The organism is Shewanella sp. Isolate13 (genome assembly GCF_022398325.1).
Taxonomy (GTDB): Bacteria; Pseudomonadota; Gammaproteobacteria; order Enterobacterales; family Shewanellaceae; genus Shewanella.
On sequence record NZ_JAKEVD010000033.1, the window covers coordinates 1 to 52,457 of the forward strand.

A 52,457-nucleotide genomic window follows, 5' to 3' on the forward strand; every position below is an offset into this window, starting at 1 on the left:
TTTGTTGCCTTAGCATAGTCGAAACTATTTATAGGTAAATATTTTTTTAAAACCGACATAAAAAATAAGCCCGAATTAACGGGCTTATTGTTCTAGATCAAGTTTCTCATGGATATGAGATCAATATCAACCTATAGAGGCTTGATATAACAGCTTAAATATTAAGCGTTACCTTTTACTTTCATGTTCAGCGTTTGAGCAAAGTTTAGCATTCTGTCCAAAGGCTTTAGGGCATCTAGGCGAAGGATCTCATCGACAAAAATCTCATGCTGTTGAGGCTCAATATTTTCTAATGCACTCTCGATAGCCTTTAGGCCGTTCATCGCCATCCAAGGACAGTGTGCACAGCTCTTACAAGTTGCGCCGTTGCCACCAGTTGGTGCAGCAATCAGGTTCTTATCAGGTGCTGCTTGCTGCATCTTATAGAAGATACCTTTGTCTGTCGCCACGATAAACGTATCGTTATCCATGGTTTGTGCCGCTTTGATGAGCTGACTCGTTGAGCCTACGGCATCGGCAAGTTCGACCACACTCGCTGGCGACTCTGGGTGGACCAGTACTGCTGCATTAGGGTGTAGCTTCTTCAATTCGCGTAACGCTTTAGCTTGAAACTCATCGTGGACGATACATTCACCCTGCCACATCAACATATCTGCGCCAGTTTGCTTAGCGATATAACTACCTAAGTGACGATCCGGTCCCCAGATTATTTTCTTACCTTCGCTGTCTAGGTGCTCAACAATTTCTAGGGCGATACTTGATGTAACAACCCAGTCTGCTCTCGCTTTTACCGCTGCAGACGTATTGGCATAAACGACAACGGTATGATCTGGATGCGCATCACAAAACTCACTGAATGTCTCGATAGGACAACCTAGGTCGAGAGAGCAAGTGGCCTCAAGCGTTGGCATTAGGATGGTTTTTTCTGGGCTAAGAATTTTAGCGGTTTCACCCATAAACTTAACGCCTGCGACGATTAAGGTTTTTGCACTATGGTCTCGACCAAAGCGCGCCATCTCCAACGAATCTGATACACAACCACCCGTTTCTTCAGCCAGCGCCTGGATCTCAGGATCGGTATAATAATGGGCCACAAGCACGGCATCTTTTTCTTTTAAAAGCTGCTTAATTTTTGCTTTAGATTCAGCTTTCTCTAGATCGGACAAAGGAACGGGTTTTGGCGGAAAGGGATATTCAATATTCTCGATACTTGGTACAAACGCGCTCATAATACAACCAAAGGGCAATAACAGATTAGCGGAATTATACGGAATAGTTCACAAATTTAAAACTCCTATAGCTACTGCCCATAAAAAAAGGCGCCAATCTAGCGCCTTTTTAAGTCTTGTATTAGGTATTACTGCATCGCTAATAACATCTCTTGCGGTTGTTCTAGATAAAGCTTCCAAAGGTTACAGAAACGAGCGATGGTGCCGCCATCAATAACTCGATGATCCCCGGACCAGCTCACTTGCATTATTTTCCGAGCTTCCACTTCACCTTTATCATTAAAGCGTGGTAACACCTGTAGTTTGCCAAGCGCCACAATTGCTACTTCTGGTTTATTGATAATCGGTGTTGCAACTGTTCCACCTAATGCGCCGATGTTGGAGATAGAGATACTGCCCCCCTTTAAATCCGCCGGAGACACGCGACCACTGCGAGCCGCATTGGTCAGGCGAGTTATATCAGCTGCGATCTGCAAGATAGATTTATCTTGAACATCCTTTACATTAGGTACTAACAAACCCACCTTAGAGTCCACCGCCATCCCGATATTATGACTCGAAACATAGGTTTGCTCTGTGCAATCCGCATTGACACGGCTGTTCATGTCAGGGAATTTCGACAGTGCCAATGACATGGATTTCATGAAGAAAGGCATCATGGTGAGCTTAAGCTCATCGGTAGAGTATTTCTTCTTCATGCTTTCGCGAAGTGCAACAAGTTCGGTTAAATCAAACTCTTCGCAATAGGTAAAGTGCGGGATTGTCGATACTGATTCGGTCATCATCTTCGCCATCACCGCACGGACGCCCTTAATTGGCTCAACGCGGTCTACCGACGGCTTGTGAGGTAATACCGACTCAGTCGTTTGCTCTGCCGCAGATTCTAAAGAGACAGGTTCAGGAGCCGCAACGGTAACAGTCTTGGCTGGACCAGCGTGATAACGCTCTACGTCTTCCTTATAAACACGGCCATTTTTCCCCGAACCGGAAACTTTCGAGATATCAATATCCAATGAACGAGCCAAACGGCGTACCGCTGGACTTGCTAACGCTTTACCTTGTGGCACGCTTTCAGAAATTATTGGCGCAGATTCTACGTTCGCAGCTTTAGCCGAGACTTGTGCAGGCTCCCCAGCTTCACCGGCAACTTCAATAGCAAACAGTGGTGCATGCACCTTAGCCAACTGTCCTTTGCGGACATGAAGTTTGACTATTTTGCCGTTTTTAATTGCTGGGATCTGAACAAGTGCCTTATCTGTCATGACATCGGCGATGGGCTGATCCTCGACAACTGTGTCACCTTCAGCGACCAGCCATTCAACCAACTCACATTCGACAATGCCTTCGCCAATATCCGGCAGTAGAAACTCTTCAATTACGCTGCCAGGTGCTGAACTATTGCTTTGCGGCGCTTGCTCATTAGATTCAGGCTCTTTTACTGGGACACTCGCCTCTTGTGTGCCGTCTTCAGCTTCAACATCGACAGAATATAGTGGTGCGTGCACTTTCGCGATGTCGCCTTTGGCGTAATATAGCTTAGTGATCACACCGGCATTAGGTGCTGGAATTTGCACTAATGCTTTATCGGTCATGACATCGGCGATAGGTTGATCTTCGACAACACTATCGCCTTCTTGCACTAACCATTCAACCAGCTCACATTCGACGACGCCTTCGCCGATATCCGGAAGGATAAAATCTTTAATCATGGCTGGCTCCTAAAATTTAACCGATGCTTTAATCGCTTCAAACGTCTTTAAGGCGTCTGGCATATATTCTTTCTCGTGGATCAAAGGATACGGCGTATCTAGGCCACATACTCTTGCAATCGGCGACTCAAGGTACAAGAAACACTCTTCTTGTATCGTTGCAGCAATCTCTCCGGCAAAACCACCTGTTAACGGAGCTTCGTGGTTTATCAAAAGACGTCCCGTCTTCTTAACCGACGCGGCAACCGTCTCAACATCCCATGGTGAAAGTGTTCTCAAATCGATAATTTCACAAGAGATCCCTTTCTTAGCTGCCATATCGGCAGCATTTTCTAGGATCTCCATCTGAGCGCCCCAACCTAATAGGGTGATATCGGTGCCCTGCTTAACGACTTCAGCCTTGCCTAACTCGATAACATGTTCGCCTTCGGGAACTTCGCCAACCGATGCGCGGTATAAGCGTTTAGGCTCAAAAAAGATCACCGGGTTTTTATCGCGAATCGAGGCGATAAGTAGGCCTTTCGCTTGCTCTGGGTTTCTAGGCACAACGACCTTAAGACCAGGCGTCTGGGTAAAATAGGCCTCTGGCGACTGAGAGTGATAATGACCACCCGCAATCCCACCTCCATAAGGCGTTCTGAAAGTCAGACCGCCGACATTAAATTCATTACCACTACGGTAACGGAACTTAGCGCTCTCATTGACGATTTGATCGATAGCCGGGAAGATATAATCAGCAAACTGAATTTCAGCAACGGCCGTCATGCCATTAGATGCTAAACCATTGGCAAAACCGGCGATCCCCTGTTCGGTCAACGGAGTGTTGAAACAACGCTCACGACCAAACTTTTCTTGTAGACCTGATGTCGCTCTAAATACTCCGCCAAAATGTCCGACATCTTCGCCAAACACCATCATTTTCTTATCCGCTTCCATTTCCGAGCTTAGGGCTTGGTTAATGGCTTGCAACATATTCATTTGAGCCACGGCTTATATTCTCCCTGCGCTTTTTGGGTAGGATTCTGGATATTTCTTAACGTGATCTTTCAGATCCGCCAGTTGCTTTTTCAGAATTGGCGTTGGTGTATCGTAAACATCTTCAATAATGTAATCGATATGAGGCGTTGGAACTTTCTCTGCAACTTTTAGCTCAGATAACACCTCTTCGCGATACTTAACGTAAAGATCGGCATCTTTTTGCTCATTCATCCAACCTTTATTGATCATCCAAAGTTTAAAGCGCTTAACAGGATCATGTTGTTGCCATTTTGCTTCTTCATCTTTAGAGCGGTAACCCGATGGATCGTCCGAAGATGAATGTGCGCCTAAGCGATAAGTCATGGCTTCAATGAGCACTGGCGCGTTGTGTTCTAGTGCATACGCCCTTGCCTGCTGTGTTGCAGCAAGTACTGCCAACATATCATTGCCGTCAACGCGGATGGTATGCATGCCGTAGCCTACACCGCGACTCGCGATGCCATTACCTTTAAACTGCTCATCAGTTGGCGTTGAGATAGCGTAACCATTGTTACGGCAGAAGAAGATAACAGGAGAACTGAGTACTGCCGCCATATTAAGACCTGCATGGAAGTCGCCTTCTGATGCAGCCCCCTCACCAAAATAGCAGATAGCGATATTGCGTTTGCCTTGCATTTTAAGGCTATAGCCAACGCCTGTTGCTTGAGGGATCTGAGTGGCGAGCGGCGATGAAATAGTCTGATAGTTAAGCGCTTCACTGCCGTAATGGATAGGCATCTGACGGCCCTTGCCAAAATCTTTTTCATTACTGAACATCTGGTTCATAAACTGTTCAGTAGTAAAGCCGCGGTATCTAAGTGCTGCATGCTCACGATACTGAGCTAAAATCACATCCCCTTCTTCAAGGGCTGCTGTACTGCCAACAATTGACGCTTCTTCGCCAGTACAGGTCATATAGAAACTAATTCGCCCCTGACGCTGCGCACCCAACATACGTTCGTCTAAGACACGGGTAAACACGCAGGTATCATGAATTTTAGCTGCTAGCGTTTCATCGATAACCGGTAATACTGCTTCTTCGTAAGCAGTACCGTCCGCTTGTAGAATTTTCAAAATTGGGATCGCTAGTGAGTCTTTATCTAAAAAGCTCACGCGATGGACTGTTTCAGCATTCGTTGTTGCGTTGCTCATAATGTGCTCTTGTTATTTATGGTGCTGCTAAACGACAAATTCAGCACCTATCTATTTTAATACGCGGGAAGAACATTACGTTAACGTAAACTAACTCTCAATACTTCCCATCATTGAAACGATAACTTAGCATCTGTGTGCATGTATATATTGGTTTACATGCACAGTTATTCAGTTTGAATTTAGTCCAAATTACTCTCATCGGCTGACTTTAAGCACAAAACAGTCCGCTGCCCTACGGGCACCTTAGCATTTGGGAATACAATGGATTCAAACTCATGCTCTACTTTCACCGCTTCACCACCCTCTTTCGCCAAGGTGTAACCTTTTGGAAAAGCGGTGAAGTTTTCAACATCGTTAGCAAAAGTAAATTCAAAGTCGTCGTATCGCTTGTTTACCGAGCGGCAAACTTGGTAGAGGTTTAAACGATTCATATCAAAGGCTGGCAGTTGCAGCGATTGACCACTCATCAATAGCGTTAACATCTCTTTCATCGCAATAAAGCGGGTCATATCATTTTGTCCCATAGGGAACACCTTACCGAGTTCGATGGTAAAGGCATCGGCATGGTAATTTTCAGAAGAGAAGTAACTAAAGGTTGTTGTGGGTTCGTGGTGGAATAGAATGGTATTTACGCCGCAGGACTCAAGAAACATAATCTGCTCTTTACTGTATTTACGACTACCTCTGTAGGGATAAATAGCAAACTTTTCATGCTTAGAGCCCCGTATTGCAGTATGCAAGTCGTAATGCATTCTATGACGCTCGCCAGACACGGCACTGAAAAACTTATCGACATACTGCTCAAGCTTTTTCGCTCTTACTCGCTCTGGATTACAGAGCCCGTCACCGAGTGAATGGGCGCCATTGAATAATCGATTAAGGTTTTCATCAATAAAGCGGGTTCCGTTATGAATAGCCGGTGGGTTACCAATGAGAAACAGCACCCTTTGTTTAAGCTCTATTTGTTCACCAAGCAGTTGAGTCATAAGATCATTACATAGCTCAATTGGTGCGGTCTCATTACCGTGGACGGCACAGGATAAGACGATATCCTTAGTGTGCGTTACCCCGATAGGCTCAAACATAATCACACCAGTATCCCAAACCTCTACATGGATTCGATTAGCGAGATCAAACGCAAAACTTTCTGGTAAACATTGCGGGTGCGCCAAGGTTAGCGCTAAAAAGTCCTTAGACTGTTTCAATTCGTGAAACACAAACTACTCCTTATTATCGATGTCAGCTTTATTTTGGCAGAAATTACAATTACCACGGGGAGTTGTAACACCTAGCGCCGCTAATTCTTGCTCGATAGTAGCATATTTGACTCATGTATCTCGTGTCCTTTTTAGCCTGCACTGTACAACAAACAAGCAGCCATGCATTTTTTACTTGCGTAACGGAAAAAAATAAAACAAGATAAAGCCATCTAGCCGTCCAAATGGCTATTTATTTTTATTAACCCTTAAGGAGACAGCAATGGCATTAGCAACATTCGGCGCAGGATGTTTTTGGGGAGTTGAATACTTCTTTAGAAAAGTTGAAGGTGTCATTGACTGTACGTGTGGTTATATGGGCGGAAAAGATTGTTACAGCAGTTATAATGAGGTCAAAACTGGCACCACTGGACATGCTGAAGTTGTTCAAGTTGAGTACGATGCAGAAAAGGTCTCTTTCGAACAGTTGCTACAAGTGTTCTGGCAAAATCACAACCCTACCACCTTAAACCAGCAAGGTGGCGATATAGGCAGTCAGTATCGCAGCACTGTTTTCTTTCATGATAAACAACAGAAGTTAGAAGCTGAAGCGAGTAAGCTTGCGTTGATAAAAAGTGCTAAATGGGGCAGTAGACAGATAGTAACTGAAATTGTGCCTTGCCAGAAGTTCCATCCGGCCGAGGCCTACCACCAAGATTATTTAACGAAAAACAATTTACCAAGTTGTCATATCAGCTATTAATCCCATTATCTAAAGTCTCGGCAATAGAAAAGGCACCCTAAGGTGCCTTTTCTAATTAAACGTTATTACTTACGTCATAATGACTATTTGAGTGCTTCAGCGACAATGCGCTGCGCTTCCTCTAATAATAGCTGCAGATGTTCTTGGTTAACGAAACTCTCACCATAAAGCTTAAACAGTGCTTCCGTTCCTGATGGTCGCGCAGCAAACCATCCATTAGCCGTTACAACCTTAATGCCGCCAATTGGGGCGTTGTTACCCGGTGCGTGAGTGAGTTTTTGCAAGATCTCATCGCCCGCAAGGCGCTTAGCTGTAATCATCTCTGGCTTAATATTAGCGAACTTAGCCTTATCCTCGAGACTCACAGGGCTGTCTATACGCTGATAGAAGCTTTCACCAAACTGGGCTTCAAGCTCTTGGTATCGCTGCTGTGGGGCTTTACCGGTAACGGCAAAAATTTCGGCTGCCAATAAACAAAGGATAAATCCATCTTTATCAGTACACCAAGTGCTGCCATCACGCCTTAAAAACGCTGCTCCAGCACTCTCCTCACCACCGAAGGCAAAGTCACAGTTAGCAAGCCCATCTACAAACCATTTAAAGCCAACAGGCACCTCTGACATACGCTTGTTATGCATCTGGCAAACTTTATCGATCATCGCACTGGAAACAAGAGTTTTACCAATCACCATCTCCTCGGTCCACTCTGGACGATGTGTCACCAAATAGTCGATCGCGACAGCAAGGAAATGGTTAGGATTCATCAAACCGCTTCCTGGGCAGACGATTCCGTGACGATCAAAATCAGGATCATTACCCAAGCAGAGATCATAGTTATCTTTATGCGCTAATAATCCAGCCATCGCATAGGGCGATGAACAGTCCATACGGATCTTGCCGTCTTTATCTAGTGGCATGAAGCTAAAACTTGGATCGACCTTATCGTTCAGCAGCGTAATATCGATGCCATAATGTTCAGCGATAGGTTGCCAATAGTGAACGCCGGAACCACCAAGTGGGTCGACGCCTAGACGAATGTTAGACTTGGCAATTGCCTCCATATCGATAACATTGTGCAGATCTTCCACATAAGGCGTAATTAAGTCTTGCTCTAGCACGTACTGGCTTGCTAATGCATGAGCATAACTGACGCGCTTAACGCCATCTAACTGATTGGCTAAGTATTGGTTAGCTCTGTTTTCCACCCAAGTAGTGATCTCACCTTCAGCTGGGCCGCCGTGAGGTGGATTGTATTTAATCCCGCCATCCTGAGGCGGATTATGGGACGGAGTGACAATCAGGCCATCGACTAGAGCGTCAGCTGTTTTTTTGCCTAAATTAGCCCTGATAATGGCATGAGACACGACAGGAGTCGGCGTATAGCCATCATTTTGATGGACAACAACGCAGATTTCATTTGCCACAAGTACTTCAATAACCGACATCGCGGCAGGCTGAGACAAAGCATGAGTGTCAATCCCGAGGATCAGTTGACCGGTGATGTTTGCACTTTTACGGTAATCGGCTACCGCTTGTGAAATGGCTAATATATGCGCTTCATTAAAACTTTTACTTGTAGCACAGCCCCGGTGCCCGGATGTGCCAAATGTCACCCTTTGTGCTGCATCGGCTTCATTGGGGGATAAACGGTAATATAGGCTGACGAGTTTGGGTATGTTGACCAAATCCGTTTGCTCTGCAATCAATCCAGCTCTCTTGTGTAACGCCAAGTCCCCTCTCCTACATTTCTCTATCGCCTAACAACTCTTTTATTAGGTCGACGGGTGGCGCGGGCCTTTAGGGTTGCGCCACTTGCTTCAATTAAATCTTTGCGATTAGCTGTTCAATTTGCTCTTCGCTGGTACCAAACTGAGTTAACACTTCAGACAATATGGTGCGCTTCTTTGCAGTATTATTGTTAGTCGTTACCCAAAAACCGCTCTTACCGATCTCTTTCGGATTGGCCGATTTACTCGCCTTTAACAACGCTTCTTTTGAAGTCGCAAAATATAAGCGGTCGCGACCTTGAATTTGCAAAACTTGTTCAAATTGTGTGGTCGACGCCTGATAGACCGTATCGAGAATAAATAGAAAACGCCCAACAGCCCCCTTCTGAGCCGCAAGCAGTTCTAGATCGAGCACACTTAAAAAATCAGAAACGGGCTCCGCTTTAACAGGCTTAACCTTTTCCAGTTTGGGCGCAGATTGATCTAGGCTTGGATGACTTATCTCTTCGGGTTCTTCTTGTACCACTGAATCAACTCTTAGTCCCAATATACGGCGCAAAATATCCGAAGCGCTCTCACCAATATGTTCAGTCTTACTGGCGATGTGTCGATAAAGCTCTTCATCAACTTCGATATATTTCATAACAGTTATCTTCCTTAAGTAGAAAAGCGGATCGGTGTTCTTAAATACGATCGGATCGCATTGCTATCCCGAATTATCAGCTCAGTGTAGCGAGGTTTAGAGTCTTGATAAAGCGCCAATAAATGAAAACTGCGATCAAAGGTTGAAAGAGACCATTTACTAAGCCGTATATGTATAAAAAACCATCACGGCATAGGTGTTTTTTAGTGCAATCTTGGATTTTGACAAAAACCTAGGCACAATCAGCGCCACCTAAGTACAACCAACGGTAGCAAAATGTATTACGTCAAAAGCGGTCAAGGTCCTGTCGTCATTCTGATCCATGGTTTATTTGGCGATCTTGATAATCTCAAGGCCTTAGGCAAAGCCCTCGAAGACAGCTTTACGGTAGTCAGGGTTGATGTACTCAATCACGGCGCGAGTCCTTCTGTTGCCAAGATGGATTACCGCTCCCTTGCGAGTAGCATTGCGGAGTTGATCGAACAATTGCCAGAAAAAGAGGCCATAATCGTTGGTCACTCAATGGGCGGTAAGATCGCGATGGCAACGGCGCTTTGTTACCCTAAGCTGGTTAGTAAGCTAGTGGTCGCAGACATTGCACCTGTAGCCTACCAGAGCCGACACGATAGCGTCTTTGCGGCATTAGAGTCTATGCCGCTAGCAGAGATCAAGGATCGCCGCCAGGCACTCGCTCATATGAAGTCTTGCAATATCGATGATGGCACCGCACAGTTTCTATTGAAGTCCCTCACTCGAGCTGAGCAGGGTTTTTCCTGGAAGATGAACCTTTCGGGACTCAAGGCAAGTTACGCCAACATCATAGATTGGCCTACATTTCCTCAGCCTTACCAAGGTCCCTGTTTATTTATTCGCGGTGGTGACTCAGATTATGTTACCGCCGAACACAGACAAGCCATTATGACGCAGTTCCCAAAGGTCAAAGCAAAAACCATTGAGGGTTCAGGACATTGGCTACATGCGCAAAAACCTGCCATTTTCAACCGAATAGTTAAAGAATTTATTACCAACAACTAAGACACAACAAAGGGAATTTTCCCGATACAAAGGTGTAAAGCATATAGCCGCTCGAAAACTTATATGGTATATTCGCGCAACTTTTTTTAGCCTAGAAAGGAATGGCGAATGTTAATGCAATATATGGAGCAGATTGAAGCACTCGGCTTAAACCTGTTTTTTGCAGCCATTTTCTTTTTTATTGGTATGGCCATTAGAGATGTACTCAAACAAGGCAATGTGCCTACGTTTGGACGAAACATCGTTTGGCTTGTTTTATTTCTCGGCTGCGCCGGGTTTATTGCAAAAGGGATTATACAGATGACCTGGGAAAGCTCAGGTATCGGGTAAATACGAACTCAATGGCAAAAGAAACATCAGATAGAACCACCATTGATCTGTTCGCAACAGAAAAGCGACGTGGTCGGCCTCGCAGCAATCCATTGCCTCGAGACCAACAGCTCAAAATCAATAAAAGAAACCAAATTCAGCGTGACCGTGCGAACGGATTAAAACGAATAGAGTTAAAGGTGTCACAAGATTTATACGACGCCTTGAATGAACAAGCTTTGGCCAGTAATATCAGCCGCAGCCAACTAATCGAATCTATACTGCAAAAGCTGGTTAGTAACTAAACCACTTTCAAAACACGCATACCATTAATAGTTAACTAGATATTAAAGGAACAACAATGGCAACAGTAGGTCTTTTTTTCGGGTCTGATACAGGCAACACCGAAGCCGTCGCCAAAATGATCCAGAAGAAACTGGGTAAAAAAATGGTTGAGGTAAAAGATATTGCCAAAAGTACCAAGGAACAGATTGCAGATTACGATCTGCTTATTTTCGGCATTCCAACTTGGTATTATGGCGAAGCACAATGTGATTGGGATGATTTCTTCCCAGAACTTGAGCAGATCAACTTTGAAGATAAGTTAGTCGCAATCTTTGGTTGTGGTGACCAGGAAGATTACGCTGAGTATTTCCTTGACGCGATGGGCATGGTGAACGAAATCGTTGAAGCTCGTGGCGCTGTAGTGATCGGTCACTGGCCTACCGAAGGCTATGACTTTGAAGAATCTAAAGGATTAGCAGACGACAAGCATTTTGTTGGTCTAGGTATTGATGAAGACCGTCAACCTGAACTAACTGAAGCGCGCGTAGATGCGTGGGTTAAACAGATCTACGAAGAGATGTGTCTAGCAGAGCTAGAAGACTAACGAATCGCGATATAAAGCCCATTTTTGCTTTATCGCATTTCTGTAAAAGCGGCATATTTTTATGCCGCTTTTTTGTCTCATTAACAAAGCGAGTCAATCGTCTATTTAACCGCCTCATATTGAGCTGATACTGTGAGTTTTTGTAACATGGCAAGTGAAAAAGCCCCTGAACGTTGGGATATCTTTTGTGCAGTCGTTGATAATTATGGTGATATTGGCGTTACCTGGCGACTCGCAAAACAATTGTCTGCAGAGCAATCCATTGCTATCACTCTATGGGTCGATGATTTAAATAGCTTCTCACATATACTACCTGCATTAGATCCTAATCTCCTTAGCCAGGTTCATTTTGGTGTCACCATCAATCAATGGTCAGAGCCATTAGCCGTCGCTTATCAAGCTGGTAATGTGCTTATTGAAGCATTTGCCTGTGAATTACCCGAACAAGTAAAAAACCAGTTAATCGTAATGCAGCAGGCATTCAAACTCAATTCACACGCAGCAAAGCCACCTTTGTGGCTCAATCTTGAATATCTCAGCGCAGAGTCTTGGGTTGAGGGATGCCATGGTCTCCCCTCTATGCAACCCAGTGGCCTAAAGAAGTACTTCTACTTCCCAGGGTTTACGGCTAAAACTGGTGGGCTGATTTGTGAGAAGACGCTGTTTGAAAAGCGTGATGCTTGGCAGCGAGAACCACAAAATCGCCTAGATCTGTTTGCCAGCCTTGGACTTAGCGGCATCGAAAGCGGCGACAAAGTTATCAGCGTTTTTAGCTATGAATCGAGTGCGTTGCTAGCACTTTGTCAAACATGGCAAAATAGTGAACAAACTATTCATGCCTTGTTCCCAAAGGGCCGTAGCCTTAATAGCTTACAATCGATACTGCCCTGCTCTGTTGACACACTCACGGCAGGAATGCAGATTAAGCTTGGCAATTTGGTCATCCATATTTTGCCAATGACTGATCAAGAGGGCTACGATAAGTTACTTTGGAGCTGTGATTTTAATATTGTGCGCGGTGAAGATTCATTTTTAAGGGCCCAATGGGCTGCAAAACCCTTCATTTGGCACATATATGCTCAAGAAGACGACTATCATCTAATAAAATTAGATGCCTTTATGCAGCTTTACTGTAATAATCTGCCGCCAGCATTAGCGAAAAGCTGGAAAGCGTTAAATCTTGCCTTTAACAAAGAACAGCAAGAGCTAACGACTAGCCATTGGCAAAAACTAAATTTAATCGATTTGCCACTATTGCACCACGCAAAACAGTGGCCAATTGATGCGATAAATGATGTAGATCTTGTTTCTCGACTAGTTCAATTCGTCAAAAATAGCTAAGATACTACGTTTAAATAGAAAAACCTAAAATAGGAAATTGTGTAATGAAAACTGCTCATGAACTCCGTCCTGGTAACGTGATCATGTTAGATGGCAGCCCATGGGTTGTTCAAAAAACTGAAACAACTCGTTCAGGCCGTAACGCTGCAATCGTTAAATTAAAACTTAAGCACGTTCTACAAGATTCTACTACTGAAAGCACCTTTAAAGGTGAAGACAAGATGGAAGATATCATTCTAGAGCGTCTAGACTGTACTTATTCATACTACGCTGATCCTATGTATGTATTCATGGATGCAGAATACAACCAGTATGATGTTGAAGCTGAAAACCTAGGTGATGCTGCTGCATATATCGTTGACGGTATGGAAGAGAACTGCCAAGTAACTTTCTACGAAGGCAAAGCAATTTCAGTAGAACTACCAACTTCAGTTGTTCGTGAAGTAACTTACACTGAGCCTTCAGCTCGTGGCGATACTTCAGGTAAAGTAATGAAGCCTGCTACTATCACTGGCGGTGGTACGCTAAGTGTTGCTGACTTCGTTAAGACTGGCGATATGATCGAAATCGATACTCGCACAAACGAATTCAAGAAGCGCGTTTAAGTTTTTAAACCGCCTTATCAAGCCAGCGTTAACGCTGGCTTTTTTATTGCCGTATTAGTAATGCCTTAAAAAAGCGATCTTGTTAGCAAAAAAGCGATTTAGACTTAAATAGTGCCAATATAAGAATCGCAATACTAACAACTATCTACCCAGCCACTAACAGCATAAACCCCTAAAACATGGGTCCGCACCGAACCTTATCGGTATGATCATCTTCAAAAACCCATCTAATCAGTGAATTAATCCTTTATTTGTCCCATGAATTTCGTTATTGTGCCTGCAACAAAGTTAAAGTCATTTCTGACCTACGTTTTATGCATTTTCGAGGTGTAGATGCGCCCTATTATCAAGTCCAATAAATTAGATTCTGTTTGCTACGACATTCGTGGTCCAGTGCATAAAGAGGCACGCCGACTCGAAGATGAAGGTCACAGGATCCTTAAGCTAAATATCGGTAACCCAGCGCCTTTTGGATTTGAAGCTCCGGAAGAGATCGTCCGTGACGTTATTCTAAACTTACCCAGTGCACAGGGCTATTGTGAATCTAAAGGCCTGTTCTCGGCGCGTAAAGCCATCGTACAGCACTATCAGTCTCAAGGCATTTTTGGTGTCGATATTGAGGACATCTATGTTGGTAACGGGGTTTCCGAACTCATCGTTATGGCGATGCAGGGCTTATTAAACAGTGGCGACGAGATCCTCGTCCCTTCTCCTGACTATCCATTATGGACCGCAGCTGTTCACCTGTCTGGTGGCAAGGCGCAGCATTATCGCTGTGATGAAGAATCTGACTGGTTCCCTGATCTGGAAGATATTAAAAGTAAGATCACTCCAAGAACCCGCGGTATCGTGCTAATTAACCCGAATAACCCAACGGGCGCCGTATACTCAAAAGAGCTGATCCTAGAAGTTATCGAACTGTGCCGTCAAAACGATTTGATTCTGTTCGCCGATGAGATCTACGACCGAATTCTATATGATGAGGCGGTACATATTCCGGCGGCGAGTCTATCTGATGATATTCTAACGGTGACTTTTAATGGTCTATCTAAAGTTTACCGTGCTGCAGGATTCCGCGTGGGTTGGATGATGCTTACCGGAAACCTTAAAGCAGCGAAGAGTTACGTCGAAGGCTTAGATATGCTGGCCTCTATGCGACTATGTGCAAACGTGCCAAGTCAGCATGCGATTCAAACAGCGTTAGGTGGCTACCAGAGTATTCACGAATTAGTTCAGCCAGGTGGACGCCTGCGTGCACAGCGTGATGCCTGTGTTGAGATGCTTAACTCTATTCCAGGTGTGAGTGTAAAGACGCCAAAAGGCGCACTATATGCCTTTGCTAAGCTAGATCAAAAGAAATTTAACCTACGCGATGATGAACGCTTAGTATTGGACCTGTTAAAAGATAGAAAGATCCTGCTCGTTCAAGGCTCAGCGTTTAACTACCCAGAACCCGATCATGTGCGTGTCGTGTTCCTGCCTTACAAAGAAGAGCTGACCAAAGCACTCTCTGAATTCGGTGACTTCTTAGATACCTACAAACAGTAGTACTGCTGCTAACTAATTCATTAGGTTATTATTTATAATTGCTTAAAAGATAAAAACGACCTTCGGGTCGTTTTTTTGTAGGACTTCTATGCTAATCTGAATGGGTTCAACTCCTAACACCACAAGGAATGCTATGAGCCACTTGTTTGCCCACCTAGCAAGAATGAAATTAATTCAACGCTGGCCTCTCATGTACAATGTTCGCACTGAAAATGTTCAAGAACATTCGCTGCAAGTCTCCATGGTTGCGCATGCACTAGCCTTGATTAGCAACAAAAAATTTCAAGGCAACTTTGATCCTTATCAAGCTGCAACCATCGCCATCTTTCATGACGCAAGTGAAATCCTAACGGGCGATCTCCCAACCCCGGTCAAGTACTTCAACAAAGAGATAGAAGCCGAATACAAGAAAATTGAAGCGATCGCCGAGCAACGTCTACTCGAAATGGTGCCAGAAGAGTTTAAAGAAGATTATCAAGCGCTACTGACTAGCGAGTATGCCGATAGTGAATACAAGGCATTGGTAAAATCAGCTGATACGCTCTGTGCCTACCTCAAGTGTTTAGAAGAGAAACGTGCTGGCAATACCGAATTTAATACCGCGCAAAAACGGCTAGAACAAAGTTTAAAGAACGACCCTAATCCTGCAGTCAATTATTTCATCGAATGCTTTATTCCAAGCTTTACCCTAGATCTAGACGATATCAATAAACTGCTATAGGCGATAAAGGAGCGGTTATGCCTCATCAAGTTTGGAATGAAAGACGTCACGGCGAAGATAAACACAGGCGCAACGACCATCGCAGTCCCTACCAGCGAGATCGAGCGCGCATACTCCATTCCGCCGCATTCAGGCGCTTACAGGCTAAGACTCAGGTGCTAGGCGTGGGTATGAATGATTTTTATCGCACCCGGCTTACTCACTCTCTTGAAGTATCACAAATTGGCACAGGGATCACCGCACAACTCAAGCAAAAGCAGCCTCAATTCAGCCATTTGATTGAGTCAATGAGCCTTATCGAAGCCTTGTGTCTAGCCCACGATATTGGCCATCCCCCTTTCGGCCATGGCGGTGAAGTGGCACTCAATTATATGATGCGTGCCCACGGTGGCTTCGAGGGAAACGGTCAAACCTTTCGCATATTAACTCGGCTTGAACCCTATACCGAACACTACGGCATGAATCTCTGTCGTCGTACGCTATTGGGAATTTTGAAGTACCCTGCACTCCATTCTCAACTATACAGATCTGAACCTAGCGCGACGGTCGAAGATTTTAGGCAATTGAAGCCGTCAAAGTGGCCGCCCGTAAAAGGCATTTTTGATGACGACAGTGAGATCTTAGCATGGGTATTAGACCCTCTTTCTGAGCGAGATAGACAACAGTTTCTATCGAGTCATACAACTAAAGAGCTAAAACATAAGCGCACTCGCTATAAATCTCTAGATTGTTCTATCATGGAACTCGCCGATGATATCGCCTATGCGGTTCATGATTTAGAAGATGCCATAGTGATGGGTATTGTCAGTGAACAGCAATGGCTATGCGATGTATCTAAGCCGCTTTGCAATAGTCAGGATCCATGGCTCAAAAAAGAGTTTGCCACCATCAGCCAGCGGTTATTCTCTTCAAAGCATCATGAACGTAAAGACGCAATTGGTACCCTAGTGAATGGCTTCGTTACCGCAATTTCAATTATTGAAGTTGAGGGCTTCGATGAGCCTTTATTAAAGTACAACGCCGCATTGGAAACTGCCTTTGCTGACGCCCTCAGTATATTAAAAAAGTTTGTCTATAAATATGTTATCCGGAAGCCCGAAATCCAGATGCTTGAATATAAGGGTCAACAGATAGTGATGGAGCTATTTGAGGCGTTTATCTCCGATCCAGAAAGGCTGCTACCTCTTAATACTCAAGAGCGGTGGCTCGCAAGTGAACGCTTAGGTGAAAACAGTCACAGAGTGATTGCCGATTATATCTCGGGCATGACAGATGGGTTTGCTGCAAGACTACACCAGCACCTATTTAGCGCGAAAACCCACTCCATGATGGACTTTAACGGTGATTTCTAAGCGAGCAAGGTAAAGCAACTAAAAAAACAAAGGCACCAATCGGTGCCTTTGTTTTACTCGTACTGTCGTTGCCAGCTCTTTAGACATGCTTCTATTCGGCTTTAGCTCAGCCTGATAGTTGTCTTTCAGTTAGCCTGGATAAAAACCTTTCACGCCCGCCGCAATCACTTCGATACCGATCGATAGCATTATCAGACCCATTAAACGGGTGATCACGTTAATCCCGGTATTACCTAATATTTTAAAAATGATGGGTGCCATTCTAAATAATAAAAAGCTCAACACACCAAACACGACAACGGCGAGTGACATGCCGAAAAGATCTTGTAGGCTACCATGCTCAGCAGAGGAGACGATAACCGAACTGATCGCGCCGGGACCTGCCATTAATGGCAGAGCCAAAGGCACAACAGCCACAGAGTCCATGGCAGAAGCTTCACGTCCCTCTTCCTTATTGCGCTTAACTTCACCTAATTTACCTTGAAGCATCGACATGGCGATAATAGCAATAAGGGTACCGCCGGCAATTCTGAAGGCTGAAAGTGAAATGCTAAACAGGTTGAGAATATGCTGGCCTGCAAATATCGTCACCAACAAAATTACCACAACGGCAAAGTTGGCAACTTTAGCCGTTTGATTTCTTTCTGCTTCAGTCTGGTGGCTAGTTAAGCTAACAAAAACCGGTAACAAACCAAAAGGATTTATTATCGCAACTAAGCCGAGAAAAAATTTAACGTAGAGTGTTAAATCCACCGTTGTATCCTCAACGCGCCCAAGGCGTTATCTGTTCATAAAATGTGGCGCTACTCTAACTCATGGCCCTAAAAACAAAAAATGAGATTTTCTATCCTAAATCACAACTTTGAACAATATTTTATATTTAATCGAGAAAGCAACGGCTGATAAAAACCTTAAAAGTGTCACTATTCTGGTTATAAAATTACATTAGACCGTTAAGTTGCGGGCTTCGTCACAGCAAACAGCCCTAATTGAGTGTAATTTTTCTTCATCAAAAGGATTTTAGAGCACCAGAGAATGTTTAGCCAAATACGGTTTGGCTAAATTTTTTCAGGATTGCGACTATGACAGTATCAAATGAGCAAGAACTCAATCTCCTAGTGGAAAGAGTACGCACAGCGCAGCAGACGTTTGCGAACTACTCTCAGGAACAAGTCGATAATATTTTTAGAGCAGCAGCCCTTGCCGCTGCCGACGCGCGGATCTCGCTAGCCAAGATGGCTGCAGCCGAGACCCAGATGGGCGTGATTGAAGATAAGGTGATTAAAAATCACTTTGCCTCTGAATATATTTACAACAAATATAAAGATGAGAAGACCTGTGGGATCCTCTCAGAAGATACCACCTTCGGTACCATCACCATTGCAGAGCCCGTCGGGATCATCTGCGGTATTGTGCCTACAACCAACCCAACCTCTACCGCCATTTTTAAGGCGCTTATTAGCCTTAAGACCCGTAACGGCATCATATTTTCACCTCACCCGCGCGCCAAAACCTCTACCACGACCGCTGCTCGTCTGGTCTTAGAGGCCGCCGTCGCCGCTGGAGCGCCGAAAGACATTATTGGCTGGATCGACGAGCCATCGGTTGCACTGTCAAACCAACTAATGACCCACAAAGATATCAATCTTATTCTTGCAACGGGTGGACCGGGAATGGTCAAAGCCGCCTACTCTTCAGGAAAACCCGCAATTGGTGTGGGAGCAGGCAATACCCCGATCGTTATCGATGAAACAGCCGATATTAAACGCGCGGTGAGTTCGATATTGATGTCTAAAACCTTCGACAACGGAGTGGTATGCGCGTCAGAACAAGCCGTTATTATTGTTGATGATGTTTACGATACGGTTAAAGAGCGATTCATCAGTCACGGTGGTTACGTACTTAACCAAGACGAAACTGAAGCGATGCAGAGCGTTATCCTAAAAAATGGTGGACTCAATGCCGAGATCGTTGGTCAAAGCGCCGCCAATATCGCCAAGATGGCAGGAATAGATGTTCACCCCACGACTAAAGTCCTAATTGGTGAAGTGGCTGATATTGATGAAGCGGAAGCTTTCGCTCATGAAAAGCTCTCACCGCTACTGGCTATGTATCGTGCAAGCGACTTTGAAGACGCGGTAGATAAGGCAGAAGCCCTCGTTGCACTGGGCGGTATTGGCCATACATCGGGATTATATACCGACCAAGATACTCAAACAGAGCGAGTAAAGGCTTTCGGTTTCAGAATGAAAACCGCGCGTATTCTTATCAATACTCCCGCATCTCAAGGTGGCATAGGCGATCTCTACAACTTTAAGCTTGCTCCATCATTGACCTTAGGTTGCGGTTCTTGGGGCGGCAACTCCATTTCAGAAAACGTGGGTCCGAGTCACTTAATCAACAAGAAAATGGTCGCAAAGAGGGCTGAGAACATGTTGTGGCATAAACTACCGTCTTCAATATACTTCCGCCGTGGTAGTTTACCCATAGCACTAGAAGAACTAAGCGACAAGAAACGTGCACTTATCGTTACAGACAAGTATCTATTTAATAACGGGTATTGCGATGAAACCATTAAGATCCTAAAGAGCCAAGGCCTAGAAACTGAAGTCTTCTATGAGGTCGAAGCCGATCCTACTATGCAGATTGTTAAGCAAGGTGCTCGAGTCGCTCAAAGCTTTCAACCGGATGTGATAATCGCATTAGGCGGTGGCTCACCAATGGATGCTGCCAAAATCATTTGGGTTATGTATGAGCACCCCGATGTCGACTTTGCCGATCTAGCGCTTCGCTTTATGGATATTAGAAAGCGTATCTACAAGTTCCCAAAACTTGGCAAGAAAGCCAAGATGGTTGCGATCCCAACCACCTCGGGGACAGGTTCTGAGGTCACACCGTTTGCGGTCGTAACAGATGAGCAAACAGGGATGAAATACCCCATTGCCGATTATGAGTTAACGCCTAATATGGCCATCGTTGACCCCAATTTAGTGATGGACATGCCAAAATCACTAACTGCCTTCGGAGGCATAGATGCGGTAACTCATGCTTTAGAAGCTTATGTGAGTGTGATGGCTAACGAATATAGTGATGGTCAAGCGCTACAAGCACTAGACTTACTGTTTAAGCACCTTCCCGATGCTTACGTTCACGGCGCCAATGCGCCAATAGCACGCGAAAAAGTTCATAATGGAGCCACCATTGCGGGGATCGCATTTGCCAATGCCTTCCTAGGTATTTGTCATTCAATGGCGCACAAACTCGGCGCAGAGTTCCATTTAGCACATGGATTGGCGAACGCGTTACTTATCAGTAATGTGATCCGCTTTAACGCAACGGATATGCCAACTAAACAGGCTGCATTTAGCCAGTACGATAGACCGAAGGCACTTTGTCGATATGCAAAGATTGCTGAATATTTAAAACTTGAAGGCGCCACAGGCGAAGGCAAAAACGATGCGGAAAAAGTCGAGGCACTGCTTAAAAAAATTGATGAGCTCAAGGAGACGATTGGCATTCCATGCTCGATCCAAGCAGCCGGTGTCAACGAAGCCGACTTCCTCGCAAAACTAGATGAGCTAGCCGAGGACGCATTTGACGATCAATGCACTGGCGCTAACCCAAGATACCCATTAATTGCTGAGTTAAAACAGATCTTGCTAGCCAGTTACTACGGCACTGACTACAGTGATCAATAATCACATTTGTTGATTAAAAAAGCCCTAACCATATCCTATGGTTAGGGCTTTTTATTATCTCTTTACTTAGGTGGCATTACGCCTGCAGCTTTGCTTGTTTACGATAAGCGTGTAGCAAAGGCTCGGTATAACCCGATGGCTGCTCCTCTCCTTTAAAGATCAGATCGCAAGCGGCTGTAAACGCGACACCGTCAAAACTTGGTGCCATCTTAATATAAGCGCTATCGGCTTCATTTTGCTTATCGACGACCCGCGCCATCTTCTTCAGTGAGGCCATCACCTCCTCTTTCGTACACACACCATGGTGTAACCAGTTCGCGAGGTATTGTGATGAGATTCGAAGCGTTGCCCTGTCTTCCATTAAACCAACATTATTAATATCAGGCACTTTTGAGCAACCAACGCCTTGGTCAATCCAGCGAACCACGTAACCTAAAATGCCTTGAGCGTTATTATCTAGCTCAAAACTCTTTTGCTCCGGCGTGAGGGGTTCATTATCTTGCATCAGCGGAATGGTAAGCAGATCATCTAAGCTCGCACGCTTACGCTGTTTCAACTGATTTTGCACTTGGACAACATCGATATGATGATAGTGAGTCGCATGCAAAACGGCGCCATTAGGTGATGGAACCCAAGCAGTATTCGCTCCAGCTTGTGGGTGACCAGCCTTTTGCTCTAACATCGCCGCCATCTCATCTGGCATAGGCCACATGCCTTTACCTATCTGGGCGCGTCCTTGTAAACCACACTCAAGACCGATATCTACATTCCAATCTTCATAGGCTTTGATCCACGCTTGCTGTTTCATCACCGACTTAGGCACAAACGGGCCGGCAAGCATGGAGGTATGGATTTCATCGCCAGTCCGGTCTAAGAAGCCGGTATTAATAAATACCACTCGCTCCTGAGCCGCTCGAATACATTCTTTTAGGTTAACAGTAGTGCGACGCTCTTCATCCATGATCCCCACTTTAATCGTATTTCGTGAGAGTTTTAACGCATCTTCTATCCGTGTAAACAACTCACAGGTAAACTGAACCTCCTCGGGACCATGCATCTTCGGCTTAACGATATTGACCGAGCCTTTGCGGCTGTTACTCCGGTTGTTATTATTGCCTTGAAGATCATGCAGCGCCGCAAATACCGTCACCATACCATCGAGGATCCCCTCTGGTACTTCATCACCATGTTTATCCAATACCGCATCATTAGTCATCAGGTGACCCACGTTACGCACAAACAGCAGGCTACGACCCGGTAGCGTGACATCTTGCCCCGAGGCTCCGGTGTATACCCTGTCATTGTTTAGCTCACGCACCATAGCTTTGCCGTTTTTATTCAGTGTTGCAGTGAGTTTGCCCTGCATTAACCCTAGCCAGTTACGGTAAACCTCGACTTTGTCTTCGGCATCTACGGCCGCCACCGAGTCTTCGCAATCCATAATGGTTGTGACTGCGGCTTCAAGGAGTAAGTCTTTCACCCCCGCCAAATCCGTCTGGCCGATAGGACTGCTACTGTCGATTTGGATCTCTATATGTAAACCATTATTAACTAACAATACCGCCGCAGGGGTTTGTGCTTCACCATTAAATCCGACAAACTTATTCGGCTCGGCCAATGTCGTCTTGTCGCCATTGGCTAACTTTGCATATAAGGTGCCAGAATCTACATAGTATTGAGTCACTTGACTGTGCAAGCCTGATGCTAACGGCGCAGCACTATCTAGAAGGTTTTTAGCAAAAGTGATGACCTTGGCACCGCGCATGGGATTATATGTTTTAGTTAACTCGGCGCCTTCGCTTTGGGGTATTGCATCGGTACCATACAGCGCGTCATATAGACTTCCCCAACGAGCATTGGCCGCATTTAAGGCGAAACGGGCATTTTTAACGGGTACAACTAATTGAGGCCCTGCTTGGGTAGCAATTTCACTATCAACATTCTCAGTCGAAATGGTAAAAGGCTCACCTTCTTTAACTAAATATCCGATATCGATTAAAAACTGTTTATATTCACTCGGCACAAAGGTTTGCTTTTTGTTGCCTTTATGCCACTCGTCTATCTGTCTCTGCAGTTGCTCGCGCTTTTGTAAAAGTTTGCGATTGAGCGGACTGAGTTCATTGACTATCTCTTCAAACTTGGTCCAGAAGATCTGTGAGCTTATGCCGGTACCCGGACTGATCTCGCTGTCTACCAGCTCCCAAAGTGATTTTTCGATTTGTAAACCACCGACTCTGATCCGTGAAGTCATAATATGCCCTTATTCGTGTTTTCCATCAGTTTTAGCCACCGGCGTAACGACTCGATTAACTGCTAGCGTTAGCCATCAATTATCCATTTTCAGTAATGACACCTATCTATATTGACTAGCCTATACCAAGTGCTACTTATTTATGAAATTTATACCCTTTATTACCACTATTCACCAAACTAATTGCCTAGATCTATTTTGGCGTAAAAAATCATCACAATTGAAATAGAAGCACTTAATTCATCGATCGCCCAGAGCTAGTTACGACCAAAGTTATCCGCAGTCTGAGTGATAACTTGCCGCATCCACTTATGTGCAGGGTTATGCTGCAGTAGTGGACTCCACGCCATGGTAAGCGCAATAGGAGGGATCACAAACGGTGGCGGTACGATGCAGACACGGTCGTTATTTTCATGCTGCCTTGCCATTTTGCTTGGTATGGTGGCGATCAAATCTTGTTGCTCTGCCAATAAACAGGCTGCTTGATAATGACGAGTAAAAACAGTGATCCGTCTTTGTACCCCAATTCGGGTTAGGGCTTCATCTACCCAGCCTAGCCTCTGCACATCATCCGGGTCCATACCGACTCCCACCCCCATCCCCGTCTTACTAACCCAGACATGGTTAGCCTTTAAGTAACTGTCTAAACAAAACTTATCCAATACTGGGTTGCTCTTGCTGATCAGGCAGCTAAAATCATCATTCCAAAGCACTTTTTGGTGGAATGATTGAGGAATACTGTCAAAGCGATTTATCACCATATCCACACGCCCCTGCTCAACATCGCGAAAACTGACGTCACTTGGGGTCATGATATCGAGAATAACGTTGGGAGCTTCGGTGCGAAGTCTTGCTATTAATGGTGGGATCAAGGTTGCCTCAGCGTAATCACTGGCCATCACCCGAAACACTTGCTCACTATCTTCGGCGTTAAACTTTGCCCTTGGCTGCACCGCTTTCTCTAAGCCAATTATCAACTCACTAATGGTTGGCTGCAGCTCCTGAGCTCGCTCAGTCGGTGTCATGCCCTGGCTGGTTCTTATCAGCAATGGATCGTCAAATAATGTCCTCAGTCTCTTTAAGCCATTACTCATAGCCGGTTGACTGATCCCTAGCTGATCTGCTGCCTTTGTAACATTTTTTTCACGTAGTAGCACATCAAGATAAACCAATAAATTCAAATCGATACGAGATATATTCATGAGATTAATACCGGCTATAGAATCTATAAATTAGACTTATTTAAACAAATCTTACTAATATTTTCAACGTAATCAATCGCCGCTAATCATATCGTTAAAGGAATAGACACATGACAAATTACAGAGCTAACATCGATGAGGCTGCTACCTTGATTAATGCTGAAGGTAGTGCATGGAATGCAATCAACCCAGAATCTGTTGCACGCATGCGTCTACAGAACCGTTTTAAAACCGGGTTAGATATTGCTAAGTACACGGCTAAGATCATGCGTGAAGATATGGATAACTACGACAAAGATTCGTCGCAGTACACGCAGTCACTAGGCTGTTGGCATGGATTTATTGGCCAACAAAAGATGATCTCTATTAAGAAGCATCTACTGACGACTAAACGTCGTTACCTATATCTTTCTGGCTGGATGGTTGCGGCACTTCGAAGCGAGTTTGGTCCACTACCGGATCAGTCAATGCACGAAAAGACCTCTGTCGCTTCGCTTATTAAAGAACTTTATACCTTCCTCCGCCAAGCCGATGCTCGTGAACTCGGTGGCCTATTCCGCCAACTCGATGCTGCGAGCGAAAGTGACAAGCCTGCAATTCAAGCCCAGATTGATAATTTTGAAACCCACGTAGTCCCCATTATTGCCGACATCGATGCTGGTTTTGGTAATGAAGAAGCGACTTACTTGATGGCTAAGCAGATGATTGAAGCTGGTGCTTGCTGTATTCAATTAGAAAACCAAGTCTCTGATGTTAAACAGTGTGGTCACCAAGACGGTAAAGTTACTGTGCCTCACGTTGAGTTCCTGGCTAAGATTAATGCCGTGCGTTATGCATTCCTTGAACTTGGGATCGATGATGGCGTTATCGTTGCCCGTACAGACTCATTAGGCGCAGGCCTTACCCAAAAGATTGCTGTGACAAGTGAGGCTGGCGATCTAGGTGACAAATATAACTCTTTCCTTGAAGTTGAAGCCGTTGACGCTGCTAACCTTGCAAATGGTGACGTCGTATTCCAGCAAAACGGTCAACTTGTAAAACCTGCTCGTCTTCCAAATGGCCTATTTAAATTCCGAGCAGGAACTGGTGAAGAGCGCTGTGTACTTGATTGTATTACTTCGTTGCAAAATGGTGCGGATTTACTTTGGATTGAAACCGAGAAGCCTCACGTTGCGCAGATTGGTGGCATGGTGAATAAGATCCGCGAAACGATTCCAAATGCGAAGCTGGTCTATAACAACTCACCTTCGTTTAACTGGACACTTAACTTCCGTCAGCAGGTATTCGATGCAATGCAAGAGTCTGGTCAAGACGTATCGGCTTATGACCGTGATAAGCTTATGAGCGTCGATTACGACAATACTGAGCTCGCAGTACAAGCTGATGAGAAGATCCGTACCTTCCAAGCCGATGCGGCACGTGAAGCGGGAATTTTCCATCACCTTATCACGCTACCGACATACCATACCGCAGCACTATCAACCGATAATCTAGCGAAAGAATACTTCGGTGACCAAGGCATGTTGGGCTATGTTGCTAACGTGCAGCGTAAAGAGATCCGTCAAGGTATTGCATGTGTTAAGCACCAAAACATGGCGGGTTCGGATATGGGTGATGATCACAAAGAATACTTCTCTGGAGATCAAGCACTGAAGGCTTCGGGTAAAGACAACACCATGAACCAATTTAGCTAAGCCGTCATTATCGCGGTGAGTTTTTGAAGTGGACTAACCTGCCGATAATGAGCTAATCCCTTAAGGCCTACCCTGTGTAGGCCTTTTCATTTTTACAAAAGCCATAACAGCCAATTCCCTTTAATTTTTTTAACAGCATTTATTCACCTTAAACCGGAGGTGAATTAGGTTTAAGGCGAAAAAACAGCCTTTAATCGACATGGTACCTTCAAATTTAATCATAGCATTAAGTCATAACAGTTTTATCCTGCTGTCAGTCATTTCTATACGCCTGTTAATAAACTACCTGTTAATAAAATAATGGATACACTTTACAAAACAGGGGATCTCATAACTCCAGCTAGAAACAAGCCATCACAAACAACCTCGATCACAGATAACATTTAGCCTTACGTGAACTAACTCTCAGTTTACTTAAAATGTATCAAGCTGTATCCACCTGCGGTTGTTATCGACCTAAATGCTCGATAATCTGCGTGCTTTTGTAAAATTAGGCCGCTCAGTATGTTATTAAATCGCTATCGCAACCGTGGATTTACCCTCTTAGAGCTGACTGCAGTCATTATCATATTGTCAATCATCGCAGTGATCGCAACGAGTAAATACCTAAGCTTTAGTCGTGATGCTCATATTGCCCAGATAAAGGGATTAGCGGCTCAAATCAGTAAACAAAACCAGTTAATCCATAGTAAAAGTGTAATCGATAATATTGAACGCCTCATAGGTTGTAGCTTTCAGTGCGCCGACCATCCAAACTGGGACGTCCAAGTCGGCCAGTACTTCATCGATGTATCAGGTACCCGTGTATACGTGAGTTTAGGCTACCCGCTATCTCCACTCTCTTCTGGCAGTGTTATTGGTGACAATTACCGTGAAGCATTCGGCTTACCTGTGTCTAGCTTTCTATTTACAGTAGTACCCACCAATTTAGCTTCGGTCGCAATAGTTCCTATCAAATGGCAAAGCAAGCTCAGTGCGATAAGGGACGGAGAGTTTCAGTGCCATGTTGAATACAGCGCCCCGACATCTGTACGAGCGTATAGCGTTCGCACTTATACTAAAGACTGCTAAAAGTCTAATCTGCATGGGGTTGTGTACGTTTAGTGATAGGCCCTAAGCTTCGGAGAGTAAGCGCTAAAACATCGATTTATTTCAGTGCGGGACAATATGGGGATTAAGACTGCATAATGAAGCTCAAACCATGTTAGCCCATTCTAAGAACTGAGAGATAAAACAAAAAAGCCAGAATTAGATTCTGGCTTTTTAATGACTAACGATTAACTGACTAGATTACTTCTCGGTCCAACGATCCATCCAGCCTAGTACATTGGCGTACCATTGCTCTAAGTTTTCAGGCGTCAAGATCCAGTGGTTTTCGTCAGGATAGATGAGTAACTCTGATGGAATACCGTTGCGCTGCATATAGGTAAAGGCCGCTAAGCCTTGACCATAAGGTACACGGAAGTCTTTTTCGCCGTGGATCACAAGCATCGGTGTCTGCCAGTTTTCTACGTAGTTTACTGGATTAAACTTTTCATACAGCTCTTTGTTTTTCTCGTAAGTACCACCAAACTCAAACTCTGGGAACCAAAGCTCTTCAGTCACATAGTACATTGAGCGCATATCAAACAGACCCGCATGATTGACTAGACACTTAAAGCCGTCGTTCCAATTACCTTGGATCCAGTTCATCATGTAGCCGCCGTATGAACCGCCTAACGCGCATGCATTGTCACCATCTAACCACTTTTGCTGCTTAGTTACAGCTGCTAGACCCTTTTGCAGATCTTCAAGTGGCTTACCGCCCCAATCTTGGGTAATAGAATCGGTGAAAGCTTGGCCATAACCGGTAGAACCATGGAAGTCGATCATCACTACGCCATAACCCGCCCCAGCCCATAATTGTGGGTTCCAGCGGCTGCTGAACGAGTTGCCAAATGAGCCTTGCGGACCACCATGAACTAAGAAGGCGATTGGGTACTTCTCACCGGCTTTATAGTTAGCAGGTTTAATCCAGTAACCATAAACCTCTTCGTTGTTCCAGCCCTTAAAGTTAAATTGCTGGTACTCACCAAACTTCACTTTAGCGAGCTTTTCTTTATTCACCTCTGTTAAACGGCTTAGATTTTGGCCATCTAAATTAATGGTATAGAGATCACCAGGCTCAACTAGACTCTTGTTGCTGAAAATAATCTTATCGCTATTAACGCCAACTATGCTGTTACTACCTTCGTTATAGATAGTCTTAACGTCACCAAACTGGGTGTTAACTTCGAAGATTGATACTTGGCCAACGTCTTGTGCAGTGACGTACAGGGTTTTGTTGTCTTTACCAAATGCTAAAGAGCTTGGGCTACGGTCCCACAGCGGAGCAACCTCTTTTTCCTGCCCGGTTACGGTATCACGTAGCATGATGCGGTAGCGATCGGCTTCAAAACCTGGCTTTGTCATCGCAAAATAGGCTAAATAGCGGCCATCAGCTGAATAGGTAGGGTGTGCATCCCAAGCCTTATTTGACTCAGTGAGGTTCTTTGCCTCACCACCAGCAACGCTCACCTGCCACAAGTCGTAGTTAGTGATCCAAGCCTGATCTTTTCCTGGTGCTTTGGCGGTATAAACAAGGTACTTACCGTCTGGCGTAAAGGTGACCTCTTCCATGCCCGAGAAGGGTTTTGGCGGTGTTTCAGTATCCAGTCCCGCAGTAACGTCGACAGCTGATGTGACTTTTTCACCGTTTAATTGCGCCACAAATAGGTGACTTCTTGAATGATCGCTCCAGGTATCCCAGTGACGAACCATCAATTGCTTGTATTCACGTCCCGTGGTATCGCGATTAGCTTCAGCTTCAAACTTATCTTTAGAGCAAGCTAAATCAGTGCACTCGGGAAAAACGCGCATATTAACCACGACTTGTTTGCCGTCTTGAGATAGCTTAAAACCCTCTACATCCAGCGGAAAATCAGTGACTTGAATCGCTTCGCCGCCATTGAGTGCAAGTTTATATACTTGGCTTGAACCATTGCGTGCTGCTAAAAAGTAGATACTCTTATCATTTGGAGCAAAAGCAACGCTATGTTCTGTACCTGCAGCACTAGTGAGCTGTTTTGCTTGTGATGTACTTGATGATAAGTCTTGAATATAAAGGTCGCTACTCGCCTCACCTTCTGCATCAATATTTTTCACTGCATAAACGATTTTAGTGCCATCATTAGACAAAGCTGCCGAATGAAGCTTATTCATTTTTACTAGGTCTTGCACAGTGAAAGGTGATTGTGACGCGGCTTGAGCGCTAAAAACGACACCAGCCGATGCAAGCGCCATTATGATTGCAGTTTTTTTCATCGTTATAGTCTTATTCTTATAGTTAAAAGTAACGTTAAAAGCTTTTAGTGATCAACTTGTGATTGTTACTAGCCAGTTACGCAGCTTGTACATTTAAGGGGTGTTCAGCACATTAGCCAATATAAATGGCTTAAGCAAGACGCCTAAGCCATTCTTAAAGCTAATGGTAAACAAATCAGCCACTCAAAATACACAAACCAACTTTCTGATATTAGGCTTCTAGAATTAGCCTTCCAGTTTAACTTTCCAGATAGCTGGACCCGTTTCGTGAGCATTGACGCCTTCAGCATCCACTGCGACAGTAACCGGCATATCCTTAACGTCGAACTCATAGATGGCTTCCATACCTAGATCCTCAAAAGCAACCACACGCGAGTGCTTAATCGCTTTAGAAACTAGGTAAGCAGCACCACCAACAGCCATCAAGTAGCATGATTTATGTTTCTTGATAGACTCCACTGTTGCTGGGCCGCGTTCAGCCTTACCAATCATTCCCATCAATCCCGTCTTATCGAGCATCAGGTCAGTAAATTTATCCATGCGGGTAGCAGTCGTAGGGCCCGCAGGACCAACCACTTCGTCACCGACAGGATCGACAGGACCAACGTAGTAGATAAACTTGCCCTTAAAGTCGACGCCTTCAGGTAGCCCTTCACCACTTTCTATCAAGCTTTGAATACGCTTATGCGCGGCATCACGACCCGTTAGCATCTTACCGTTAAGTAACAAGGTATCGCCGCTCTTCCACTGCTGCATCTCTTCTTGAGTCACTGTATTAAGATCGACACGGCGAACGCTCTCACCCACTTCCCAAGTAATTTCTGGCCAATCTTCCAGTGAAGGAGGAGTAAGCTCCGCAGGGCCTGTACCATCTAAGTGAAAATGAACATGGCGAGTCGCGGCGCAATTTGGGATCATTACCACAGGCTTAGATGCTGCGTGAGTCGGGGCAGACTTAATCTTAATATCCAGTACCGTCGTCACACCACCTAGGCCTTGAGCACCAATACCCAGTTTATTTGCACGATCGAAAATATCTAGGCGGAGTTTTTCGTCTGTTGTTTGTGCACCGCGCGCTTGCAATTCATGGATATCGACGGGATCCATCAAAGACTCTTTAGCCATTACAGCCGCTTTCTCTGCAGTACCGCCAATACCTATGCCAAGCATGCCTGGTGGGCACCAACCCGCTCCCATAGTTGGCAGTGTCTTTTCGACCCATGCCGCAATATCGTCAGATGGGTTTAACATCACCATTTTCGATTTGTTTTCAGAGCCACCGCCTTTTGCTGCAATAGCCACTTCAACATGGTTACCTGGAACCATCTCAACATGCACAACTGACGGCGTGTTATCTTTGGTGTTTTTACGTCCACCAGCGGGATCGGCAACAATGGATGCACGCAATGGATTATCTGGATTGGTATAAGCACGGCGAACGCCTTCATCAACCATCTCTTGAACGGTTAGATCTGTCTTATCCCATTGCACGCCCATACCTATCTTAACGAAACAGGTCACAATACCCGTATCTTGGCAGAGCGGACGTTTTCCTTCGGCCGACATACGAGAATTGATAAGAATTTGTGCAATCGCATCCTTAGCGGCTGCGCTTTGTTCACGCTCATAGGCCTCGGCCATAGAATCTACAAAGTCTTTTGGGTGATAATAAGAGATATATTGTAGGGCATCAGCAACGCTTTCAATGAGATCGGCTTGCTTGATTACAGGGACTTCTTTGCTCACAGACACTTCCTTTTTAGCAGACACTTATTAATCGGCTGAAACTACACTCGCACTGGCTTGTGTGAATAACTTCAGTCGCCATTAAAGCTCACGTGTTTTGTTTTTATTACTTGTGTAAGCATTATGATACTCTTTCGCGAGTTTTAGTTAAACATCACATTTTAGATAGGGTTAACAGATGAACAAATTGGCGCAAAATGCAGTTTTTACAAAGCGTCTCGATTGGAATTTAAGCACAACTGAAGTTTTCGATTTTTTTTCGGCTGTTCCTTGGTCAATTTTACTCGATTCGGCCGATGCAGATCACGTTGACGCAAAATTTGATGTGATTTGCGCCGAGCCCGTAGCCACTATCGTCACCCAAGATGAATCAACAGTTGTCACCCGAACTAAAGATAGAACGCCGCTATTTAGTTTGCGTGGAAAAACCAATAGCGCCCTCTCCTTGACGACCCCACATCACGGGGATCCATTTGATGTGGTTAAGCAACTCATCAACGAGTATTACCCCAAAACTAAAGCCAGTGAACAAGTCTTCTCTGGCGGTGTGATGGGCAGTTTTAACTATGATTTGGCACGCGGTATCGAAAAGCTACCCACTCTAGCTCATAAAGATATATCCCTAGCCGAGATGAACCTAGGCGTATACGACTGGGCGCTAGTGTATGATTATCAACTTAGATACTGGCAGTTAGTCCATTATCAGTCACAAGCGGCGTTAGAGGCGGTTGAAACTAGGCTTAACGCGCTTATCTTTAATGGCACCAGCGATCTTAAGCAAGCCTCAACTGAATTTAAACTCACGAGCCAATGGCAAAATCAACTCTCTGAGCAAGACTATAAAGAGAGATTTAACAAGGTTCAGGCGTATCTCCACAGCGGCGATTGCTATCAAATAAACTTAACCCAACGTTTTAGTGCTGACTTTAGCGGCGATGAATGGCACGCCTACAAGACACTGCGTCAAACAAATGGTGCACCTTTCTCGGCATTTGTTCGTTTAGAAGAGCATGCGCTATTATCAATATCGCCTGAGCGTTTTATCCAACATCAAGATGGCAAAATTGAAACCAAACCCATTAAAGGCACCCTGCCAAGAGATAAAGATGCAGACCGTGACGCTGAACTCGCTAAGCAACTGAAAAGTTCAGAGAAAGATCGCGCAGAGAACTTGATGATAGTCGATCTATTGCGTAACGATATTGGCAAAGTGGCCGCCCCTGGAAGCGTCAGCGTACCTAAGCTATTTGACGTTGAGAGCTTTCCCGCCGTTCATCACCTTGTTAGCACTGTGACCGCCACGCTTAACACAGGTCTTTTCCCAACAGATCTATTAAGAGCCTGTTTTCCCGGAGGCTCGATAACTGGCGCACCGAAAATTCGGGCCATGGAGATCATCGAAGAGCTTGAACCCTCTAGGAGAAGTATCTATTGTGGTTCTATTGGCTACATTAGCCAAGACGGTAAGATGGATACTAGCATTACTATCCGTACCTTGGTGGCTCAAAGAGATAGCGGTAAATCTGATAATGGCCTACCGAGTGTAGGTAAACTTTATTGCTGGGCCGGCGGTGGCATAGTCGCCGACTCTAAAGTAGACGCCGAATATCAAGAAAGCTTCGATAAAGTCAGTCGCATTTTGCCCGTACTGTCTCGACTTGGCTAACCTATACCTTGCAAATATCAATCTAGGGCTTGTCCTCTAACATGAATAAGGACCGATAATGAAGCTGGCAGAGTTTAGACTCAGGTATAATCTTAATACTTTGCCGGAGTTGGATCTTATTCACCTAGGAGAGGAACTTCGTCAAGCTGCGGTGTTAATTGCGCTTTATGAAAGGGGACAAGAACTCGAGCTTATATTGACCCGTAGGCCAATTCACCTGCGAGCTCACCCGGGGCAAATTAGCTTCCCAGGCGGAAAGGTTGAGCGGTCAGATCCCAGCCATCAATTTACAGCGTTAAGAGAAGCCGAAGAGGAAATCGGCCTGCTTAGATCTAATGTCGAGGTTATCGGAGCCCTCCCAGCCCATAAGACCTTCACAGGTTTTGAGATCACCCCTTTTGTAGGCATAGTCAAGCAACCCTTCGATCCGATTTTAGATCCCGGTGAAGTCGATGAATACTTCACCGTGCCACTTTCATTTTTACTCAAGCGTTATAATCGACATACCCAACACTTTAAACGTATGGGGCGGCAATACCCTGTGCACTTCATCCCTTATCAAGGTTACTTTATTTGGGGGGCTACAGCGGCTATGATCGATCTACTCTGTAGACACCTTAGTCTCCATCCAAATGAATCACGCCTGTAAGGGATAACCCGCTCAACTTGAATCTCTGGTTTACCGTTATACTACAAAACGAATATATAGCCCTGCCGCTAAAGAACAGGTAAACAACAAAGGAATATTCACCCACCAGCCGAGACGGCTATGTTGGGCAACATAAAAGTTGAAACCCAAGTTGATAAAACTCAACCCAGCACATACCCATATAATATGCTCCAGCAAAACCGTCTGAGTAGGATCCCATTCTAGCCTCACCGCAGCGCCCTTACTCTGGTAATAGCCAATGGCCGTATCGGGGCGTGCTTTATCAAAAATCAACAACGCATAGATAGCCAGCGACCAGCCGATAATCGATAGTGTTGACAATAAGAATTGGAAAAAATTTGTTCTATTCATGCTTGCCATCCGTAGTTTTTGTCATGATTGTCGTCAGAATAACAATTTAGGTACTCAGATACCCTACTTTCCACTTGAGAAAAGCGATTATACAGGTAATATAAACCTCCAAATTATTTACAAAAACGTTTCGTTGGAGAACTAAGCAACAATGAGCATTACATCTGTCGCTTCTGTGTTTAAAGGTGACTTTGCGATCGGTTCGCAAATCACAGTACGTGGTTGGGTAAGATCCCGCCGCGATTCTAAAGCTGGGATCTCATTTCTAGCTGTTTATGACGGTTCATGTTTCGACCCTATCCAGGGTGTTGTACCAAATAATCTAGAAAATTACACCAACGAAGTGTTAAAGCTTACTGCTGGTTGCTCTGTTGTGATGACTGGTGAAGTTGTTGAGTCTCCTGGTCAAGGTCAAGCGTTTGAAATGCAAGTGACCAACATTGAGGTTGCAGGTTGGGTTGAAGATCCAGACACCTACCCTATGGCGGCTAAGCGTCACTCTATCGAGCACCTGCGCGAACTTGCTCACCTTCGTCCACGCACCAACATTATTGGCGCGGTAGCACGAGTACGTAACTGCTTGTCTCAAGCTATTCACCGTTTCTATAACGAACAAGGTTATATCTGGGTATCAACACCACTTATCACTGCTTCAGACACTGAAGGTGCCGGTGAGATGTTCCGTGTATCGACACTCGATCTTGAGAACCTACCCCGTACAGATAAAGGTACTGTCGATTACGGCGAAGACTTCTTCGGTAAAGAGTCTTTCCTAACCGTATCGGGTCAGCTAAACGCCGAGACGTATGCATGTGCACTTTCAAAGGTTTATACCTTTGGTCCTACATTCCGCGCAGAGAACTCAAACACCAGCCGTCACTTAGCCGAGTTCTGGATGGTTGAACCTGAAGTGGCTTATGCCGATCTAAACGATGCAGCAAAACTTGCAGAAGACATGCTGAAGTACTGTTTCAAAGCGGTACTAGAAGAGCGTCGCGATGACTTAGAGTTTTTCGCACAGCGTGTTGAGAAAACAGCGATTGAGCGTTTAGAAAACTTTGTCAACAGTGATTTTGCTCAGATCGATTACACCGATGCGATTGAAATTCTTAAAGCCTGTGATAAAGACTTTGAGTTTGATGTTGAATGGGGTATCGATTTACATTCTGAGCATGAGCGTTACCTTGCAGAAGAGCACTTCAAAGCTCCTGTAGTTGTGAAGAACTATCCAAAAGACATTAAGGCATTCTATATGCGCTTAAATGATGATGGAAAAACTGTAGCAGCTATGGACGTTCTAGCTCCAGGCATCGGCGAGATCATCGGTGGTGCTCAACGTGAAGAACGTCTAGACGTTCTTGATGCACGTCTTGCAGAGATGAACCTAAGTCAAGAAGACTACTGGTGGTACCGCGACCTACGTCGCTATGGCACAGTACCACACGCAGGTTTTGGTCTTGGCTTTGAGCGTTTGGTTTCTTATGTGACTGGCGTTGCAAACATCCGTGACGTGATCCCATTCCCACGTTCACCAAACTCGGCTAACTTCTAAGCGGTTACCTGAACACCTATTTAAAGCCTTTGGCAGTCATGTCAGAGGCTTTTTTATTGCGCCTTGATAACCCAAAAACCTCTTAAAATACCTTGCTAACTCCTTTCCCATAAATCTTAAACCGACACACCGTTAACATATAAGCAACCCTTGAATTAACAATTACAAAGAAAAACTATTTAAATTAATCATTTATAAGTAACTCATGGTTAAGCTGCTGTTAAACAAGCCACTCGACTTTATGTGATATAAATCACCTTTTAGGCGATTCAGGGTCATTTTGTCCCGCTTAAAACCTATTTTATGATCTAGCTCAACTGAGTTACAACTGGTCTGTGTAGTATCTTTCAAAGAACTCAAAAGCTTGACGCATATCAATAATACTCAGCTTTGTGAGGCCTAGACTGTTTTCGTTGAACAAACTCCTTATAAACAAAAAAAAGGTTTAACCATGGAAACACATGAAGCCCTTTACCAACAAGGTGTGGCGCGAATGGAACAACTTCGCAAGCTACAACCGCGTACAGGTGAAACGCTACAGCAAAAAATGGAACAAAATGGCATTACTCGTCGTGACTTTATGAAATGGAGCGCAGCGGTTACCGCCATGCTAGCCTTACCGCTCCCTTTTAGTACCTTGGTCGCAGAAGCTGCAGAGCTTGCAGATAGAGTTCCTTTAGTTTGGCTACACATGGCCGAATGCACAGGTTGTAGTGAGTCGCTTATTCGTACCGACACACCTAACCTAGATACCTTAATCTTTAATCATGTCTCTCTTGAGTACCATGAAACCTTGATGGCCGCTGCTGGCTGGCAGGCAGAAGAAAACCTTGAGCACGCACTCTCTGCTTATAAAGGTAACTACCTCCTTGCTGTAGAGGGCGCCGTACCTACTGCAAACAATGGCGCATTTTTAACGGTTGGCTGTAAAGGCCACACCGGACTTCATATCGTTAAAGAAGCCGCGGCGGGCGCCGCAGCGATTATCTCTGTTGGTACTTGCGCCGCCTTTGGTGGTATCCAAGCTGCCGCACCTAACCCAACTGGGGCAAAAGGTGTTTATGAGGTTGTTGATAGACCCGTTATTAACCTAGGTGGCTGCCCACCAAGTGAAAAGAACATTGTCGGTACACTGATGTATTTCATCATGTTTGGTAAGTTACCAGCCCTTGACATGTTCAACCGTCCTAAGTGGGCTTACGGTGCTCGCGTTCATGATAACTGTGAACGTCGTGGCCGCTTTGACGCTGGCGAATTTGTTGAAGAGTTTGGCGACCAAGGCGCAAAAGACGGCTACTGTCTCTATAAAGTGGGTTGTAAGGGTCCTTACACCTATAACAACTGCCCAACCGAACGATTTAATCACCATACGAGTTGGCCTGTGCTTGCGGGTCATGGCTGTATTGGCTGCTCAGAGCCAAACTTCTGGGATGATATGGCCGACTTTGAAAAACCTTTAGGAAGGCAATTACTACATGGTCTTGATGCGACCAGTGACACTGTCGGCGCTGTTATTTTAGGCGCTACCGCTGTCGGTATTGGTGCACACGCCGTCGCCAGTATTTTTGCCAAATCTGAAGAGGAATAATCATGAGTAAACGTGTAGTCATAGATCCAATCACTCGTATCGAAGGACATCTGCGAGTTGAAGTCGAAGTCGACGAAAATAATGTTATTAAGAAAGCTTGGTCATCATCGACTTTATGGCGCGGCATTGAGGTGATCCTCAAGGGTCGTACACCTATGGATGTCGGCCTAATCGTACAACGTATTTGTGGCGTGTGTACCTATTCTCACTATCGCTGCGGTACAGAAGCGGTTGAGAACGCATTGGGCGTAAAGATCCCGCTAAATGCTAAGTACCTTAGAAGCTTGATGCAAACCTCGCTGTACATGCATGACCATATCGTACACTTCTATCACCTTCACGGTTTAGACTGGGTTGATGTCGTTTCGGCATTAAGCGCAGATCCAGCCCTAGCCGCGCAAGAGGCGATGAAGTATACCGCCAATCCAATCGCTGCTGGCGAAGGCGATCTACGTGCCGTACAAGAGCGTGTAAAAGGTTTAGTAGAAACTGGTAAACTAGGTCCATTTGCGAACGCATATTGGGGAAATGGCACTTACAAGTTCACCCCAGAGCAAAACCTAATCGCCGTCTCTCATTACCTTAAGGCACTAGAAATTCAGCGTATCGCCGCTGAAATGCTCGCTATCTTCGGTGGTAAATCACCTCACCCACAATCAATCGTTGTTGGTGGTGTCACTTCTGTACGCGACATGTTAAGCCCTGCTCGCCTACAAGAGTGGAAGCAAAAGCATGAGATCGTTCAAGACTTTATCATTCGTGCTTATAAGGCTGATATCGTGATGGCCGCTGCAGCATTTGGCTCTGAGCCGAGTGTACTAGGTGGCGTTAACGTTAAGAACTTCTTGGCTACGGATGATTTCCTACTTGGCGATGGTCAGTACATGTTTAACCAAGGCGTTATCATGAATGGCGATCTTGCCAATGTGAGCGACCTCGATCCTGACATGATTAAGGAAGATGCGACTCACGCTTGGTATAAAGCCGATGCGCCGCAGCACCCATATGATGGCACAACAGTCCCCGACTACACAGGCTTTGTGGAGCGCGATACCGTTTACGGTAAGCTACCGACTGTCGATGGCGATGGTAAATACACCTGGGTTAAATCACCACGCTATAACGGCGAGCCAGTTGAAGTGGGTCCATTAGCAAGCTTACTCGTGAGCTATGCCCGTGGTAACCAAGTGGTTGTCGACTCTGTCAACGGCTTACTCGAAGCGACTGGACTACCTGTAGAGGCGCTATTTACCACACTAGGCCGTACTGCAGCACGTATGTTGCAAACCGTTATCGTTGCCGAAGAGGGTCTTAAGACATTCGATGCAATGTTAACTAACATGCAATCAGACGAAGCGACTTACGTTAAGCCTGAAATTGACTCAAGCAAAGAATATGTCGGCCACGCCATGATTGAAGCGCCACGCGGCATGCTCAGTCACTGGATCCGCATTAAAAATGGCTTAGTCGAGAACTACCAAGCCGTTGTACCTACGACTTGGAACGCAGGTCCTGTGGATGCTAACGGTCAAATGGGACCTTATGAGGCTTCACTCATCGGCTTAAAGCTTGAAGATCCGACTAAGCCTCTAGAGGTTATCCGTATTATTCACTCTTTTGACCCTTGTATGGCGTGCGCTGTGCACGTGATGGATTACAAAGGCCAGAATCTCGGTGAATTTAAAATTGATCCCAACGGATTTTAATCAAGGGGGATAACATGGCAACTCAATCTGCGCCCTACCAAAGGGAACTGATCTTTGGTGCTGCAATAAGGATATTTCACTGGCTAAGAGCCTTAGCCATTCTTGTATTGGTTATAACCGGGTTTTATATCGCGTGGCCTTTCTTGGTCGCGCCAGATAACTCGGATGTATTGGTACAGGGCTATATTCGAGCAGCTCATCAGATCTTCGGATTTGTTTTAGTCGCAATCACTGTCGTTCGCGCTTACCTGTTCTTTTTCGGTAAGAGTGATATCGAACGCCGCTCTTTTAAAGATGTGATGAGCGTTAAGAGTTGGATCACTCAGCTTAAGTCTTACCTATGGATGGGACATTTAGACAAAGCTGGAGTGTATGGTCCACTACAGTTCGTGACTTACTTTGCAATATCTGTCGTTGCTCTTTTGATCTGCATTACAGGACTCGTCTTGTATGCCAATGTATATCACGAAGGTCTTGGTGGCTTACTTGCACCTATGGCTAACTGGATCACTGCATTGATGGGTGGATTAGCACCGGTTCGGATCTGGCACCACTACCTAACCTGGGTATTTATCATCTTTGTGGTAATACACGTTTATATGGCAGTTTGGTCTGGAATTCGCTTTAAGCACAACTCAGTGGACTCTATCGTCTCTGGTTATGATTACCATAAGAAAAAATAATAAAAGGAAAACATGAAGATATTGCTACTTGGTATTGGCAATGTCCTGTACGCCGATGAGGGCATCGGCGTACATTTCGTCAATTACATCCAAGAAAACTACCGTTTCCACCATCAGATCGATCAGCTTGATATGCTTGATGGTGGAACGCTTGCCCAAGGTCTTATTCCTACACTTTGTCATTACGACTATCTCATCGTTGTTGATACCGTTAACGCTAATGGTGTCGCTCCAGGCGAAGTCTATTTCTTTGATTTCGACAAGGCCCCAGCCGAAATTGATTGGCAAGGCAGTGCCCATGAAGTCGAAATGCTGCAAACCCTCATAATGATGGAGATGGTCGGAGATAGACCAAAAACATTCGTTCTAGGTGTTACCCCAACAGTTCTTGAACCTATGACCCTAGGATTAACTGAGCAGATCCAGGCCGCCGTGCCTTTGATGGAGAAGACACTACTGAGCCACATGGACTCTTTAGGCTTCACTCACCAACGTATTGCAAACATTGATATTAACAGTCTCATTCCCGACTCATACAAACGTGGCTTAACTTTAGATGAAGAATATTAGATTTGAGTTTAATTGTACCCGCGATGTGCCTTTTTACGGGCATCTCTGCAATCAATACCTGCAAAACGACCAATATGATGTAACGATAGGCAAACAAGATCATCTTTACTACATAGAAGCCCAAGGGGAGCAAGCACAACTAGAACAACTTGCCGATGCAATAGCCGATGACTTCTTAATTTCAACCTGGTTAGTAAAGCCTCAGATAAAAGCCATTGAATCCCCCATCGGAAGTAAGAAGCTACTCCCACTCGACCCCCTCGAACTTGAGTACTGTCAGCATTGCCAACCCCTGCTTGGTGATAATCAGGCGAAACACTTTGGTGACATTGGATTCAACTGCCCTTGCTGTCAGGCCCACACTCGCATATCTGCTGCAGAGCAAGCCGTTTCTTTAGCCGATGCCAAAGCACTCGTTAAGCAGCTCGATACGCTAGGTGCAATTGAACTACCTCATGGCAAAGACAATAGCGGCCCAGTTATCAGTTTCTACCCTATTGAAAACCAACCAGTCGAAAACCGTCATCAGTTGGTGATCTGCAACCCCAATAATCTTCACGCGCATTTTTCGGTAAACGATAGCCAAATACTTGCGCTTTCTAGTATCGAAAAGCCGTTTATTAGAGCAAGGCCTATCAACAGCCACCCAAGATTAAAGCAACCTCTATACGAACTTAGCTTTGCAAATTCTCGGCTGTTATTAGTGATTTGCGAGCTCCTTAGGCAACAGGGTACCGATTATATTTATATAGCAAATGCCCATAACCCCAAAATTGCCATGCTAAACGCTAAATGGGCGCTAATTGAAACCCCGCCAACTTCCCATAAGATCATGATTGAAGCCCCGCGCCAACCTTTGCACGATGATGCCGAGGCAGGAAGTTATCAAGCAAGATGGAAAAACAATCAAGTTGAGATAAGCGTTAACCCTGCTGCAGCCAATAATGACGCACCGCTTAATAATGCAGCAAGTTGCGCTCTACATGGCGCGATAGTCGACAACAATAAACCTAAGAATGTAGCCGCTTTATACTTTAGCCGCTCCAATAAGACCCAGATAGTAACCTTAGATGGTAAACAGCAGTTAGAGCTATTCTTTGAGTTTCCAAGCTTACCGAATAACGGCTATGACATAGTGCATCATCTTGAACTGTCGCCTCAGAAAAACTTACTGGATAAATTCAAGACACGTTACCCCGGTGACTACCTAAAGCTCTTATCCTTAAAGCTAGCCTCGCCGACCGATAATATTGAGTCACTTTTGGCGATCAGCGCGATCTTCCTTGGCGCCGCCAGCAAAATAACTGAGTCAAGTAACTTAAGTAAGACCGAGCTCTGCGATTTCGTGGTCGCTCGAGCTATGTGCCATAAAGGAGCTAATGCGCCAAGAGTCGATTTCCCGTTAACGCGAGGCGAAGCCTTTAGAAGCCTGAACTGGTGTAAGACATTAGGTACGATTATCAGTTTTAGGCTCGCCGAGGAGGAAAACATCGATAAACTTGCCTTTGGTATACACGACTCTTTCGCTGATTACCTCTGTAACTGGATTGAGCACCTAGATCAAAATATCTGCATTAAATCAGTCGTTCTTGCAGGTGATAGCTTCGCCAATGAGGTGTTGGCACAGCGGGTTGCACTGCGCCTCGGTAAAAACTTTGCCCTCAACACCAATCCTAAAATGGATCTTGACGGCATAAATATCGCCGCTGGTGGTTTATACCTTAAGCAGCGTAGACACTAGCTAGCTGTGACCACATATATGACAAAAAACCTGACTATGTGTCGTTTACAGCTAAAGATCACCGGCATCGTTCAAGGTGTCGGTTTTCGACCATTTGTATATCGGTTAGCCCATGAGCTTAGGCTAACTGGCAACGTACTTAATAATAGTGAAGGAGTCACGATAGAAGCTCAGGGGCAGCCTTGCGATCTCGCTTTATTTAAAGCGGCCTTTAGAGATCAGCCGCCTCCACTCGCGCGGATTGACAGTATTGATGTCACGCCACTGGCTGTGATAGACGACTGCGACCAGTTTACTATTGTACATAGCGAAAAGGAGAGTCTTGCCGTTGTAGCCGTATCGTCTGACAAATGCACCTGTAAAGACTGCTTTGGTGATATCGCCGATATTAACAATCGCCACTTTCGATACCCGTTCACCAATTGTACAAATTGCGGCCCTAGGTATTCACTGATCAATGCTCTGCCCTATGACAGACCCAATACTGCCATGGCTGACTTTGAGATGTGCCCTCAGTGCGAGAGAGCCTATTTAGACCCGATGGATAGGCGTTACCATGCTCAACCCGTTAGCTGTCCTCAGTGCGGCCCACAATTGAGCTTCAAGCAAGCCGATCTGACACTGCTCAGCAGTAAAGAAAGTGCCCTTGAAGATGCGATAGAGGCATTAATTAAAGGCAAAATACTCGCCATTAAAGGCATTGGAGGCTTTCATCTCGTTTGTGATGCTACCAACGATAACAGTGTGAGTCTGATGCGCCAGCGCAAGAGTCGCCCAGCGAAGCCGTTTGCTGTGATGGTAGAAAATATTGATGCCGCTAAGCAACTCGTCACAGGTAGCACGGCAGAGTGGCAGATCCTCAGCAGCGCTGAGCGCCCTATTACCTTGATGCGCAAAATCGATGCTCAAGATGCCCAGCCAGCACTTAGCCATCTCGTTGCACCACAGATAGACCGACTGGGGATTTTTCTACCTTATACACCTTTGCACCAACTCCTACTCGATGGGGTTAAGCGTCCCTTGGTCATGACCAGCGCAAACCTCTCCGGTGAGCCTATCATCACCAATAGCGAAGCAATTAAAACCAAGCTTGCCCATGTGATCGATAATATTCTCGATCACAACCGTCCGATATTGAATGGCTGTGACGATAGTGTTGTGCAGGTAATAAACGACAAACTTCAGGTGCTGCGTCTTGCAAGGGGTTACGCGCCACTCTCTTTCTATAGCGAGCAGGCACTGGAAGGAAACATACTTGCTGTTGGCGCCCAACAAAAAAACAGTATCTGTTTTGGTTTTAATCATAACCTGTTTCTGAGTCCCCATATCGGCGATCTTGTGTCGATTGAAGCTGAAGAGTTTTTCCATCACACCCTAAATACCTTTTCAAGATTATATGGCTTTACCGCCGACCGCCTCGTCCATGACAGCCACCCCGACTACGCTACCAGTCGCTGGGCTCAATCCCAAAGTGTCGATCGTACGTCTTCGGTGCAACACCACTATGCTCATGTCTTGAGCGTAATGGCAGCTAATAATATTACCACCCCGGTTCTAGGTTTTAGTTTTGATGGCACGGGATTAGGTGATGACAATACACTTTGGGGTGGAGAGTTGCTGCTGTGTGATATCAATCAATACCAGCGGCAAGCTAGGCTCAGTACTTTTGCGCTTATTGGAGGTGAGCAGGCTATTAAACAACCGGTACGGATCTTACTTGCAATTATGCTTGAAAAGTATTCGCCAGAAGAGATCAAACAACTTGATATTCCGGCACTGAAGGCACTCTCGCCAATATTGTTTAGCAACCTAGTTAAGCTTTGGCAGGCAGATACGAGTATAAAAACCTCATCAATAGGAAGATTATTTGATGCGGTAGCTGTGGCGCTTGGAATGCTCAACGAGACTCAATATGAAGGACAGGCTGGGATCTTAATTGAAACTGCAGCCAACTCGCTGAACTCCGCTTCAGATCTGAATCATTTTGATGGCCAATCTGAGCTACAAGCGCTACACAGCAAAAGCCGTGATAGCATCGCTGAGCACCATGAAGCAATTAGCTTTGATATAAAGCTGTCAAACGGTCAATGGAGTAGCTCAGACCTGCTACAGCAAATTGTGGAGCAAATTACCCAAGCACCGCTCACGCCTCTGCGTGTAGCACTCATTGCTAAAGCTTTTATGGACGCGCTATGCGATATGGTTTGTGAAAGCGCTAAACCGCACTTAACGACTCCAATCGTACTTTGCGGCGGGGTATTTCAAAACCGATATCTACTAGAGCGCTGTGAGAAACAACTTACCGCACAAGGCAATCAACTGCTATCAAGCAAAAATGTGCCGATAAACGATGCCGGCGTTGCACTCGGCCAACTGTGGCATGCAATGCACAACCAACATGTGTGATAAACATCACCCGACAATAAACACAAATCTGATTTGCATCAAGGTCGGTACTGCCGACCTAAGTGACAATCATTTAAAACTAAAATAAACGGAGTTACCTATGTGCCAAGACTGTGGTTGTTCGATCACCCGTCATGATCATCTTTTAAGTTCAGGTCATTCGCATTCAAAAACTGACGATAATATCGCTAGCAACCCGCAACTCAACGACAAAAAAACCCTTTCTATCATTCATAAAATTTTAGATAAGAACGATATTGAGGCACAGCATAATCGAGCGCATTTTGAAGCAAAAGGCATCAAAGCATTTAACTTAATGAGTAGTCCAGGTAGCGGAAAAACCACGTTGCTTGAGCACTTACATCAATACACCGAACTCAAATATGCCGTTATCGAAGGCGATCTTGAGACCTCAAGGGATGCCGATAGACTTAAGGCGAAAGGTATTGATGCATATCAGATCCAAACAGGTGCAGCCTGTCACTTAGATGCGTTTATGGTGCATAGCGCCCTACATCATATTAATTTAGATCCAATTGATATCTGCTTTGTAGAAAACGTCGGCAACTTAGTCTGCCCAGCGAGTTATGATGTGGGCACCCATAAGAATATCGTGCTGCTTTCTGTACCTGAGGGCGATGACAAAATTGAGAAATACCCGGTAATGTTCCGCCGTGCTGACTTAGTGTTGATCACAAAGTCTGATCTCATGCCCTACTTTGACTTTAGCATGGAAGAATCCCGTGCTCAGCTAAAGAAGCTAAACCCTAATGTCGAGCTATTAGAGGTTTCGGTCAAAGATCCTCAATCCCTAATTAAAGTAGCTGATTGGTTGCTTCAACAATCAGGAGTTCCAGCCTAATGTGCCTTTCTATTCCATCACAAGTTATCGCACTACATGAAGACGAGCAAGCGGTAACAGTTGATACCATGGGCGTCAAGCGTAAGGTCAGTAGCCACCTAATGGCTGAAGCATTAGAAATAGGTGACTATGTTCTAATCCATATCGGCTTTGTTATGAACAAAATCGATAAAGCTGATGCCATGGAGAGCTTAGCTCTGTATCGAGAAATTGTAGAGAAACTCGAACAAGAACAGCAGGAGTCTTAATGATAGCCCTAACCGAGCTTTACAAAGGCTTCAGAGATCCTGAAGTCATTCGATCTTTAGCGAAAGAAATTGCCGCCTATGCTAGCTTGATCGATGGCAATGTTAATATTATGGAAGTGTGCGGCGGACATACCCACACCATCATGAAGTATGGCCTAAACCAGTTATTGCCAGATAATATCGACTTTATACATGGCCCTGGCTGCCCTGTTTGCATTATGCCAAAAGAGCGAATCGATCATGCCGCCGCTCTGGCGAGTTTACCAAATACTATTTTGGTGACACTCGGCGATATGATCCGTGTTCCAGGATCGAAAGGCAGCTTGGCTAACTTCCGTGCCAATGGCTGTGATATTAGACCTATCTACGATCCCCTAGATACCTTACAAATAGCTACCGACAACCCCGATAAAACCGTTGTTTTCTTTGCAATAGGCTTCGAAACTTCCACTCCGATGACAGCAGTGCTGATTGAACAGGCCGAGCAGCGCGACATAAAAAACTTAGTTTTTCATATCAACCACGTTCTTGTTCCTCCAGCGATGGATGCGGTTATGGCCGATCCAAACGTCAAGGTGAACGCCTTTATCGGCCCAGCCCATGTTAGTGTGATCAGTGGTGCCAAAGTCTATCGCCCTGCAGTAACCGATTATAACACCCCTGTCGTGGTGTCTGGCTTCGAGCCTGTAGATGTAATGCAATCCATTTTGATGATTGTGAAGCAAAAAGCAGCGTCGAAGGCAGAGCTAGAAAATCAGTACAGCCGCTCGGTTTCTGAAGATGGCAACCTTGCCGCACAAGAAATAGTCAATCGTTATTTTAAGGTAAGAGATAATTTCCGCTGGCGCGGTCTCGGTCCCATCCCCTCTTCAGCATTAATGTTAAGAGAGGAATACGCCCATAGAGATGCCGAGCACGTTTTTGCTGCTCACCTACCCAATGATGAAATTGACGATCATAAAGCCTGCCAGTGCGGTGACATTCTTAGAGGTTTATGCAAACCCAAGGACTGCAAGGTATTTGGCCGCGGTTGCACACCTGAAACCCCTTTAGGCAGCTGCATGGTCAGCTCAGAAGGCGCGTGTAACGCCTACTATCGCTATAACGGAGTAACAGAATGAATCAAACCATTTCCAAGAAAGTCGTACAACTCAGTCATGGTGGCGGTGGTAAAGAGATGAACCACCTAATTAAAGATCTGTTCTTTAAAGCATTCGATAATCCAATTTTACGTAGCGAAGAAGACTCGGCTGTTTTGCATTTCAACGGAGATGTCGCCTTTACCACCGACTCCTTCACCGTAGCGCCATTATTCTTTTCTGGTGGCGATATAGGAAAGCTTTCCATAGCTGGTACCGTTAATGACTTAGCCATGATGGCCGCAGAACCACAATATCTCAGCTGCAGCTTTATCATCGAAGAAGGATTTGAGATTACTAAATTAAAAACCATCGTCGAAAGCATGGCCAAGGAGCTGAAACAATCTGGTGCGCGTATTGTTTGTGGAGACACTAAGGTGGTTCCACGAGGCTGCGCCGATGGACTGTTTATCAATACCACAGGCGTGGGTCGTATTTTACGAAAAGGCATATCGGTAAAAAGTGTCGCCGAAGACGATGTGATTATTGTCTCTCGCGATATCGGTCGTCACGGCGCCTCAATTTTGATGGCTCGTGAGGGCCTAACGCTCGATTCAGATCTAACCAGTGACTGCGCCACATTATGGCCAATTGTCGAACAGCTAATTGCTGCAAATATCGAGATTCACGCAATGCGTGACGCTACCCGTGGCGGACTATCTGCGGTGCTCAATGAATGGGCTGTGGCATCCGATGTTGAGATCAACGTGAAAGAAGAAGCAATCCCTGTTTGCGATGAAGTCAGAGGCCTATGTGAGCTTTATGGCTTCGAGCCGTTTGATCTTGCTAATGAAGGTACCTTTATTCTCGCCGTACCAAGAGAGAGTTCCGATGCAACATTGGAGATCATGAAGCGTTTTTGTCACTGCGAGCAAGCAGTCATTATTGGAGAGGTCAACCAAAACCGAAGAGGTAAAGTGATATTAAACACCCCTTGGGGGAGCACGCGATATCTAGACTTACCTCAGGGTGAACTGCTGCCGAGGATTTGCTAGTGCATGAGTACTCCATTGTTACGGCATTAATCGAAGAGTGTGAGCGTCATGCGCTGGCGAATAACGCTAACAAGATAAGCCGAGTCGAAATTAAACTTGGGATCTTAAGTGGTGTGGAACCTGAGTTACTCAAAACCGCTTTTGAAACCTTCAAATTAGAGGGGATCTGTCGAGAAGCCAAGCTAGTGATGAATATCCAACCCTTGGTACTGTCATGTTTAACTTGTGGTGAGACTACTGAACATAGTGAGCGAAGCGTTATTTGTCGTCACTGTCAAAGTGGCCAAACAAAAGTGCTCGATGGTGAAGAGATGCTGTTAATGCAACTTGAGCTAGAGCAAGCCTAACAAACTAACGAAATAAGCCCTACTCGCATAAGTAGGGCTTATTGTTACTGGGCTATTCTTACTGGCATGAACATCGAAAAAGTCGATATTGCAGAAGTTAACCTTCTGGGGGTATTAATTTTAAGTCCCAGCTTTATAATCAATAACCCGCATGCTGAAATTCATCAGAAATCTCAGCTTTAGCCCTTTTTAAGTTTTTCTGAGCTTGTTCAAAATAACTTGGCGATGTATCTATGGCTCGCTCAAACAATGCAATGGCCTTTTCATACTGTCCTTCTAGCATCAAGAAGTAACCTAAATCATTTAAAGCATCGGCTGGAGACATGGTCCGCTCAAATGTAGCTAACGCACGTTTATAAAGCCCCTTACGAACATAGACCAGCCCTAAATTGGTCCAAGCACGATCGAAGTTTGAGTCTTGCCGTATTGCTTGGCGCAGATACTTTTCGGCCATGTTGAGTTCACCCGTGAGGTAATAAGAATACCCCAAATTGGTAATAAGCACCGCAGAGTGAGGCTGTAGCTCTAATATTAACCTGAAGTACTCTCGAGCTTTTTGATGGTTATTCTCAACATCCTCTAAAATAGCTATTGCATTATACACTCGTGCTGGTGAATCTTGATTTGGAACCACAAACTGTCCTACAACTGACTTAATCTCAAGTTGTGCGAGTCTGTTTTGATCCAGTTCAATCGCCTTTTCTAAGTGTAAACGTGCCTGCCTGTATTGACGCTTATCCATGCTAATGACCCCAAGATCTGCATGGACCATCATTAAGTTAGGATCGAGGCTGAGAGCTTCATTATATGCTCTATAGGCGATATCAAGATTGCCTCTCATGGTATGAATCCGCCCAATCTGATAAAAGGTTTCCGCATTTTTTGCGTTAAAATCTAACGCTTGGATATAGGCATATAACGCTTTTTCAAGGTTGCCTGATTGCTCCTCGGTTCGGGCTTTAATTAATGCGTCCTCTTCCGTTTGGGGAGCGGAAAAGTCCGATGCAATAGATGAGAGCGTTCCAACATCCAATAAATCTTGGCGCTCAGGTTCCTTAACCTCTACAGGCACCTCTTCAGGGGTAGAGCTACATGCTGTTACGCCAAACAATAGGCTTAGCATTAGCAAAACTTTAGCCAATGGAATAAAGGATGCGTTATAACCTTTACTAAATGGTATCAATCTTATGCTCATATCCATCCCCTAAAAAATCCTTCAATCTAACGGCTAAAATGCCTGTCCCCATACTTTCATTACTTTTAATACTGCTGGGCCAACTGCAACGATAAAAAACGAAGGCCAAATACAGCACATCATTGGAAAAATCATTTTCACAGCAAGTTTTGCGGCTTGCTCTTCGGCTGCTTGTAACCGCTTATTACGATACTCATCAGAAAATACTCTCAGTGTTTCGGCAATCCCCGTACCTAAACGCATACTTTGAGAAATTGCCGAGTTGAGCCCCTTAATATCTTCCAAACCCGTTCTATCGGTAAACTCCTGCAGCGCAACCTTAATCGTTAAGCCTGCCCTAACCTTACTACAAACCAAATCTAACTCACTGGCTAGGCTTGGATGGCTAAAGGCCAACTCCTTCGCAACCCGTTGCATAGCCGCCATTAACCCAAGTCCCGCCTCACAACAAACCACTAACAAGTCTAGTGCATCGGGAAACCCTACTCTAAGAAGGCGCATACGGCGGTTTGCTAAAGACTGCAATACGATAGAGGGAATAATAAATGCGCCCCCGATAAACAAGCAAAAAATGTAAATAGTCCAAATACCCGAAATATTCGGAAACAGATTTAAAATAACCAAAGAAACGATTGATCCGACTAAGATCAGTAACAAACGTGAAGCGTTGAAAACTGCTAAAGCATTTTGAGAGTGAAATCCAGCATGAATAAGTAGGCGTCTAGTTTCATGGTTAGAAAAGTTAAGAAATGGCTTCTTAGCCATCTCCCCCATGCCATGCTCCAGCGTTCCGGTTACATCATGAGTGACCAATTTCTTTTCATCATCATTGAGTAGTTTCAACCTTTTTCTGATAGGAGAGTAGACTCCACTAATCAAATAAGAGATTGATATCGCGAGGGTAACCCCAGCAATCCCAGCTACTGTGTAAATAGCCCATTCAACATGCTGTGGATCATCAAATAACTGACCGAATAAACCAATTAGGAAGTCCATATTACATATCTATCCTTATTAACTTACTTATCCACATGCCACCGACAAACATTCCGATGGCCCCCCAAATAAGCAATTGATTACCCTCTTCTGTACCCGTTAGCTCGCCAACATAACCTGGTGTTTGGATATAAATTACGGCGAAAAGTACAAACGGCAGTAAGATAAGGATCCAGGCAGACAAGCGACCTTCAGCTGAAAGTGTTCTCACTCTTCGCCTAAACGTAAAGCGCAATCGGATGACTCTTGCCAAGTTATTAATATTTTCTGCTAAATTACCGCCCGTTTCTTTTTGCACCATAACTGCGCTAGCAAAAGCCATAGCAGAAACACTGGGTACCCGCTCAATGAACCCTAAGAGTGCTCTCTTAGTATCTTTACTGTAATTAATATTGGCGAACATTAAGCTAAACTCTTTCGCAAGCGGACCTTCCATCTCCTCCGTCACTAACTTAATGGCGTCAGAAAAAGAATAACCCGCTTGAAGAGCACGGCGTAATACGTCTAAAGCATCAGGAAAACTTTCTTCAATCTTGTCCATTCGCTTTGCGGTATCACGATTTAATTTAACGTTAAATAAGAAAAGCGTTACCCCAAACATAAAGGCCGCAGCGATAGGTTCGCCTATATACACCCAGGTCAAAGATGTAACGATGGCTGCTGATAAGAGTGCGAGAAAAATAAATTGGTGGCCCATCAGTTTGTAATCGGCTAACTCCAAACGATAACTTAAGTTCTCCACCACCTGAAAGTGTTCTAACCAACGCCCGATTGGACCTAGTTTTCCTAAACGGCTTTTACGCAGCAAGGAAGTCTCATAGGTAATATCACCTGATTCTTCAGAGAGCTTCTTTAGACGTTTACGAACCAGTGCGGTGTTTGCTCTTTGTGGACTGTAAACAGGCAAAAAAAGTGCCTGCGACAAAAAGAGTACGGCAACAAACACAAGACCGAGAAAAATGACTTGATTAGAAAACATGTGTCGGCTCCCTAAAATTCAGTAAATGGATCGCCACAATTGAACAGATGATATGGAAGATCTATTCCATGCTGTTTTAGCTTAGTGTGAAAACCAGGGATGACTCCTGTGGCCTGAAACTCACCAATAATCATTCCGTCTTCATCTAGCCCTTTACGAGCAAAGCGGAATATTTCAGACATGGTAATGACATCTCCTTCCATACCATTGATCTCCTGTATACTCGTCACTCTTCTGCGTCCGTCTTCTTGACGCTCTAACTGCACAACAAGATCAATTGCCGACGCGATCTGGGTTCGAATATTACTGACTGGCATATCAAAGCCCGCCATACAAACCATATACTCAAGTCTTCCAAGCGCATCTCTTGGGCTATTAGCGTGCAAAGTGGTTAATGAACCTTCATGACCTGTATTCATAGCCGTTAACATATCGAGAGCCTCGCCACCACGAACCTCACCAATAACAATACGGTCTGGCCTCATTCTCAAACAGTTTTTAACAAGGTCTCTCTGGGAAACTTCACCCTTACCTTCAATATTTTGAGGCCGAGTTTCTAGGCGCACGGTATGAGGTTGTTGAAGTTGGAGCTCTGCGGAGTCCTCAATGGTAACGATACGCTCATCACTTGGGATAAATCCAGATAACATATTTAGCAGGGTCGTTTTACCGCTACCGGTTCCACCTGATACTAAAATATTCAGCTTGCCTTTAACGCCCCCTTTCAAAAGTTCAATCATAGACTCTGTCACTGAACCAATATCGATAAGCTGCTTAGCATTAAGTTTATCAACGGCAAACCGTCTGATTGATAGGGACGGCCCATCTAGAGCCAGCGGCGGGATAATTGCATTCACTCGAGATCCATCCGCGAGTCTTGCATCTACCATAGGTGATGATTCATCAATTCGTCTTCCGACACTTGAAACGATCCGATCAATGATATTTAAAAGATGGGCGTTACTATGAAACTTAATATTGACCGGTTCTAATTTACCTCTTCTTTCTACATAAACACGATCATAAGAATTAACGAGAATATCTGATATTGAGGGATCAGCTAAAAGCGTTTCTAGCGGGCCTAACCCTAACACTTCATCAATAATAAGGCTGATGAGTCTCTTTCGAGTCGATAGGGTAATCGGTAAATTCAATCCATTTAAAATCTGGCCACATATTTCACTAATTTGAATCTGAGCTTGTTCTTTAGAAACTGTCTCAATAAGGGAAAGGTCCATTAAGCTCAATAACTTATCATAGAGCTGCACCTTAATATCCTGCTCTTCTTGGGTTAATGGTTGGTAATCATCGACCCTTCTGCTTTCCTGTATTATTTCCATGTTAGTTTCCTAAAAGGCGCTTCCAAAAACCGGGCTTGCTATTCGTCTCATCTTCTTTAACAGGAAGTATTTTGTCCCCTAAAAACCGAATATCGGCAACGATACGCTGTTTTTTTCCCACTTCGGTTATCGGTTTGCCAAGATCTACACACTCATTGGATAACTGATAATCATTAATAACAGTGCTAATACTCGATATACCAATTGCTTCCTTAATATCCGACAGCTGAATATTAGAGTTTTTATTATAT

General features: G+C 44.9%; 44 protein-coding genes and 1 pseudogene. 27 read left to right on the top strand and 18 right to left on the bottom strand.

What is annotated here, in order from left to right:
* Positions 1-161: 161 nt before the first annotated feature.
* From nadA to astE, 5 genes are all read right to left on the bottom strand, one after another.
* Positions 162-1,229 carry a quinolinate synthase NadA gene (gene nadA, locus L1D44_RS17345; protein WP_239892579.1) on the bottom strand — a complete coding sequence of 356 codons (1,068 nt, stop codon included), beginning with the start codon at positions 1,227-1,229 and terminating at the stop codon, positions 162-164.
* Positions 1,230-1,357: 128 nt separating this feature from the next.
* Positions 1,358-2,938, bottom strand: coding sequence for a dihydrolipoyllysine-residue acetyltransferase (locus L1D44_RS17350; protein WP_239892580.1), 1,581 nt, complete (start codon positions 2,936-2,938; stop codon positions 1,358-1,360).
* Positions 2,939-2,947: 9 nt separating this feature from the next.
* Positions 2,948-3,925, bottom strand: a complete 978-nt coding sequence (locus L1D44_RS17355; protein ID WP_239892581.1) for a transketolase C-terminal domain-containing protein — start codon at positions 3,923-3,925, stop codon at positions 2,948-2,950.
* 3 nt (positions 3,926-3,928) lie between these two features.
* The gene (locus tag L1D44_RS17360; RefSeq protein ID WP_239892582.1) at positions 3,929-5,107 is read right to left on the bottom strand and encodes a thiamine pyrophosphate-dependent dehydrogenase E1 component subunit alpha; all 1,179 of its coding nucleotides are present in this window, start codon (positions 5,105-5,107) and stop codon (positions 3,929-3,931) included.
* Positions 5,108-5,289: 182 nt separating this feature from the next.
* Positions 5,290-6,327, bottom strand: a complete 1,038-nt coding sequence (gene astE / locus L1D44_RS17365) for a succinylglutamate desuccinylase (RefSeq protein WP_239892583.1) — start codon at positions 6,325-6,327, stop codon at positions 5,290-5,292.
* 262 nt (positions 6,328-6,589) lie between these two features.
* Here astE and msrA point away from each other — a divergent pair, with 262 nt between their 5' ends.
* Positions 6,590-7,069: a peptide-methionine (S)-S-oxide reductase MsrA gene (gene msrA, locus L1D44_RS17370; protein ID WP_239892584.1), complete on the top strand. Its 480-nt coding sequence runs from the start codon at positions 6,590-6,592 to the stop codon at positions 7,067-7,069.
* An 83-nt stretch (positions 7,070-7,152) separates the two neighbouring features.
* Here the strand turns inward: msrA and pgm are convergent, their stop codons facing one another.
* Both pgm and seqA read right to left on the bottom strand, forming a co-directional pair.
* The gene (gene pgm / locus L1D44_RS17375) at positions 7,153-8,799 is read right to left on the bottom strand and encodes a phosphoglucomutase (alpha-D-glucose-1,6-bisphosphate-dependent) (protein ID WP_239892585.1); all 1,647 of its coding nucleotides are present in this window, start codon (positions 8,797-8,799) and stop codon (positions 7,153-7,155) included.
* Between the two features lie 91 nt (positions 8,800-8,890).
* Positions 8,891-9,439, bottom strand: coding sequence for a replication initiation negative regulator SeqA (seqA, locus tag L1D44_RS17380; RefSeq protein ID WP_239892586.1), 549 nt, complete (start codon positions 9,437-9,439; stop codon positions 8,891-8,893).
* Positions 9,440-9,715: 276 nt separating this feature from the next.
* Between seqA and L1D44_RS17385 the strand changes: the two genes are divergently transcribed.
* The 9 genes from L1D44_RS17385 (at position 9,716) to L1D44_RS17425 (ending at position 17,239) form a co-directional block, all read left to right on the top strand.
* Positions 9,716-10,474 carry an alpha/beta fold hydrolase gene (locus L1D44_RS17385; protein WP_239892587.1) on the top strand — a complete coding sequence of 253 codons (759 nt, stop codon included), beginning with the start codon at positions 9,716-9,718 and terminating at the stop codon, positions 10,472-10,474.
* A gap of 108 nt (positions 10,475-10,582) precedes the next feature.
* Complete coding sequence (locus L1D44_RS17390; protein WP_012277330.1) at positions 10,583-10,804, top strand: DUF2788 domain-containing protein; 222 nt, start codon at positions 10,583-10,585, stop codon at positions 10,802-10,804.
* An 11-nt stretch (positions 10,805-10,815) separates the two neighbouring features.
* Entirely contained in the window at positions 10,816-11,088 is a 273-nt protein-coding gene (ybfE, locus tag L1D44_RS17395; protein WP_012155288.1) for a LexA regulated protein, read from the top strand.
* Positions 11,089-11,144: 56 nt separating this feature from the next.
* On the top strand, positions 11,145-11,672 hold the full coding sequence (gene fldA, locus L1D44_RS17400; RefSeq protein WP_220769896.1) for a flavodoxin FldA: 528 nt from the start codon (positions 11,145-11,147) through the stop codon (positions 11,670-11,672).
* A 147-nt stretch (positions 11,673-11,819) separates the two neighbouring features.
* Positions 11,820-13,013, top strand: coding sequence for an elongation factor P maturation arginine rhamnosyltransferase EarP (earP, locus tag L1D44_RS17405; protein WP_239892588.1), 1,194 nt, complete (start codon positions 11,820-11,822; stop codon positions 13,011-13,013).
* A gap of 44 nt (positions 13,014-13,057) precedes the next feature.
* Positions 13,058-13,618, top strand: a complete 561-nt coding sequence (efp, locus tag L1D44_RS17410; protein ID WP_202722126.1) for an elongation factor P — start codon at positions 13,058-13,060, stop codon at positions 13,616-13,618.
* Between the two features lie 333 nt (positions 13,619-13,951).
* Positions 13,952-15,166 carry a pyridoxal phosphate-dependent aminotransferase gene (locus L1D44_RS17415; protein ID WP_239892589.1) on the top strand — a complete coding sequence of 405 codons (1,215 nt, stop codon included), beginning with the start codon at positions 13,952-13,954 and terminating at the stop codon, positions 15,164-15,166.
* Positions 15,167-15,299: 133 nt separating this feature from the next.
* Complete coding sequence (gene yfbR, locus L1D44_RS17420) at positions 15,300-15,887, top strand: 5'-deoxynucleotidase (RefSeq protein WP_220769899.1); 588 nt, start codon at positions 15,300-15,302, stop codon at positions 15,885-15,887.
* Between the two features lie 17 nt (positions 15,888-15,904).
* Positions 15,905-17,239 (top strand): anti-phage deoxyguanosine triphosphatase, encoded by a 1,335-nt coding sequence (locus tag L1D44_RS17425; RefSeq protein WP_239892590.1) that lies wholly within the window; start codon positions 15,905-15,907, stop codon positions 17,237-17,239.
* Between the two features lie 129 nt (positions 17,240-17,368).
* Here L1D44_RS17425 and L1D44_RS17430 read toward each other — a convergent pair whose 3' ends face one another.
* Positions 17,369-17,992 carry a YchE family NAAT transporter gene (locus L1D44_RS17430; RefSeq protein WP_239892591.1) on the bottom strand — a complete coding sequence of 208 codons (624 nt, stop codon included), beginning with the start codon at positions 17,990-17,992 and terminating at the stop codon, positions 17,369-17,371.
* Positions 17,993-18,321: 329 nt separating this feature from the next.
* Here L1D44_RS17430 and adhE point away from each other — a divergent pair, with 329 nt between their 5' ends.
* Entirely contained in the window at positions 18,322-20,937 is a 2,616-nt protein-coding gene (gene adhE / locus L1D44_RS17435) for a bifunctional acetaldehyde-CoA/alcohol dehydrogenase (protein ID WP_239892592.1), read from the top strand.
* 76 nt (positions 20,938-21,013) lie between these two features.
* Here the strand turns inward: adhE and L1D44_RS17440 are convergent, their stop codons facing one another.
* Both L1D44_RS17440 and L1D44_RS17445 read right to left on the bottom strand, forming a co-directional pair.
* The gene (locus L1D44_RS17440; protein ID WP_239892593.1) at positions 21,014-23,188 is read right to left on the bottom strand and encodes a malate synthase G; all 2,175 of its coding nucleotides are present in this window, start codon (positions 23,186-23,188) and stop codon (positions 21,014-21,016) included.
* 257 nt (positions 23,189-23,445) lie between these two features.
* Positions 23,446-24,390: a LysR family transcriptional regulator gene (locus tag L1D44_RS17445; protein WP_239892594.1), complete on the bottom strand. Its 945-nt coding sequence runs from the start codon at positions 24,388-24,390 to the stop codon at positions 23,446-23,448.
* 110 nt (positions 24,391-24,500) lie between these two features.
* Here L1D44_RS17445 and L1D44_RS17450 point away from each other — a divergent pair, with 110 nt between their 5' ends.
* The gene (locus L1D44_RS17450) at positions 24,501-26,084 is read left to right on the top strand and encodes an isocitrate lyase (protein WP_239892595.1); all 1,584 of its coding nucleotides are present in this window, start codon (positions 24,501-24,503) and stop codon (positions 26,082-26,084) included.
* Between the two features lie 504 nt (positions 26,085-26,588).
* Complete coding sequence (locus L1D44_RS17455; RefSeq protein ID WP_239892596.1) at positions 26,589-27,155, top strand: prepilin-type N-terminal cleavage/methylation domain-containing protein; 567 nt, start codon at positions 26,589-26,591, stop codon at positions 27,153-27,155.
* 219 nt (positions 27,156-27,374) lie between these two features.
* Here the strand turns inward: L1D44_RS17455 and L1D44_RS17460 are convergent, their stop codons facing one another.
* Both L1D44_RS17460 and L1D44_RS17465 read right to left on the bottom strand, forming a co-directional pair.
* Positions 27,375-29,426: a S9 family peptidase gene (locus L1D44_RS17460; RefSeq protein WP_239892597.1), complete on the bottom strand. Its 2,052-nt coding sequence runs from the start codon at positions 29,424-29,426 to the stop codon at positions 27,375-27,377.
* Between the two features lie 225 nt (positions 29,427-29,651).
* Positions 29,652-31,172 (bottom strand): fumarate hydratase, encoded by a 1,521-nt coding sequence (locus tag L1D44_RS17465; protein ID WP_239892598.1) that lies wholly within the window; start codon positions 31,170-31,172, stop codon positions 29,652-29,654.
* A gap of 178 nt (positions 31,173-31,350) precedes the next feature.
* Between L1D44_RS17465 and pabB the strand changes: the two genes are divergently transcribed.
* The gene (pabB, locus tag L1D44_RS17470) at positions 31,351-32,838 is read left to right on the top strand and encodes an aminodeoxychorismate synthase component I (protein ID WP_239892599.1); all 1,488 of its coding nucleotides are present in this window, start codon (positions 31,351-31,353) and stop codon (positions 32,836-32,838) included.
* A gap of 58 nt (positions 32,839-32,896) precedes the next feature.
* Positions 32,897-33,487 (top strand): CoA pyrophosphatase, encoded by a 591-nt coding sequence (locus L1D44_RS17475; RefSeq protein WP_239892600.1) that lies wholly within the window; start codon positions 32,897-32,899, stop codon positions 33,485-33,487.
* Between the two features lie 36 nt (positions 33,488-33,523).
* Here the strand turns inward: L1D44_RS17475 and L1D44_RS17480 are convergent, their stop codons facing one another.
* Entirely contained in the window at positions 33,524-33,859 is a 336-nt protein-coding gene (locus tag L1D44_RS17480; protein WP_239892601.1) for a hypothetical protein, read from the bottom strand.
* Between the two features lie 151 nt (positions 33,860-34,010).
* Between L1D44_RS17480 and asnS the strand changes: the two genes are divergently transcribed.
* The 12 genes from asnS to L1D44_RS17540 all read left to right on the top strand — a co-directional run bounded on the left by asnS (position 34,011) and on the right by L1D44_RS17540 (position 47,696).
* Entirely contained in the window at positions 34,011-35,411 is a 1,401-nt protein-coding gene (gene asnS / locus L1D44_RS17485) for an asparagine--tRNA ligase (RefSeq protein ID WP_220770384.1), read from the top strand.
* A 451-nt stretch (positions 35,412-35,862) separates the two neighbouring features.
* The gene (gene hyaA / locus L1D44_RS17490; protein ID WP_239892602.1) at positions 35,863-36,999 is read left to right on the top strand and encodes a nickel-dependent hydrogenase small subunit; all 1,137 of its coding nucleotides are present in this window, start codon (positions 35,863-35,865) and stop codon (positions 36,997-36,999) included.
* A 2-nt stretch (positions 37,000-37,001) separates the two neighbouring features.
* The gene (gene hyaB, locus L1D44_RS17495) at positions 37,002-38,705 is read left to right on the top strand and encodes a nickel-dependent hydrogenase large subunit (RefSeq protein ID WP_239892603.1); all 1,704 of its coding nucleotides are present in this window, start codon (positions 37,002-37,004) and stop codon (positions 38,703-38,705) included.
* A 14-nt stretch (positions 38,706-38,719) separates the two neighbouring features.
* Positions 38,720-39,388 (top strand): Ni/Fe-hydrogenase, b-type cytochrome subunit, encoded by a 669-nt coding sequence (gene cybH / locus L1D44_RS17500; protein WP_239892604.1) that lies wholly within the window; start codon positions 38,720-38,722, stop codon positions 39,386-39,388.
* 12 nt (positions 39,389-39,400) lie between these two features.
* Positions 39,401-39,958 (top strand): HyaD/HybD family hydrogenase maturation endopeptidase, encoded by a 558-nt coding sequence (locus tag L1D44_RS17505; RefSeq protein WP_220770380.1) that lies wholly within the window; start codon positions 39,401-39,403, stop codon positions 39,956-39,958.
* A complete protein-coding gene (locus L1D44_RS17510; protein WP_239892605.1) occupies positions 39,945-41,699 on the top strand; it encodes a NiFe hydrogenase in 1,755 nt (584 codons plus the stop codon). Before L1D44_RS17505 ends, L1D44_RS17510 begins: the two co-directional genes overlap by 14 nt.
* 18 nt (positions 41,700-41,717) lie before the next feature.
* A complete protein-coding gene (gene hypF / locus L1D44_RS17515; protein WP_239892606.1) occupies positions 41,718-44,105 on the top strand; it encodes a carbamoyltransferase HypF in 2,388 nt (795 codons plus the stop codon).
* A gap of 100 nt (positions 44,106-44,205) precedes the next feature.
* Entirely contained in the window at positions 44,206-44,967 is a 762-nt protein-coding gene (gene hypB / locus L1D44_RS17520; protein WP_239892607.1) for a hydrogenase nickel incorporation protein HypB, read from the top strand.
* Positions 44,967-45,215, top strand: a complete 249-nt coding sequence (gene hypC, locus L1D44_RS17525) for a HypC/HybG/HupF family hydrogenase formation chaperone (protein WP_239892608.1) — start codon at positions 44,967-44,969, stop codon at positions 45,213-45,215. The genes hypB and hypC overlap by 1 nt, the downstream gene beginning before the upstream one ends.
* The gene (gene hypD / locus L1D44_RS17530; RefSeq protein WP_239892609.1) at positions 45,215-46,336 is read left to right on the top strand and encodes a hydrogenase formation protein HypD; all 1,122 of its coding nucleotides are present in this window, start codon (positions 45,215-45,217) and stop codon (positions 46,334-46,336) included. Before hypC ends, hypD begins: the two co-directional genes overlap by 1 nt.
* On the top strand, positions 46,333-47,349 hold the full coding sequence (gene hypE, locus L1D44_RS17535; RefSeq protein ID WP_239892610.1) for a hydrogenase expression/formation protein HypE: 1,017 nt from the start codon (positions 46,333-46,335) through the stop codon (positions 47,347-47,349). The genes hypD and hypE overlap by 4 nt, the downstream gene beginning before the upstream one ends.
* Complete coding sequence (locus L1D44_RS17540; RefSeq protein ID WP_239892611.1) at positions 47,349-47,696, top strand: hydrogenase maturation nickel metallochaperone HypA; 348 nt, start codon at positions 47,349-47,351, stop codon at positions 47,694-47,696. The genes hypE and L1D44_RS17540 overlap by 1 nt, the downstream gene beginning before the upstream one ends.
* Positions 47,697-47,835: 139 nt before the next feature.
* Here L1D44_RS17540 and L1D44_RS17545 read toward each other — a convergent pair whose 3' ends face one another.
* From L1D44_RS17545 to L1D44_RS17565, 5 genes and pseudogenes are all read right to left on the bottom strand, one after another.
* Positions 47,836-48,891 (bottom strand): tetratricopeptide repeat protein, encoded by a 1,056-nt coding sequence (locus L1D44_RS17545; protein WP_239892612.1) that lies wholly within the window; start codon positions 48,889-48,891, stop codon positions 47,836-47,838.
* Positions 48,892-48,924: 33 nt separating this feature from the next.
* Positions 48,925-49,887, bottom strand: coding sequence for a type II secretion system F family protein (locus L1D44_RS17550; RefSeq protein WP_239892613.1), 963 nt, complete (start codon positions 49,885-49,887; stop codon positions 48,925-48,927).
* Between the two features lies 1 nt (position 49,888).
* Complete coding sequence (locus L1D44_RS17555; protein WP_239892614.1) at positions 49,889-50,866, bottom strand: type II secretion system F family protein; 978 nt, start codon at positions 50,864-50,866, stop codon at positions 49,889-49,891.
* An 11-nt stretch (positions 50,867-50,877) separates the two neighbouring features.
* Entirely contained in the window at positions 50,878-52,206 is a 1,329-nt protein-coding gene (locus L1D44_RS17560; protein WP_239892615.1) for a CpaF family protein, read from the bottom strand.
* A gap of 1 nt (position 52,207) precedes the next feature.
* Positions 52,208-52,457: pseudogene (locus L1D44_RS17565) on the bottom strand (pilus assembly protein CpaE); the annotation flags it as partial.

Coding starts and splice junctions, on each gene's coding strand:
- nadA (WP_239892579.1), bottom strand. CDS start 1,229: ATGAGCGCGTTTGTACCAAGTATCGAGAATATTGAATATCCCTTTCCG.
- L1D44_RS17350 (WP_239892580.1), bottom strand. CDS start 2,938: ATGATTAAAGATTTTATCCTTCCGGATATCGGCGAAGGCGTCGTCGAA.
- L1D44_RS17360 (WP_239892582.1), bottom strand. CDS start 5,107: ATGAGCAACGCAACAACGAATGCTGAAACAGTCCATCGCGTGAGCTTT.
- msrA (WP_239892584.1), top strand. CDS start 6,590: ATGGCATTAGCAACATTCGGCGCAGGATGTTTTTGGGGAGTTGAATAC.
- seqA (WP_239892586.1), bottom strand. CDS start 9,439: ATGAAATATATCGAAGTTGATGAAGAGCTTTATCGACACATCGCCAGT.
- L1D44_RS17385 (WP_239892587.1), top strand. CDS start 9,716: ATGTATTACGTCAAAAGCGGTCAAGGTCCTGTCGTCATTCTGATCCAT.
- L1D44_RS17390 (WP_012277330.1), top strand. CDS start 10,583: ATGTTAATGCAATATATGGAGCAGATTGAAGCACTCGGCTTAAACCTG.
- ybfE (WP_012155288.1), top strand. CDS start 10,816: ATGGCAAAAGAAACATCAGATAGAACCACCATTGATCTGTTCGCAACA.
- fldA (WP_220769896.1), top strand. CDS start 11,145: ATGGCAACAGTAGGTCTTTTTTTCGGGTCTGATACAGGCAACACCGAA.
- earP (WP_239892588.1), top strand. CDS start 11,820: ATGGCAAGTGAAAAAGCCCCTGAACGTTGGGATATCTTTTGTGCAGTC.
- efp (WP_202722126.1), top strand. CDS start 13,058: ATGAAAACTGCTCATGAACTCCGTCCTGGTAACGTGATCATGTTAGAT.
- L1D44_RS17415 (WP_239892589.1), top strand. CDS start 13,952: ATGCGCCCTATTATCAAGTCCAATAAATTAGATTCTGTTTGCTACGAC.
- yfbR (WP_220769899.1), top strand. CDS start 15,300: ATGAGCCACTTGTTTGCCCACCTAGCAAGAATGAAATTAATTCAACGC.
- L1D44_RS17425 (WP_239892590.1), top strand. CDS start 15,905: ATGCCTCATCAAGTTTGGAATGAAAGACGTCACGGCGAAGATAAACAC.
- adhE (WP_239892592.1), top strand. CDS start 18,322: ATGACAGTATCAAATGAGCAAGAACTCAATCTCCTAGTGGAAAGAGTA.
- L1D44_RS17440 (WP_239892593.1), bottom strand. CDS start 23,188: ATGACTTCACGGATCAGAGTCGGTGGTTTACAAATCGAAAAATCACTT.
- L1D44_RS17445 (WP_239892594.1), bottom strand. CDS start 24,390: ATGAATATATCTCGTATCGATTTGAATTTATTGGTTTATCTTGATGTG.
- L1D44_RS17450 (WP_239892595.1), top strand. CDS start 24,501: ATGACAAATTACAGAGCTAACATCGATGAGGCTGCTACCTTGATTAAT.
- L1D44_RS17455 (WP_239892596.1), top strand. CDS start 26,589: ATGTTATTAAATCGCTATCGCAACCGTGGATTTACCCTCTTAGAGCTG.
- L1D44_RS17460 (WP_239892597.1), bottom strand. CDS start 29,426: ATGAAAAAAACTGCAATCATAATGGCGCTTGCATCGGCTGGTGTCGTT.
- pabB (WP_239892599.1), top strand. CDS start 31,351: ATGAACAAATTGGCGCAAAATGCAGTTTTTACAAAGCGTCTCGATTGG.
- L1D44_RS17475 (WP_239892600.1), top strand. CDS start 32,897: ATGAAGCTGGCAGAGTTTAGACTCAGGTATAATCTTAATACTTTGCCG.
- L1D44_RS17480 (WP_239892601.1), bottom strand. CDS start 33,859: ATGAATAGAACAAATTTTTTCCAATTCTTATTGTCAACACTATCGATT.
- asnS (WP_220770384.1), top strand. CDS start 34,011: ATGAGCATTACATCTGTCGCTTCTGTGTTTAAAGGTGACTTTGCGATC.
- hyaA (WP_239892602.1), top strand. CDS start 35,863: ATGGAAACACATGAAGCCCTTTACCAACAAGGTGTGGCGCGAATGGAA.
- hyaB (WP_239892603.1), top strand. CDS start 37,002: ATGAGTAAACGTGTAGTCATAGATCCAATCACTCGTATCGAAGGACAT.
- cybH (WP_239892604.1), top strand. CDS start 38,720: ATGGCAACTCAATCTGCGCCCTACCAAAGGGAACTGATCTTTGGTGCT.
- L1D44_RS17505 (WP_220770380.1), top strand. CDS start 39,401: ATGAAGATATTGCTACTTGGTATTGGCAATGTCCTGTACGCCGATGAG.
- L1D44_RS17510 (WP_239892605.1), top strand. CDS start 39,945: ATGAAGAATATTAGATTTGAGTTTAATTGTACCCGCGATGTGCCTTTT.
- hypF (WP_239892606.1), top strand. CDS start 41,718: ATGACAAAAAACCTGACTATGTGTCGTTTACAGCTAAAGATCACCGGC.
- hypB (WP_239892607.1), top strand. CDS start 44,206: ATGTGCCAAGACTGTGGTTGTTCGATCACCCGTCATGATCATCTTTTA.
- hypC (WP_239892608.1), top strand. CDS start 44,967: ATGTGCCTTTCTATTCCATCACAAGTTATCGCACTACATGAAGACGAG.
- hypD (WP_239892609.1), top strand. CDS start 45,215: ATGATAGCCCTAACCGAGCTTTACAAAGGCTTCAGAGATCCTGAAGTC.
- hypE (WP_239892610.1), top strand. CDS start 46,333: ATGAATCAAACCATTTCCAAGAAAGTCGTACAACTCAGTCATGGTGGC.
- L1D44_RS17545 (WP_239892612.1), bottom strand. CDS start 48,891: ATGAGCATAAGATTGATACCATTTAGTAAAGGTTATAACGCATCCTTT.
- L1D44_RS17550 (WP_239892613.1), bottom strand. CDS start 49,887: ATGGACTTCCTAATTGGTTTATTCGGTCAGTTATTTGATGATCCACAG.
- L1D44_RS17555 (WP_239892614.1), bottom strand. CDS start 50,866: ATGTTTTCTAATCAAGTCATTTTTCTCGGTCTTGTGTTTGTTGCCGTA.
- L1D44_RS17560 (WP_239892615.1), bottom strand. CDS start 52,206: ATGGAAATAATACAGGAAAGCAGAAGGGTCGATGATTACCAACCATTA.